At 74.0% G+C, this 54,876-nt stretch carries 59 protein-coding genes (2 of these 59 only partly in view); 38 read left to right on the forward strand and 21 right to left on the reverse strand.

The window, feature by feature from the left end; translation table 11 throughout:
- The 3 genes from eda to MJ876_RS16225 form a co-directional block, all read left to right on the forward strand.
- Nucleotides 1-304, forward strand: the 3' portion of a protein-coding gene (eda, locus tag MJ876_RS16215) for a bifunctional 4-hydroxy-2-oxoglutarate aldolase/2-dehydro-3-deoxy-phosphogluconate aldolase (protein ID WP_240237859.1). The gene continues 344 nt to the left of window position 1, outside the view; only the last 304 of its 648 coding nucleotides appear in the window; its start codon lies off the left edge, out of view; it ends in the stop codon at nt 302-304.
- Complete coding sequence (gene malQ / locus MJ876_RS16220; RefSeq protein WP_240237860.1) at nt 301-2,193, forward strand: 4-alpha-glucanotransferase; 1,893 nt, start codon at nt 301-303, stop codon at nt 2,191-2,193. The genes eda and malQ overlap by 4 nt, the downstream gene beginning before the upstream one ends.
- A 234-nt stretch (nt 2,194-2,427) precedes the next feature.
- A complete protein-coding gene (locus MJ876_RS16225; protein ID WP_240237861.1) occupies nt 2,428-3,768 on the forward strand; it encodes an MFS transporter in 1,341 nt (446 codons plus the stop codon).
- Nucleotides 3,769-3,931: 163 nt separating this feature from the next.
- On the opposite strand, the gene MJ876_RS16230 is transcribed toward MJ876_RS16225, so the two are convergent.
- The 3 genes from MJ876_RS16230 to MJ876_RS16240 all read right to left on the reverse strand — a co-directional run bounded on the left by MJ876_RS16230 (nt 3,932) and on the right by MJ876_RS16240 (nt 6,416).
- Nucleotides 3,932-4,843: a sucrase ferredoxin gene (locus MJ876_RS16230; protein ID WP_240237862.1), complete on the reverse strand. Its 912-nt coding sequence runs from the start codon at nt 4,841-4,843 to the stop codon at nt 3,932-3,934.
- The gene (locus MJ876_RS16235) at nt 4,840-6,084 is read right to left on the reverse strand and encodes a JmjC domain-containing protein (RefSeq protein ID WP_240237864.1); all 1,245 of its coding nucleotides are present in this window, start codon (nt 6,082-6,084) and stop codon (nt 4,840-4,842) included. The genes MJ876_RS16230 and MJ876_RS16235 overlap by 4 nt, the downstream gene beginning before the upstream one ends.
- Before the next feature lie 80 nt (nt 6,085-6,164).
- Nucleotides 6,165-6,416, reverse strand: a complete 252-nt coding sequence (locus tag MJ876_RS16240) for a hypothetical protein (protein WP_240237979.1) — start codon at nt 6,414-6,416, stop codon at nt 6,165-6,167.
- A gap of 130 nt (nt 6,417-6,546) precedes the next feature.
- On the opposite strand from MJ876_RS16240, the gene MJ876_RS16245 reads away from it, so the two are divergent.
- The 3 genes from MJ876_RS16245 to MJ876_RS16255 all read left to right on the forward strand — a co-directional run bounded on the left by MJ876_RS16245 (nt 6,547) and on the right by MJ876_RS16255 (nt 9,176).
- Nucleotides 6,547-7,368: a class I SAM-dependent methyltransferase gene (locus MJ876_RS16245; protein WP_240237866.1), complete on the forward strand. Its 822-nt coding sequence runs from the start codon at nt 6,547-6,549 to the stop codon at nt 7,366-7,368.
- Between the two features lie 225 nt (nt 7,369-7,593).
- On the forward strand, nt 7,594-8,253 hold the full coding sequence (locus MJ876_RS16250) for a maleylpyruvate isomerase family mycothiol-dependent enzyme (protein WP_240237868.1): 660 nt from the start codon (nt 7,594-7,596) through the stop codon (nt 8,251-8,253).
- Nucleotides 8,254-8,366: 113 nt separating this feature from the next.
- The gene (locus tag MJ876_RS16255) at nt 8,367-9,176 is read left to right on the forward strand and encodes a methyltransferase (protein ID WP_240237870.1); all 810 of its coding nucleotides are present in this window, start codon (nt 8,367-8,369) and stop codon (nt 9,174-9,176) included.
- On the opposite strand, the gene MJ876_RS16260 is transcribed toward MJ876_RS16255, so the two are convergent.
- Nucleotides 9,166-9,990, reverse strand: a complete 825-nt coding sequence (locus MJ876_RS16260) for a GNAT family N-acetyltransferase (protein WP_240237872.1) — start codon at nt 9,988-9,990, stop codon at nt 9,166-9,168. The genes MJ876_RS16255 and MJ876_RS16260 overlap by 11 nt on opposite strands.
- A gap of 105 nt (nt 9,991-10,095) precedes the next feature.
- Between MJ876_RS16260 and MJ876_RS16265 the strand changes: the two genes are divergently transcribed.
- Entirely contained in the window at nt 10,096-11,100 is a 1,005-nt protein-coding gene (locus MJ876_RS16265; protein ID WP_240237874.1) for a hypothetical protein, read from the forward strand.
- Here the strand turns inward: MJ876_RS16265 and MJ876_RS16270 are convergent.
- From MJ876_RS16270 to MJ876_RS16280, 3 genes are read right to left on the reverse strand one after another with little or no spacing between them, the layout of a single operon-like run.
- Nucleotides 11,081-11,830: a DUF1345 domain-containing protein gene (locus MJ876_RS16270; protein WP_240237876.1), complete on the reverse strand. Its 750-nt coding sequence runs from the start codon at nt 11,828-11,830 to the stop codon at nt 11,081-11,083. The genes MJ876_RS16265 and MJ876_RS16270 overlap by 20 nt on opposite strands.
- Before the next feature lie 8 nt (nt 11,831-11,838).
- Nucleotides 11,839-12,408 carry a hypothetical protein gene (locus MJ876_RS16275; RefSeq protein ID WP_240237878.1) on the reverse strand — a complete coding sequence of 190 codons (570 nt, stop codon included), beginning with the start codon at nt 12,406-12,408 and terminating at the stop codon, nt 11,839-11,841.
- 17 nt (nt 12,409-12,425) lie between these two features.
- A complete protein-coding gene (locus MJ876_RS16280) occupies nt 12,426-13,574 on the reverse strand; it encodes a zinc-dependent alcohol dehydrogenase (RefSeq protein WP_240237880.1) in 1,149 nt (382 codons plus the stop codon).
- A gap of 251 nt (nt 13,575-13,825) precedes the next feature.
- Between MJ876_RS16280 and MJ876_RS16285 the strand changes: the two genes are divergently transcribed.
- Nucleotides 13,826-14,911 (forward strand): LuxR C-terminal-related transcriptional regulator, encoded by a 1,086-nt coding sequence (locus MJ876_RS16285; protein ID WP_240237882.1) that lies wholly within the window; start codon nt 13,826-13,828, stop codon nt 14,909-14,911.
- A gap of 62 nt (nt 14,912-14,973) precedes the next feature.
- On the opposite strand, the gene MJ876_RS16290 is transcribed toward MJ876_RS16285, so the two are convergent.
- On the reverse strand, nt 14,974-15,600 hold the full coding sequence (locus MJ876_RS16290) for a dimethylsulfonioproprionate lyase family protein (protein WP_240237884.1): 627 nt from the start codon (nt 15,598-15,600) through the stop codon (nt 14,974-14,976).
- A gap of 10 nt (nt 15,601-15,610) precedes the next feature.
- Complete coding sequence (ychF, locus tag MJ876_RS16295) at nt 15,611-16,699, reverse strand: redox-regulated ATPase YchF (RefSeq protein ID WP_240237887.1); 1,089 nt, start codon at nt 16,697-16,699, stop codon at nt 15,611-15,613.
- Nucleotides 16,700-16,777: 78 nt separating this feature from the next.
- Here ychF and MJ876_RS16300 point away from each other — a divergent pair, with 78 nt between their 5' ends.
- The 3 genes from MJ876_RS16300 to MJ876_RS16310 all read left to right on the forward strand — a co-directional run bounded on the left by MJ876_RS16300 (nt 16,778) and on the right by MJ876_RS16310 (nt 19,846).
- Entirely contained in the window at nt 16,778-17,299 is a 522-nt protein-coding gene (locus MJ876_RS16300) for a PH domain-containing protein (protein ID WP_240237889.1), read from the forward strand.
- Nucleotides 17,296-18,927, forward strand: a complete 1,632-nt coding sequence (locus tag MJ876_RS16305; RefSeq protein WP_240237890.1) for a PH domain-containing protein — start codon at nt 17,296-17,298, stop codon at nt 18,925-18,927. Before MJ876_RS16300 ends, MJ876_RS16305 begins: the two co-directional genes overlap by 4 nt.
- Before the next feature lie 136 nt (nt 18,928-19,063).
- The gene (locus MJ876_RS16310; RefSeq protein WP_240237891.1) at nt 19,064-19,846 is read left to right on the forward strand and encodes an exodeoxyribonuclease III; all 783 of its coding nucleotides are present in this window, start codon (nt 19,064-19,066) and stop codon (nt 19,844-19,846) included.
- Between the two features lie 13 nt (nt 19,847-19,859).
- On the opposite strand, the gene MJ876_RS16315 is transcribed toward MJ876_RS16310, so the two are convergent.
- The 3 genes from MJ876_RS16315 to MJ876_RS16325 all read right to left on the reverse strand — a co-directional run bounded on the left by MJ876_RS16315 (nt 19,860) and on the right by MJ876_RS16325 (nt 20,948).
- Complete coding sequence (locus MJ876_RS16315; protein WP_240237892.1) at nt 19,860-20,192, reverse strand: hypothetical protein; 333 nt, start codon at nt 20,190-20,192, stop codon at nt 19,860-19,862.
- A gap of 76 nt (nt 20,193-20,268) precedes the next feature.
- Nucleotides 20,269-20,586: a multidrug efflux SMR transporter gene (locus MJ876_RS16320; protein ID WP_240237893.1), complete on the reverse strand. Its 318-nt coding sequence runs from the start codon at nt 20,584-20,586 to the stop codon at nt 20,269-20,271.
- Nucleotides 20,583-20,948, reverse strand: a complete 366-nt coding sequence (locus MJ876_RS16325) for a multidrug efflux SMR transporter (protein WP_240237894.1) — start codon at nt 20,946-20,948, stop codon at nt 20,583-20,585. Before MJ876_RS16325 ends, MJ876_RS16320 begins: the two co-directional genes overlap by 4 nt.
- Nucleotides 20,949-21,005: 57 nt before the next feature.
- On the opposite strand from MJ876_RS16325, the gene MJ876_RS16330 reads away from it, so the two are divergent.
- The 8 genes from MJ876_RS16330 to MJ876_RS16365 are packed head-to-tail and all read left to right on the forward strand — an operon-like array spanning nt 21,006 to nt 29,034.
- Nucleotides 21,006-22,583, forward strand: a complete 1,578-nt coding sequence (locus MJ876_RS16330) for a DUF2252 family protein (RefSeq protein ID WP_240237895.1) — start codon at nt 21,006-21,008, stop codon at nt 22,581-22,583.
- 50 nt (nt 22,584-22,633) lie between these two features.
- Entirely contained in the window at nt 22,634-23,566 is a 933-nt protein-coding gene (locus tag MJ876_RS16335) for an aldo/keto reductase (protein WP_240237897.1), read from the forward strand.
- On the forward strand, nt 23,563-24,729 hold the full coding sequence (locus MJ876_RS16340; protein ID WP_240237899.1) for a cysteine desulfurase-like protein: 1,167 nt from the start codon (nt 23,563-23,565) through the stop codon (nt 24,727-24,729). Before MJ876_RS16335 ends, MJ876_RS16340 begins: the two co-directional genes overlap by 4 nt.
- Nucleotides 24,730-24,745: 16 nt before the next feature.
- Nucleotides 24,746-26,251 carry an amidase gene (locus tag MJ876_RS16345; RefSeq protein ID WP_240237901.1) on the forward strand — a complete coding sequence of 502 codons (1,506 nt, stop codon included), beginning with the start codon at nt 24,746-24,748 and terminating at the stop codon, nt 26,249-26,251.
- Nucleotides 26,248-26,565, forward strand: a complete 318-nt coding sequence (gene uraH, locus MJ876_RS16350; protein WP_240237903.1) for a hydroxyisourate hydrolase — start codon at nt 26,248-26,250, stop codon at nt 26,563-26,565. Before MJ876_RS16345 ends, uraH begins: the two co-directional genes overlap by 4 nt.
- A gap of 34 nt (nt 26,566-26,599) precedes the next feature.
- The gene (locus tag MJ876_RS16355; RefSeq protein WP_240237905.1) at nt 26,600-27,436 is read left to right on the forward strand and encodes an NAD(P)-dependent oxidoreductase; all 837 of its coding nucleotides are present in this window, start codon (nt 26,600-26,602) and stop codon (nt 27,434-27,436) included.
- Nucleotides 27,437-27,492: 56 nt separating this feature from the next.
- The gene (locus MJ876_RS16360) at nt 27,493-28,590 is read left to right on the forward strand and encodes a DNA recombination protein RmuC (protein ID WP_240237908.1); all 1,098 of its coding nucleotides are present in this window, start codon (nt 27,493-27,495) and stop codon (nt 28,588-28,590) included.
- A gap of 21 nt (nt 28,591-28,611) precedes the next feature.
- Nucleotides 28,612-29,034 (forward strand): DUF6542 domain-containing protein, encoded by a 423-nt coding sequence (locus tag MJ876_RS16365; RefSeq protein ID WP_240237910.1) that lies wholly within the window; start codon nt 28,612-28,614, stop codon nt 29,032-29,034.
- A gap of 54 nt (nt 29,035-29,088) precedes the next feature.
- On the opposite strand, the gene MJ876_RS16370 is transcribed toward MJ876_RS16365, so the two are convergent.
- The 3 genes from MJ876_RS16370 to MJ876_RS16380 form a co-directional block, all read right to left on the reverse strand.
- A complete protein-coding gene (locus MJ876_RS16370) occupies nt 29,089-29,529 on the reverse strand; it encodes a hypothetical protein (protein WP_240237912.1) in 441 nt (146 codons plus the stop codon).
- Nucleotides 29,530-29,950: 421 nt separating this feature from the next.
- A complete protein-coding gene (locus tag MJ876_RS16375; protein WP_240237914.1) occupies nt 29,951-30,529 on the reverse strand; it encodes a DUF6318 family protein in 579 nt (192 codons plus the stop codon).
- 152 nt (nt 30,530-30,681) lie between these two features.
- Nucleotides 30,682-31,818: an ROK family protein gene (locus MJ876_RS16380; RefSeq protein ID WP_240237916.1), complete on the reverse strand. Its 1,137-nt coding sequence runs from the start codon at nt 31,816-31,818 to the stop codon at nt 30,682-30,684.
- A 95-nt stretch (nt 31,819-31,913) separates the two neighbouring features.
- On the opposite strand from MJ876_RS16380, the gene MJ876_RS16385 reads away from it, so the two are divergent.
- The 7 genes from MJ876_RS16385 to MJ876_RS16415 are packed head-to-tail and all read left to right on the forward strand — an operon-like array spanning nt 31,914 to nt 39,928.
- The gene (locus tag MJ876_RS16385) at nt 31,914-33,467 is read left to right on the forward strand and encodes a sugar ABC transporter ATP-binding protein (RefSeq protein ID WP_240237918.1); all 1,554 of its coding nucleotides are present in this window, start codon (nt 31,914-31,916) and stop codon (nt 33,465-33,467) included.
- Entirely contained in the window at nt 33,464-34,540 is a 1,077-nt protein-coding gene (locus MJ876_RS16390; RefSeq protein ID WP_240237920.1) for an ABC transporter permease, read from the forward strand. The genes MJ876_RS16385 and MJ876_RS16390 overlap by 4 nt, the downstream gene beginning before the upstream one ends.
- Entirely contained in the window at nt 34,537-35,685 is a 1,149-nt protein-coding gene (locus MJ876_RS16395; RefSeq protein ID WP_240237922.1) for an ABC transporter permease, read from the forward strand. Before MJ876_RS16390 ends, MJ876_RS16395 begins: the two co-directional genes overlap by 4 nt.
- Nucleotides 35,685-36,905, forward strand: a complete 1,221-nt coding sequence (locus MJ876_RS16400; RefSeq protein ID WP_240237924.1) for a substrate-binding domain-containing protein — start codon at nt 35,685-35,687, stop codon at nt 36,903-36,905. Before MJ876_RS16395 ends, MJ876_RS16400 begins: the two co-directional genes overlap by 1 nt.
- A 4-nt stretch (nt 36,906-36,909) precedes the next feature.
- Complete coding sequence (locus tag MJ876_RS16405) at nt 36,910-37,800, forward strand: sugar phosphate isomerase/epimerase (RefSeq protein WP_240237926.1); 891 nt, start codon at nt 36,910-36,912, stop codon at nt 37,798-37,800.
- Nucleotides 37,797-38,927: a Gfo/Idh/MocA family protein gene (locus tag MJ876_RS16410; protein WP_240237928.1), complete on the forward strand. Its 1,131-nt coding sequence runs from the start codon at nt 37,797-37,799 to the stop codon at nt 38,925-38,927. The genes MJ876_RS16405 and MJ876_RS16410 overlap by 4 nt, the downstream gene beginning before the upstream one ends.
- Nucleotides 38,927-39,928 carry a sugar phosphate isomerase/epimerase gene (locus MJ876_RS16415; protein ID WP_240237931.1) on the forward strand — a complete coding sequence of 334 codons (1,002 nt, stop codon included), beginning with the start codon at nt 38,927-38,929 and terminating at the stop codon, nt 39,926-39,928. The genes MJ876_RS16410 and MJ876_RS16415 overlap by 1 nt, the downstream gene beginning before the upstream one ends.
- A 76-nt stretch (nt 39,929-40,004) precedes the next feature.
- Here the strand turns inward: MJ876_RS16415 and MJ876_RS16420 are convergent, their stop codons facing one another.
- Genes MJ876_RS16420 through MJ876_RS16430 form a run of 3 tightly spaced genes read right to left on the reverse strand, consistent with a single transcriptional unit; the run spans nt 40,005 to nt 41,944 of the window.
- Nucleotides 40,005-40,625 (reverse strand): L-threonylcarbamoyladenylate synthase, encoded by a 621-nt coding sequence (locus tag MJ876_RS16420; RefSeq protein WP_240237933.1) that lies wholly within the window; start codon nt 40,623-40,625, stop codon nt 40,005-40,007.
- Nucleotides 40,625-41,668 carry a 4-hydroxy-3-methylbut-2-enyl diphosphate reductase gene (locus MJ876_RS16425; RefSeq protein WP_240237935.1) on the reverse strand — a complete coding sequence of 348 codons (1,044 nt, stop codon included), beginning with the start codon at nt 41,666-41,668 and terminating at the stop codon, nt 40,625-40,627. The genes MJ876_RS16420 and MJ876_RS16425 overlap by 1 nt, the downstream gene beginning before the upstream one ends.
- 48 nt (nt 41,669-41,716) lie before the next feature.
- Nucleotides 41,717-41,944 (reverse strand): hypothetical protein, encoded by a 228-nt coding sequence (locus tag MJ876_RS16430; protein WP_240237937.1) that lies wholly within the window; start codon nt 41,942-41,944, stop codon nt 41,717-41,719.
- A gap of 166 nt (nt 41,945-42,110) precedes the next feature.
- Between MJ876_RS16430 and MJ876_RS16435 the strand changes: the two genes are divergently transcribed.
- The 3 genes from MJ876_RS16435 to MJ876_RS16445 are packed head-to-tail and all read left to right on the forward strand — an operon-like array spanning nt 42,111 to nt 43,889.
- A complete protein-coding gene (locus MJ876_RS16435; protein WP_240237939.1) occupies nt 42,111-42,347 on the forward strand; it encodes a putative quinol monooxygenase in 237 nt (78 codons plus the stop codon).
- 58 nt (nt 42,348-42,405) lie between these two features.
- Nucleotides 42,406-43,659, forward strand: coding sequence for an exodeoxyribonuclease VII large subunit (gene xseA, locus MJ876_RS16440; protein ID WP_240237941.1), 1,254 nt, complete (start codon nt 42,406-42,408; stop codon nt 43,657-43,659).
- Nucleotides 43,656-43,889 (forward strand): exodeoxyribonuclease VII small subunit, encoded by a 234-nt coding sequence (locus tag MJ876_RS16445; protein WP_240237942.1) that lies wholly within the window; start codon nt 43,656-43,658, stop codon nt 43,887-43,889. The genes xseA and MJ876_RS16445 overlap by 4 nt, the downstream gene beginning before the upstream one ends.
- A 35-nt stretch (nt 43,890-43,924) precedes the next feature.
- On the opposite strand, the gene MJ876_RS16450 is transcribed toward MJ876_RS16445, so the two are convergent.
- On the reverse strand, nt 43,925-44,509 hold the full coding sequence (locus MJ876_RS16450; RefSeq protein WP_240237943.1) for a DUF4245 domain-containing protein: 585 nt from the start codon (nt 44,507-44,509) through the stop codon (nt 43,925-43,927).
- Between the two features lie 96 nt (nt 44,510-44,605).
- Between MJ876_RS16450 and MJ876_RS16455 the strand changes: the two genes are divergently transcribed.
- Genes MJ876_RS16455 through glpX form a run of 5 tightly spaced genes read left to right on the forward strand, consistent with a single transcriptional unit; the run spans nt 44,606 to nt 48,663 of the window.
- Nucleotides 44,606-45,001, forward strand: a complete 396-nt coding sequence (locus MJ876_RS16455) for a molybdopterin-binding protein (protein ID WP_240237944.1) — start codon at nt 44,606-44,608, stop codon at nt 44,999-45,001.
- Nucleotides 44,998-45,789 carry a molybdate ABC transporter substrate-binding protein gene (gene modA / locus MJ876_RS16460; protein WP_240237945.1) on the forward strand — a complete coding sequence of 264 codons (792 nt, stop codon included), beginning with the start codon at nt 44,998-45,000 and terminating at the stop codon, nt 45,787-45,789. The genes MJ876_RS16455 and modA overlap by 4 nt, the downstream gene beginning before the upstream one ends.
- On the forward strand, nt 45,786-46,601 hold the full coding sequence (locus MJ876_RS16465; protein WP_240237946.1) for an ABC transporter permease: 816 nt from the start codon (nt 45,786-45,788) through the stop codon (nt 46,599-46,601). The genes modA and MJ876_RS16465 overlap by 4 nt, the downstream gene beginning before the upstream one ends.
- Nucleotides 46,559-47,608: an ABC transporter ATP-binding protein gene (locus MJ876_RS16470; protein WP_240237947.1), complete on the forward strand. Its 1,050-nt coding sequence runs from the start codon at nt 46,559-46,561 to the stop codon at nt 47,606-47,608. Before MJ876_RS16465 ends, MJ876_RS16470 begins: the two co-directional genes overlap by 43 nt.
- Before the next feature lie 17 nt (nt 47,609-47,625).
- Complete coding sequence (gene glpX, locus MJ876_RS16475) at nt 47,626-48,663, forward strand: class II fructose-bisphosphatase (protein ID WP_240237949.1); 1,038 nt, start codon at nt 47,626-47,628, stop codon at nt 48,661-48,663.
- Between the two features lie 248 nt (nt 48,664-48,911).
- Here glpX and MJ876_RS16480 read toward each other — a convergent pair whose 3' ends face one another.
- Nucleotides 48,912-49,751 carry an alpha/beta fold hydrolase gene (locus tag MJ876_RS16480; protein ID WP_240237951.1) on the reverse strand — a complete coding sequence of 280 codons (840 nt, stop codon included), beginning with the start codon at nt 49,749-49,751 and terminating at the stop codon, nt 48,912-48,914.
- A 64-nt stretch (nt 49,752-49,815) separates the two neighbouring features.
- On the opposite strand from MJ876_RS16480, the gene MJ876_RS16485 reads away from it, so the two are divergent.
- A complete protein-coding gene (locus MJ876_RS16485; protein WP_240237953.1) occupies nt 49,816-50,868 on the forward strand; it encodes an alpha/beta fold hydrolase in 1,053 nt (350 codons plus the stop codon).
- Here the strand turns inward: MJ876_RS16485 and MJ876_RS16490 are convergent.
- A complete protein-coding gene (locus MJ876_RS16490) occupies nt 50,858-51,886 on the reverse strand; it encodes a LacI family DNA-binding transcriptional regulator (RefSeq protein ID WP_240237955.1) in 1,029 nt (342 codons plus the stop codon). The two genes, MJ876_RS16485 and MJ876_RS16490, sit on opposite strands and share 11 nt — an antisense overlap.
- Before the next feature lie 122 nt (nt 51,887-52,008).
- Between MJ876_RS16490 and MJ876_RS16495 the strand changes: the two genes are divergently transcribed.
- The 3 genes in view from MJ876_RS16495 to MJ876_RS16505 are tightly spaced (at most 2 nt apart) and all read left to right on the forward strand, a layout consistent with a single transcriptional unit that may run on beyond the window.
- Nucleotides 52,009-53,355, forward strand: a complete 1,347-nt coding sequence (locus MJ876_RS16495) for an extracellular solute-binding protein (RefSeq protein ID WP_240237956.1) — start codon at nt 52,009-52,011, stop codon at nt 53,353-53,355.
- Complete coding sequence (locus MJ876_RS16500; RefSeq protein WP_240237957.1) at nt 53,352-54,302, forward strand: carbohydrate ABC transporter permease; 951 nt, start codon at nt 53,352-53,354, stop codon at nt 54,300-54,302. Before MJ876_RS16495 ends, MJ876_RS16500 begins: the two co-directional genes overlap by 4 nt.
- 2 nt (nt 54,303-54,304) lie before the next feature.
- Nucleotides 54,305-54,876, forward strand: the 5' portion of a protein-coding gene (locus MJ876_RS16505) for a carbohydrate ABC transporter permease (RefSeq protein ID WP_240237958.1). It continues 265 nt past the right edge of the window; only the first 572 of its 837 coding nucleotides appear in the window; its start codon is at nt 54,305-54,307; its stop codon lies off the right edge, out of view.

Genomic DNA, 54,876 nt, shown 5'->3' on the forward strand with positions numbered 1-54,876 from the left:
GCCGGGCACCCAAACCGTGTCCGAGGTGCTCGCCGTCCTCGAGGCCGGCTACACCGAGATGAAGTTCTTCCCGGCCGAGGCCGCCGGGGGCACCGCGTGGCTCGCCTCGGTGGCGGCGCCCGTGCCCGCAGCCCGGTTCTGCCCCACCGGCGGGATCACCCGCGGCAGCGCCCGCTCTTACCTCGCGCTGCCCAACGTCGGCTGCGTCGGCGGGTCCTGGATCACCCCCAAGAAGCTCGTGGACGCCGGCGAGTGGGGGCAGGTCACCGCCCTGGCGGCGGAGGCCGCCATGCTGAGGGGGTGACGACCGGACCCGGACCCGCCGCCGGACCTGCTGCCGGGCCCCAGCCCGAGACCGACGACTGGGGCCTCCAGCTCGAGTGGCTGGACGCCGACGACGAGCCGCAGCGCTTGACCGACGAGCGCGCGGCGCCGATCCGGGAGGCCGTGGGTCGCCCCCCGGCCGGTCTCGACGACGTGGCGCCCCTCGTCGTCCGCCCCGGGGCCCGGCACCCGCTCGGTGAGGTCGACGTGCGGTGCGAGGACGGCACCACCCGGGCGCTCCCCGCCGACGTCGTGCCCGACGACTTCCCGCTCGGCTACCACCGCGTCGTCGGCGCCCGCGGCACCGCACCGGACCGCGAGCGGCGGCTGGTCGTGTCGCCCGGCCGCTGCTGGCTCCCGGCGCAGCGCAGCTGGGGCCTCGCCGTCCAGCTGTACGGCGCCCGCTCGCACGCCTCGGGCCAGCTGGGGGACCTCGCCGACCTCCGCACGCTGCGGGAGTGGGCGACGTCCCTGGGCGCCGGGTTCCTGCTGACCAACCCGCTGCACGCCGCGACGCCGGGCCTGCCGCAGGAGTCGAGCCCCTACCTGCCGGCGACCCGCCGGTTCCGCAGTCCCCTCTACCTCCGGGTCCGGGAGGTGCCGGGGCACGACCCCGCCCGTGACGGCGACGTCACCACCCCTGAGCCCGGCGCACTCGTCGACCGGGACGCCGCCTGGACCGAGGGCCAGCGTGTCCTGCGCGCGGTCTTCACCCGGACCCGCGCCGCGGGCGACCCCGACTTCGCCGCCTGGCGCGACGGACGCGGCGCTGCGCTGGCGGAGTGGGCGACCTGGTGCGCGCTCGTCGAGGAGCACGGCCCCGACTGGCGCGAGTGGCCGGAGGCGCTGCGGCGTCCGGACTCCCCCGCGGTCGCGTCGTACGCCGCCGAGCACGCCGACGACGTCGCCTTCCACGCCTGGACCCAGTGGCTCGTCGCCGAGCAGCTCGCCGCGGCCACGGGGAGCACGACCGTCGTGCAGGACCTGCCCATCGGCGTGTCCGCCAGCGGCGCCGACGGCTGGGCGTGGCAGGACGTGCTCGCCCTCGGCGCCAGCGTCGGCGCCCCACCGGACGCGCTCAACGCGCTCGGCCAGGACTGGGGCTCCCCGCCGCTGGTCCCCTGGAAGCTGCGGCAGGCCGACTACGAGCCCTTCGTGCAGTCGCTGCGCGGCACCATCGAGGGCGCCGGCGGGCTGCGCATCGACCACGTGATGGGCCTGTTCCGGCTGTGGTGGGTGCCGCAGGGCCAGCACCCCCGCGAGGGGGTGTACGTGCGCTACCCCTGGCAGGACATGCTCGACATCGTCGCGCTGGAGTCGCACCGCGCGAAGGCCGTCATCGTCGGCGAGGACCTCGGCACCGTCGAGGACGGCGTCCGCGAGGCGCTGGCGGAGCGCGACATCCTGTCGTACAAGGTCCTCTACTTCGAGGACGACGACCCCGCGACCTGGCCCGAGCACGCCATGGCCACGGTGACCACCCACGACCTCGCAACCGTCACCGGCCTGTGGGGCGGCACGGACGCCGAGGACCAGGCCGCCGCCACCGGCGAGACCGTCGCCGAGGTGCGCTCCCAGCAGACCGAGCTGCTGGAGAGGCTCGGTCGCGACGGGCTGCCGTCGTCCGCGTCCACGGAGGAGGCCGTGGCGGCGGCGTACGAACAGCTCGGGCGCTCGCCGTCCCTGCTGGTCACCGTCGCCCTCGAGGACGCCGTCGGCGAGGAGCGCCGCCCGAACGTCCCCGGCACCGACCACACGCAGCGCGACAACTGGCGCCTCCCGCTGCCCGTCGCCGTCGACGACCTCCCCGGCCACGCCGGCGCCGAGCGCCTCCTGCGGTCGGTCGACGCCGCCGTCCGCCACCCCTGAAGGGTCGAGTCGGCACATCTGCGCACCCCAGGAGGGTCGAGTCGGCACATCTGCGCACCCCAGGAGGGTCGAGTCGGCACGTCTGCGCAGCTGGACGACGTCGAGTCGGCCGCGGGCTCGACCAGGAGCAGGACGTCGAGCCCTGCCCCTCCGGTCCGGCTGACGCCCGCCCTTGACCCGCCACGGGCGGGGCCTGATCCTGTGTGATCACTGTCACTCGGACCAGGACATTCCATGAGCGCATCCCCCTCCCCCGCCGCGCCCGCCCCGACCACGATGCGCCGCGTCGCCGTGGCCTCGTGCGTGGGCACGACGATCGAGTTCTACGACTTCTTCATCTACGGCACCGCCGCCGCCCTGGTGTTCCCGCAGATCTTCTTCCCCGCGCTCGGCCCGGTCGCCGGGACTGCGGCCTCGTTCGCCACGTTTGCGGTGGCGTTCGTCGTCCGGCCGCTCGGCGCGATCGTGTTCGGCCACTACGGCGACAAGCTGGGCCGCAAGGGCACCCTCGTCACCACCCTGCTGCTGATGGGCGTCGCCACCGTCGCGATCGGCCTGCTGCCGACCGGCGCGGTCATCGGTGCCGCCGCCCCGATCCTGCTCATCCTGCTGCGCGTCGCGCAGGGCCTCGCGGTCGGCGGCGAGTGGGCGGGCGCGAACCTGCTGACCGCGGAGTACGCGCCGCCCGGCAAGCGGGGCACGTACGCCGTGTTCCCCCAGCTCGGGCCGGCGCTGGCGTTCGCGCTGTCGTCCAGCACCTTCCTCGCCACCGACATCGTCTTCGGCTCGGACGCGTTCCTCACCTACGGCTGGCGCATCCCGTTCCTGCTGTCCGCGCTGCTGGTCGGCGTCGGCCTCTACATCCGGCTCTCGATCGACGAGACACCCGTCTTCAAGGCCGACCGCGACAAGCGCGCCGCGGCGAAGGCGCCCACCACGCCACCCGTGCTGGAGGTCTTCAGGGTCCAGCCCCGGGAGATCCTCCTTGGTGCCCTGGTGCAGGGCATCGGCTTCGGCTTCTTCTACATGGGGACGGCGTACCTCACGGCGTACGGCTCCGACCCCGCCGGCGCCGGCCTCGACCGACGCGTCGTGCTGTCGCTCGGCGTCCTCGCCGCCGCCGTCCTCGCCGTCACGACGATCGTCGGCGGCCGGATCTCGGACCGTCTCGGACGGCGTCCCGTCATCCTGGCCTCGGGCGTGATGGCCGTGGTGTGGTCCTTGGCACTGTTCCCCGTGCTCGACACCGGCTCAGCGGCCGCGTTCGGGATCGGCATCGCCGTCACACTCGGCATCTTCGGGATCATGTACGGCCCGGTCGGCGCCTACCTGCCCGAGCTGTTCGCCACCCGCTTCCGCTACACCGGAGCCGGGATGGCCTACAACCTCGCCGGCGTGCTCGGCGGCGCCGTCCCTCCCGTGCTGGCGCCGATCCTCACCGAGGCGTTCGGCAGCATCGGCATCGGCGTCCTGCTCGCCGTGCTGGCCGGGCTGAGCATCGCCGCGACGCTCATCCTGTTCGAGACCGCCGACCGGGACACCATGCACGACGTGGAGGAGCCACAGGCCGCCTGACGCCGGCGTCGCATGCGCAGACGTGACGACTCGACGCGCCCACGCTGCGCAGATGTGCCGACTCGACGTCCCCAGGCTGCGCAGACGTGCCGACTCGACGCCCCCAGGCTGCGCAGATCTGCCGACTCGACGTCCCCAGGCTGCGCAGATGTGCCGACTCGGCCTACTCCAGGCTCACGCCGCGCAGGACGCGGGCGCGGGAGGGGGCGGTGCCGCGGCAGGTCAGCTGCTCGGGGTCGCCCCAGGCGGTGGCCACGGTCGCGACGAGGGGGCCGTCGGGGCCCTCGAGGTGGACGGCGACGGTCTCGGGGTCGACGCGCTCCAGCGAGGTCATCCGCACGGCGTCACGGCGCGGGTCGCCGAGGCGCTCGTGGGCCAGGGCGAGCCCGACCTGGGCGGCGGGCGCGAGGCCGAGACGGCCGCGGAACCGGTCCACGACGACGCAGCCGGCGTCGGTGTCGGCCACGAGGCGGGCAGCGTCGTCGGGGGTCACGCGCCCGTACAGCTCGCCGGTGGGGACGACGAGCACGTTGGCGGCGAAGCGGTCCCCGCCGACGTGGGTGGTCTCCCAGACGTGGTCGGGACGCAGCTCGGCGAGCGCCCGCAGCACCGGCCGGCCGCGGACGGCGCAGCAGAGGTCGTGGGAGCCGTGCGTGCAGACGAGGTACGTCGGGTCGGTCTCGGCGACCGCCTCCGGTGGGCGCAGCACCGGGTCGGCCTCGAGGGCCTCGGCGAGCGCGGCGAGCGAGGCGGCTCGCCAGCGCCAGGTCGTGCCGGCCGCGACGTCGACGAGCATCACCTCGTGGCCCGGCTCGACCGGCCCGCGCTGCGCGTGCCGGCCCGGACGGCGCACGGCCTGCATCCGGGCCCCGCCGGCCGCGGCGGCCTGGTCGATCCGGTCGGCGAGCACCGGGTCGGCGCGGCTCTCCACCAGGCCCCGCGGGCCCCACGGCCCCGCCTGCTCGACCAGCAGCAGCCGGCCGATCGTCAGCGCGGTACCGGGCATGGGGTCGCCCCGCTCGGCCGCGGCCGGCGCGCACGAGGCGGCCGACTCCCGGGGGACCGGACGGCTCACGCCGGGACCACCACGCCCTCCAGCAGGAGACGACGGACCAGGACGGCGGCGTCGTCCGCCTCGAGACCGTGCTCGCGCCCGAGGTCGGCGACGGTCACCGGGTCACCGGTGACGACGCGGGCGGCCGCGTCGGCGAGGCGCTCCGGCAGGTTCAACGACTTGTCGGGCAGGCGCAGGCGCACGGTGCCGTCCCGGTCGCCGGGCCCGCCGAGGGTGCAGCGCAGGCCCGGACGCAGGACCACGACGTCGTCCGCGGAGACGCGCTCGGCGGCCGCGAGCTGCGCCAGCGGCCCGAGCGGCGCGGGGCGGGTGCCGGCCGAGAGGTGGCGACCGACCGCGGCCGCGATCGTGGCGACCACGTCCGCGTCGTCGAGGCGGTCCACCGCCGCGTGGAGCGCGTCACGGGTGGCCTTGAGGTCCCCGACGAGGACGTCGGGGTCGCCCAGGTCGACCCCCATCGGCAGCGAGCGGCGCAGCTCGACGTCGTCGGAGACCAGGTCGAGGACCCGGGACGCGAGGAACGCACGCGTCACCGGCTGGACGCCGATGGTCAGGTGGCCCGACAGCTCCCCCAGCGCCGAGGCGGAGTGCAGGTAGCCGCGGGGCAGGTACAGCACGTCGCCGGGCTCCAGGACCGTCTCGATCAGCGGCTCCTCGGCGGCGCGGGCGGCGACGGCGGCGCGGTGGTCCTGCCACGGCTGGTCGCGCAGCGGCGCGTCGACGACCGGGGCGTGGATCCGCCACCGCTTGCGCCCGGTGAACTGGAGCACGAAGACGTCGTGGACGTCGTAGTGCGGGTCGAAGCCGGTGTTCTGCGCCGGGGTCAGGTAGGCGTTGACCTGCACCGGGTGGCCGAGCTGACGCGCCAGCGCGCCGGCGAGGTCGACCACCGGCGGCCAGGTGCGGTGCAGGCCCTGGAGCACCAGGGTGCTCCCGGCCGCGAGCTCCGCGAGCAGCTTGTCGTCGGCGACCTGGTCGGCGATCTCGGCCCCCGCCCCGCCGGAACGGGTGTACGACGACGGCGGGCGGACCGATCCGTCGCGGGCCATCCTGAGGAACGGCGTCCGCAGACCACGCTGGGAGACCAGCTCGTCGACGGCGTCGGGGCTCAACATGTCGGCGAAGCCGCCACCGGGCAGGTCGGCCGCGCGCCGCAGGAGGGGCGCGGTGGCCCAGTGCTGCGTCGCGAAGTCCTCCGCGGTCATGCCCGTCAGGCGACCCAGCGGGTCCGTCTCGTTCACTGCTCTCCTCGTCGTGGGGCGGCCGGACGACGCGTGGCCCGGGTCGTCCTGCGACGTCCCGGGCCACGCGCGGTCATGACTCAGGCGCCGCCGTCGGCTCCGCCGTCCTGCACGCCCGGGGTGCCCGAGGCGCCGCCGTCGGCCGGACCCTCGGCGCCACCGTCGGCGCCGCCGTCCTGCACGCCCGGGGTGCCCGAGGCGCCGCCGTCAGCGGGGCCCTCGGCGCCACCGTCGGCGCCGCCGTCCTGCACGCCCGGGGTGCCCGAGGCGCCGCCGTCGGCCGGACCCTCGGTCCCGCTGTCGTCGGAAGTGGTGATGTCGTCGTCCTGCACGGTGCGACCTCCTGGTCATCGGTTCGACGGCGCCGTCCGGCGCCGCCCTTGCGGTACCCGCTGATCGGCACCATAGGCCTGACCGGAATCCGGTGGACCCGACCTCCGCGGACCGGGCACGCTGCGTTTCGTGGACGACCCGGCACCTCCCAACCTGGCGCTGTGGGACGAGCGCGCACCCGCACACGCCGCCTCCCCCGACTACGGCGTCCGACGCTTCGCGGACGACCCCTCGTTCCTCTCCGACGTCGTCCGGTTCGACCGGGAGCGCCTCGGTGACCTCACAGGGCTCGACGTCGTCCACCTGCAGTGCCACATCGGCACGGACACCGTGTCGCTCTCCCGGCTCGGCGGGCGCGTCACGGGCCTGGACTTCTCGCCCGCCTCGATCGAGCAGGCGCGGCGGGTGGCCGAGGGTGCCGGGGCCGACGTCCGCTTCGTCGTCAGCGACGTCCACGACGCCGTCGAGGCCCTCGGCGCGACCTACGACCTCGTCTACACCGGCATCGGGGCCCTGTGCTGGGTGCCGCGCATCGACCGGTGGGCGGAGGTCGTCGCGTCCCTGCTGCGGCCCGGTGGCCGGCTGCACCTGCGCGAGGGCCACCCCGTGCTGTGGGCGATGGACCAGGACCGCACCGACGGCCGGCTCGAGCTCGTCGTCCCGTACTTCGAGCACGACGAGCCGACGGTGTGGGACGAGCCCGGCACGTACGTCGACTCCGACGTGGAGTTCGTCCACACCCGCTCGGAGGAGTGGAACCACGGGCTCGGGGAGATCGTCACCGCGCTGCTCGACGTGGGACTCGAGATCACCGGCCTGGTCGAGCACCGCAGCGTGCCGTGGAAGGCGCTGCCGTCGATGGTCGACCTCGGCGACGGCGAGTTCGCCCTGCCCGGCGACGACCTGCGCGCGCCCATGACCTACACCCTCACCGCCCGCCGCCCCGGCTGAGCGCCCGGTCGGCGACCGCCCCGGCGGACCACCGCGACCGCGCTGCAACGCCTGCAGGCCGGCCGTGCGGTCGTACCGAGGTCCACGCGAGGGGGACCTCGCCGTCGGTGCCGGGCCCGTCGATCAGGGCCACGTGACGCCGGGTCGTGCCCGCCGCCGAGCCTGGCCAACCGTCGGTGGGCGGTGCCACGCTGGGCGCCCGCCCACCCGAGGAGGCGAGCACGCGTGGCCACCACCGACCACGAGGCGACGTACGGCGTCGCCACCGCGACGCGGCGGCTGGCCGCGGAGATGTTCGCCGGGCTCTCCGACGAGCAGTGGCGGACCCCGAGCCTGTGCGGCGGGTGGACGGTCCGGGAGGTGGCCGCCCACCTGGCCGAGCCGCTGGAGACGGGGATGTCGACCGTCGGGCTGCTGGTCGGGATCGTCCGGGCCCGTGGGTCGCTCGACCGGATGGTCGACACCAGCGCCCGGCGCTACGCCGCCGCCCGCACCCCCGCGCAGCTGGTGCGGACCCTCCGCGAGCGGGCCGACGAGCGGCTCGACCCGCCGGTGATCGGTCCGCACGGGCCGATGAGCGACAGCCTCATCCACCTCCGCGACGCCGCGCGACCCCTCGGCGCGGGGGCGAACCCACCACCGGAGCACTGGCGCCACGTCCTCGACTTCCTCACCGACCCCCAGGCGGTGACGAAGGGGTTCTCCACACCCGCCGCCCGGAAGGGCCTGCGGCTGGTCGCCACCGACCAGGACTGGACGCACGGCGACGGGGCCGAGCTGACCGGCCCCTCCGAGGCGCTGACGATGGCGCTGACCGGGCGGGCGGTGGCGCTCGACGACCTGTCGGGCGCCGGCGTCGACGTGCTGCGGTCGCGTCTGGCCTGAGGTCCCGCTCCCCCGGCCGTCACCCGCTGGCCCGGCGGCGCGGGGCGGTCTACCCTGCCGGGACCCCGCCCCACCCGACGGCGAGCGGGACGGGACCGGGAGACGGGGGTGCCATGCCCGGCACGAGCACGGCCCGGCGCGCCCGTGGGCTCTACGACCTCGCACGCCGCCAGGTGGCCTCGGCCATCGCCGGCCGGGGGCCGGAGCAGTCCCCGGAGCGACGCGCGGCCGACGCCGCGGCGTACTGGCGCGCAGGTGACGACGAGCGCTGGAGCAGCAACTCCCACTTCCGGGACTCGGAGGCGTTCTCGGACGCCGGCTCGCTGTGGGAGCGCATGGGGCGTGAGCACCTGGACCTGGTGCGCACGGCCGCCCGGGCCGCCGGGTGGACCTGGGACGCGCCCCGCGTCGTCGACTGGGGCTGCGGCGGCGGGGCCAACGCGGCCGCCGTCGCGCCTCACGCCGGTGAGCTCGTGCTGGTCGACCTGTCCGCCCGCACCCTGGCCGAGGCGGCGGCCCAGGTCGCCGCTGTCGCGGACGTCCCCACCACCCAGGTCGTCGTGGACGTCGACGCCCCGGAGGCCGCGCTCGACCGGGTCGCGGGCTGCGACCTCTTCCTGTGCTTCTACGTGCTCGAGCTGGTGCCCAGCCAGGAGCACGGCGCCCGCATCCTCCGCGTCGCCGCCGAGGCCCTGGCCCCCGGCGGCATGGCGGTCCTGCAGTTCAAGTACGACGACGGCCGCCCCACGAGCCGCCCGCACCGTCGCGACTACGTCCGCCACCTCGCCGACATGACGACGTACGGCATCGCCGACTTCTGGACGCTCGTCGAGGCGTGCGGGTTGCGCCCGGTGCTGGTGACACTGGTGCCCGAGAACGAGCTGGACCAGCGCTACGGCTACCTGGCCGCGGTCAAGCCGTAGTGCCCGCGGCCTGCTCGTCCCAGGTCAGCACGTACGGCGTCGTCGTGGTCACCGCGAGCAGGCCGGACCGCTCGAGGATCGGTCGCGACATCGGCGTCGAGTCGCTGTGCAGCAGCCGCAGCCCCTGGTCCAGGGCGGAGCGCGCCCTCACCGCGGTGAGGGCGCGGTAGATCCCGCGGCCCCGCCACTCCGGGCGCACGGCGCCGCCCCAGACGCCGGCCACGTCGGTGCCCGGCACGGGCTCGAGGCGACCGGTGCCGACGATCGTCCGGTCGGCCTCGGCGACCCACAGCTCCGCACCGTCGTCGAGCGCCAGCCGGGAGAGCGCCGCCTGCGCCGTCCGGTCGGACGGCGGTCGCCCGAACACCTGGTCCTGCATCGCGGCCGTCGCTCGGACGTCGTCCTCCGTCGTCACGCGACGCAGCACCACCCCCGCGGGCAGCGGGACGTCGACGGCGAGGACGGCGGCCTCCCCCAGCATCACCGTCTCCTCGGGCCCGGCGACGAAGCCGGCGCCCAGCAGCGCCTCGTGCAGCCCGGGGGCCGCGTCGTGCCCGCGGGTCTTCCACTCGGCCACGGCCAGGCCGGCCTCCGCGCGCAGGCGGGTGAGGTGGCCGACGGCGGAGACCACCAGCGCGCGGACGGCGTCCGCGTCGGCACCGCCGAGGTCCCGGTAGGTCACGAGCGCCCTGTCCCCGGGGAACGTCGCGAGCAGCAGCGGGCCGTGCCGCTCCACCGACAGCGCGCCCGCCGTCTCCGCGTCGGTGCGCAGCCGGTCGTCGTACGCGGCGAGCAGCGGGGCGCGATCGGTCACGGGGGGACGCTCCCAGATCGGATGGTCGCGCACGAGACGCGCCCGGGTGGGGGAACCGGCCCGCGTCCTGAGGAGTGGAACACCCGGCAGCGGGCACACGGACCGATGAGCACCCTCCGCGTCGGCCTCGTCGCCGACCCCGACGCCCCCACCGAGGTCGCCCGTCGGTTCCACCGGGACCAGGAGGCCGCCGAGGAGCGCCGGGGCTGGGGCACGGAGGTGGTCAGCGAGCCGTTCACCGAGGCGCGCGAGGACGCCGACGCGGCGTTCGGACGCCTCACCGACCTCGCACGCGAGCACGGGTGGGACCGGGTGGTCGGGGTGACCGAGCTCCCGCTGCACGGCGACGACGGCGAGTACCTGCTGGTCGAGACCGACGCCGACGGGCACGCCGCCATGCTGTCGCTGCCCGCGGTCGGGGGGCTCCGCGTGCAGGCCCGCAGCAACCGCGCGCTGCGCGACCTCGTGGAGGACATGACCGACGGCGGGACGGAGGTCGACGCCCGGGTGCCGCTGCCCCGACGCTCGGGCAGGGGGCGGGTCCTCCTGGGCATGGTGCTCGCGAACCGGCCGTGGCTCCTCGTGCCGGGCCTGAAGTCGGCCCTCGTGGCCGCTCTCACCACGGGCGCCATCGCCACCGTCAACTCGACCGTGTGGCTCCTGGCCGGGTCGCTGTCCCCGTGGCGCCTCGTCGTCGCCACCGTCGCCTCCATCGCGCTCGTCGTGGGCTGGCTCGTCATCGACGGCGAGCTCTGGGACCGCCCGGACGACGGGTCCCACCGCGCCCGGGAGAGGTCGCGGCTCTACAACCTCTCGACGCTGCTGACCCTCACCGCGGGCGCCGTCATCTGCTACGTCGCGCTCTACCTGCTGAACCTGCTGTGCGCGCTGTTCGTGCTCGACCCCGACGTCGTCGGCGGGTACCTGCGAATGCGCTCCGACTACGGCGACGTGTTCGTGCTGACCTGGTTCGTGGCCTCGGCGGCCACCGTCGGCGGCGCCCTGGGCAGCGGCCTGGAGTCGGACCGCGCAATCCGGGCCGCGGCCTACTCCAAGCGGGAGGAGGACCGCCGCCAGCGGCTCGCGGAGGTCACTGGCCGAGGTTCGTGACCAGGTTGATGGCCACCGCCATCACCCCGGTGCCGAACGCGTAGGAGAGCAGGGCGTGGCCGAGGGCCACCCTGCGGATGCGCGTGGCCGTCGGCTCGGTCTCCGACACGGCGAACGACATCCCGACGGTGAAGGCCAGGTAGGCGAAGTCGCCGTACGTCGGTGGGTCCTCCTGCTTGAAGTCGATGCCGCGCGCATCGGGCTCGTCGACGTAGTAGAGGCGGGCGTACTTGAAGGCGTAGACCGTGTTCACCAGGGCCCACGACAGCGCGACGCTGAGCACGCTCAGGATGACGGAGGCGACGGAGGCGGGCGTCCTGCTCGAGCCGGACTGCACCAGGGCCTGCACGACCACCGCCAGGCTCACCACGGCCGCCGCGATCAGCCACACGTCGGTCGACCGGGTCTCGCTCTCCTGCTCGGCCAGGCGCTTGGTCCCGGCGTGCCCGAGCGGCCAGCTCTTGTGCCACACCCAGGCGAGCAGCACGGTCGCCGTCACGGTCCAGGTGACCAGCGGCAGCAGCGTCGGGGTCGAGACCAGGGCGACCCCGACGCCCGCGGCCAGCCCCACGGCCAGGCTGAGCAGCGCCCGCCGCGGGGACAGCAACCGGTCCTGGTCGCGCCCGTGGTCCGACCCGTGGTCCGACCCGTGGTCCGACCCGGGGTCCGACCCGGGGTCCGGGCCGGTGGCCGGTCCGGTGCCCGGTCCCGTGCCCGGTCCCGTGTCCACGTCGCCCCCTACCGACGTGCCCGCCTGCGCCTGAGGAGCGAGTACGCCCCGGCGAGGCCGAGCAGCCAGGGCCAGCCGACGATCAGGGGGTCCATCCAGTGGTGCTTGACGTCGGCGCGGCCGTGTCCGAGGCGTGAGCTCAGGCCGTGGCGGGTGAGCTCCGCCTTCACCCCGGTCTCAGTGAGGGGGTTGTCGGGTCGCAGGGTGAGGAGGGACAGCGCCGCACTGCCGAACGCGTCGACCCGGTCGCCCGCCATCAGCAGGAGCCAGTGCGCGGCCTGGCCCTCGCTGTACCGGGCGTAGGCGAGCCTCCGGACGGCCCCGGACACCCCGCGCGGCGGGCAGGTGGTGCCGAAGACCGGCGGCAGCTGGGTGTGCTCGACCGACCGCTCCCGCGGGTAGGTCTCGGGCTGGCGCTGCGGGACCCCGCGGTGGGTGCCCGCGAGCGACTCGTCGAGCTGCTCCCGCGGCACCGACGGCCGGTCGGCATGGTCGAGGTCGGCACCCCACCCGGGGATGCGGGCCCGCAGCGTGTCGCTGTCGGGGGCGAGCGGGGGCTTGTGAGGCGTGTAGGGCATGAGGGTCTCCTTCGGTCTCAGACGGCGCCGGGGACGACGATCGGCTTGACGCAGCCGTCGAGCTTGGCCGAGAACATGTGGTAGCCCTCGGCGATGTGCTCGAGCGGGATGCGGTGGGTGATGACGTCGCTGGGCTTGAAGTAGCCGGCGCGCAGGTGCTCGAGCAGGCGGGGCCACTGCCGCTTCACGGGGCACTGGTTCATGCGCAGGGTCAGCCCCTTGTTCATGGCGTCGCCGAGCTTGACGGCGCTGAACAGCGGTCCGTAGGCGCCGATGACCGAGACCGTCCCGCCCTTGCGGACCGTGTCGATCGCCCAGTTCACCGCCACGGGCGAGCCGCCCTGCAGCTTGAGCTTCGCCGAGGTCACGTGCTGCAGCACCGCCCCGTCGGCCTCGGCCCCGACCGCGTCGATGACGACGTCCGCGCCGAGCCCGTCCGTCAGGTGCTTCAGGTGGCGCACCACGTCGCCGTGCTCGGTGAAGCTGACCGTCTCCGCGTGCGCGAAGGTGCGTGCCTTCTCCAGCCGGTAGTCGAGGTGGTCGACCACGATGACGCGGCCGGCGCCCATGAGCCACGCGGACCGTGCCGCGAACAGTCCCACCGGTCCCGACCCGAACACCACGACCACGTCGCCCTCGTCGATCTCCCCCAGCTGGGCCCCGAAGTAGCCCGTGGGCAGGGCGTCGGTGCACAGCACCGCGTCGTCGTCGTCGAGCCAGTCGGGGATGATCGAGGGCCCGACGTCCGCGAAGGGCACGCGCACGTACTCCGCCTGCCCGCCGTCGTACCCGCCGCAGGTGTGGGAGTAGCCGTAGATGCCGCCCACGGCCGTCGCGTTGGGGTTGACGTTGTGGCAGTTCGAGTAGAGGCCGCGGGCGCAGAAGAAGCACGTCCCGCAGAACACGTTGAACGGCACCATGACCCGGTCACCGGGCTGCAGGTTCTGCACCGACGAACCCACCTCGTGGACCTCGCCGATGAACTCGTGGCCGAACGTGTGCCCGACCCGGGTGTCCGGCATCATCCCGTGGTAGAGGTGCAGGTCGGAGCCGCAGATCGCCGCCCGGGTCACCCGGACGATCGCGTCACCGGGGTGCTCGACCACCGGGACGTCCTTCTCCTCGACGCGAACCCGGTAGGGCCCGCGGTAGACCATGGCGCGCATCGGCGTCCTCCCCGAGGTCGCATCGAGCACGGCCGCTGCTGCGGCCGCCCCGGTGGGTCCGGGGGCACGACCTCGTGCTGGTCCCATCCCAGCCCTGCCGGGTCCTGCTCGGTATCGGCAGATCTACCGACTCGACCGCCCGCGACCGGTGGGTATGGCACCCACCGGGGCGGGTACCAGTGCCCACTTCGGACGAGCGCCCGCTCGAAGCCCGTCCGGAGCCTGCTCCGAGCACCGTGTGAGGAGCCGCCGTGCGTGGACAGCCACCCGTCGAGGGGATGCTCGAGGTCGCCGCCTCCGCCGTCCCTCTGCTCGAGCGGGCGCAGGGGCTCGTCGACGCGCTCGACCGCTTCGTGTGCGCCGACGCCGTGTGGCTGGCGGTGTCCGACCCGGCGTCGACGGTCTACGCGACCGTGGGGAGCACCGGCCTCGACTCCACCGCGCTGTCGGGCCTGGACCATCCGAGGGTGGCGGAAGAGATCCAGGACGCCGGGCTCGACCGCGACCGACCGCCGGTCAGCGTGTCGCAGCTCCCGATCGCCGTCGAGGAGCTGCCCACGTGGGCGGAGTGCCTGATCCCCGCCGGCTTCCGCGAGGGCCTCGCCGTGCCCCTGAGCGAGCCGGGCGGGCCCTACCTGGGGATGCTGTGCCTGCTGTCGTCGACGCGGGGGCCCTCACCCGCGGGGCTGCGCGCGTCCATGGCGCAGGTGGCGCCCGTCGTCGCCAGCGGCGTGTCCTCGTCGCGGTCGCTGCAGGACACCGCGAGCCTGGTGCGCGGCGCCACCTCGGGGGTCGTGCTCCTCCGTGACGGCAGCGCCTACCCCCTGCCGGGGCTGCCGGACCAGGCGCTCGCCGCGCGTGACCCCGCCGTCGTCCGGGTCGCGCGGGAGACGCTCCTCGCCGGGCGGCTCCACCGGTCCTTCCTGTGGCCCTGCCCGGACGCCGGTGGGAGCACCGTCCACGTCCGGTTGACGGCCCTGGCAGCCGCGGACGTGCCCGCCTACGTGCTGGGCACGCTGCTGCTCGCCCCCGCGGACGACACCCGCGGGCTCACGGCGCGCGAGCTCGTGGTCCTGGGCCTGGTCGTGGACGGCTGGTCGAACCAGCAGATCGCCCACCGGCTCGCCATCACCCCGCGGACCGTCGCCACGCACGTGGAGCACATCCTGCACAAGCTGCAGGTGCCGACCCGGACGATGGCGGCGGTCATCGCGGAGCGGGAGGGCTGCTACGTGCCTGCCTGCCTCCCCGACGCCGCGACGCCCACGGGGACCCCGCCCGCTCGTCCCCGGCAGGCGGACGGGCGCCCCCGCCCGGGGGCCTCACGCGGCTCGTGAGGTGCTCGGCCGTCGCCTCCCTCGTCGCCTCCCCCGTCGCCGCGCACCGACGGCGTCCACCCTCACGCGCGCCAGTGGGAGGGGGTCGTCACGTCACCCGACCAGAGGTACACGGCCAGCAGCGGCCGCGAGGCGGTCCGCATCGCGTGCGCCTGCCAGGGCCGGTGGTGCAGCGGCGAGCCGGCGGGCCGGGCGCGGTACGACGTCGCGTCGTCGTCCAGCCAGTCGGCGTCCCCGAGGGGCAGGTAGACCTCGTCGGCGGGGTGGTGGTGCGGCGGGTAGTGGACGTCGCGGCCGAGCAGGAGGAGCCCCACGCTGACCCCCGACGTCGTCGGCTCGCCGTCAGGGGCCGCCCCGCCGTCGGGCGGGCCGACGAGCGTCGCGTGGGCGTAGCCGTCGAGGAAGCCCGGGGACGGTGGGTGGAGGAGGTAGTCGGCGGTCTGCGTCCACGCCGCGGCCGGGGCGAGCCGCCGCACGAGCTCCACCAGCCCCGCGTCGACACCCGCGGCGGGCTCGCAGGCCTCCGGCAGCTGGTCGAGGACGGCGAGGTCCCCCCGCCCCCCACCCGGCGGGAGGACGGCGTCCCGCTCCACGGCGTCCAGCAGGTCGGCGTGGGCGCCGAGGCCCTGGCGCCGCAGGACCGCCCCCAGCGCGCGGGCGAGGGCGACGACGTCCGTCACCTCGGTCACCGGTCCTCGATCAGACGTTGAAGCGGAACTCCACGACGTCCCCGTCGGCCATGACGTAGTCCTTGCCCTCGATGCGGACCTTGCCGGCCTCCTTGGCCTTCTGCATCGAGCCGGCGGCCACGAGGTCGTCGTAGGAGACCACCTCGGCCTTGATGAAGCCCTTCTCGAAGTCGGTGTGGATGACGCCGGCGGCCTGGGGCGCGGTGGCGCCCTTGCGGACCGTCCACGCGCGCGACTCCTTCGGGCCCGCGGTGAGGTAGGTCTGCAGGCCGAGGGTGTCGAAGCCGACGCGGGCCAGCACGTCGAGGCCCGGCTCGTCGACGCCCACCTCGGCGAGCATCGCGCGGGCCTCCTCGTCGTCGCCGAGCTCGACCAGCTCGGCCTCGAACTTGGCGTCGAGGAAGATGGCCTCCGCGGGGGCGACGAGGTCGCGCATCCGCTGCTTGAGCTCCTCGTCCGCGAGCTCGTCGGCGTCGCAGTTGAAGACGTAGAGGAACGGCTTGGCGGTGAGCAGCTGGAGCTCGCGGACGTGCTCGGCGTCGACCGTGCCGGCCGCGACGAGGTCGTACGCCGGCGTGCCGGCCTCGAGGGCCTCCTGCACCCGCTTCGCGGCGGCGACGTACGGCGCGAGCTCCTTCTTGCCCTTCGCCTCCTTCTCCAGGCGGGGCACGGCCTTCTCGACCGTCTGCAGGTCGGCCAGGACGAGCTCCGTGGAGATCGTGGAGATGTCCGAGGAGGGGTCGACCCTGCCGTCGACGTGGGTGACGTCCTCGTCGCGGAAGACGCGCGTGACCTGGCAGATCGCGGCGGACTCGCGGATGTGGGCGAGGAACTTGTTGCCCAGGCCCTCGCCCTGCGAGGCGCCGGCGACGATGCCGGCGATGTCGACGAACTCGACGGTCGCGGGCAGCACCTTCGCCGACGAGAAGAGCTCCGCCAGCACCGGCAGCCGCTCGTCGGGGACCCCCACGACGCCGACGTTCGGCTCGATCGTCGCGAACGGGTAGTTCGCCGCGAGCACGTCGTTCTTGGTCAGGGCGTTGAAGAGGGTCGACTTGCCCGCGTTGGGCAGTCCGACGATGCCGATGGTGAGAGCCACGGAACGTCAGCCTACGGCCGTCCGCGCCCCGCCCACGAACCCGCGGTCGCGACCGGGGCCGTGTGCGAGGCTCGTCGTGTGCCCGAGCCGACGACCGAGCCGACGACCCAGCCGACCGCCGTCCTGCGCGAGCCGACGAACCTGGTGTCGCCCCGCGCGGTGTCGTACTGGCGTCTGTCCTCCGGGGTCGGCACCGGCGTGGCCTGGATCGCCGTCGCGCTCACCTGGTTCCTGTGGGACCCCCGGCCGTGGTGGGCCTCGGCGCTGCTGCTGCTCGCCGCGGTGGCGGCCGTCGTCCCGACGGTCGTCATGCCGCCGGTCCGCTACCGCATCCACCGCTGGGACGTCACCGACGTCGCCGTCCACACCCGCTCCGGCTGGATCACCCGGGAGGAGCGCATCGCGCCCCTGTCGCGGGTGCAGACGGTGGACTCGACCCAGGGCGCACTGATGCGGTTGTACGGGCTGCGGTCGCTGACGGTCACCACCGCCTCCGCCGCGGGACCCATCACCATCGACTGCCTCGACGCCGACGTCGCCACCGACCTCGTCGCCCACCTCACCGCCGTCACCGGTGCGGAGCGGGGCGACGCCACGTGACGCAGCCGCCGCCGGAACCGCCGTACGCCGAGCAGCCGCCGTACGCCGGGCAGCCGCCGTACGCCGGGCAGCCGCAGGCGGCCGAGGCGGAGTGGCAGCGGATGGACGTCCGCTACCTCGTGGTGGGTCCGTTCGCGGCGGCGCGGCAGTTCATCGTCCCCGCCGGCGCCGCGGCGATCGGCCTCGGGAGCACCGGCAGCCCGTGGGCGCTGCTCGCGCTGCCGGTCTTCGTGCTCGCCTCCGCGCTGCTCGGCGCCGTCCCGTGGCTGACCACCTACTTCCGGGTGACCCCGACGGCGTTCGAGGTGCGCCGCGGCCTGCTGAACAGGACCCGTCTCACCGCGCCGCTCGACCGGGTGCGCAGCGTCGACCTCGAGGCCTCGCTCGTGAGCCGCGTCCTCGGGCTGACGAAGGTCTCGGTCGGCACCGGCGTCGACGACACCCGCATCGAGCTCGAGGGCATCGCGAAGGACGACGGGGAGAGCCTCCGCCGCTTCCTGCTGACGCGCAGCCGGGAGGCCGCCGCCCCCGCTGCCCCCACCGGAATCGCCGGAACCGCCGGAACCGCCGCGGCGGAGCCGTCGGTGACGTCCTCGCCGTACGGCGCCCCGCCGCCGTCCGCCGCCGACCCCGAGCCGGTCGAGCTGGCGCGGATCGACTGGTCCTGGCTGCGGTTCGCCCCGCTCAGCCTCGCCCGGCTCGCCGTCGTCGCGGGTGCGTTCGGGTTCCTGTCCCAGTTCGTCAACGACATCCCGGTGTGGGAGACCCGGACCGCGCAGGACGCCTACGCCTACGTCGCGGCGCAGGCGCTGGCCGTCGTCCTCGTCGTCGCGGCGGTCGTCGCCCTGGTCGCATGGGTCGTCATCGCGGTCGCCGCGTTCGTCGTCCAGTGGTGGAACCTGCGGCTGGTCCGCGACGGGGACAACCTGCGGCTGACCGCCGGGTTGTTCACCACCCGCTCGACGAGCGTGGACGAGAAGCGCGTGCGGGGCGTGAGGCTGACCGAGCCCCTGCTGATGCGGCCCGCCGGCGGCGCGGAGCTCGCGACGCTCGCGACGGGCGTCGGCGAGGGAGGGACGACGACCGTCCTGCCGCCGTGCCCGCGCGAGGTCGCCGTCCGGGTCGGCGAGGACGTGCTCGGGTCCCCCGCCGACCACCCGCTGACGGTCGACCTGGCGCCGCACGGACGACCGGCCCGGCGCCGGCAGCACGTGGAGCAGCAGCTCGGGTCGCTGGTGCTCGCCGTGGTCGCCGCGATCGCCGTCGGGGCCGTCCCGTGGGACCTCCCGTGGTGGCTGCCCCTCGTCGTCCTCGCTGTCGCCTCGGCGCTCGGCGTCGTGGTCGCCGAGGCGCAGTACCGCAACCTCGGCCACCGGCTCACCGCCGACCACCTCGTCGTGGTCGGCCCGAGCGTCGTGCGGCGTCGCGAGGTGCTCGAGTCCGACGGCATCATCGGCTGGGTCGTCCAGCAGTCCTTCTTCCAGCGCCGCCTCGGCCTCGCCACGCTCGTCGCCACCACCGCCGCCGGCGGCGAGAAGGTGGTCGTCGTCGACCTCGCCCTGCCCGTCGCCGTCGGCCTCGCCCACGCCGCCACCCCCGGCGTCCTCGACGAGTTCCTGGCGGCCTGAGCCCCGCCGGCGCGCCCACCGGCCATGTAACGCGGAGCTACGGCTTGTTCACCAGCCACGGGCGGGTGTCGCGAGCACCACAGCCCCGCGGCGGATGCGGCGTCGTCGGCCGCGGGCCCGGACCTAGGGTGGTGCGGTGCGCCTGGTCACCTGGAACGTCAACTCGCTCCGCTCCCGCATCGACCGTGTCGAGGCGCTGCTCGCCCGCCACGACGTCGACGTCCTCGCGCTGCAGGAGACGAAGGCGAAGGAGGAGCAGCTCCCACTGATGGGGCTGCAGGCCGCCGGCTACGAGGTCGCCGCCGCCGGCACGAACCAGTGGAACGGCGTCGCGATCATCTCCCGGGTCGGGCTGGACGACGTCCAGGTCGGCTTCGACGGCATGCCCGGGTGGGGCGAGCCCGAGGCGCCCGAGTCCCGCGCGATCGGCGCGACCTGCGGTGGCGTCCGGGTGTGGTCGCTGTACGTCCCGAACGGGCGCAAGCCGGACGACCCGCACTACGTCTACAAGCTGGCGTGGCTCTCCGCGCTGCGGACGGCGGCCGCGTCGTGGCTCGACGTCCCGGCGGTGATGGTCGGCGACTGGAACGTGTGCCCCACCGACGACGACGTCTTCGACGTGAAGCAGTTCGCGAAGTCGACCCACGTGACGCCGCCCGAGCGGGAGGCGTTCGCCGCGTTCGCGGACGACGGGTGGCGCGAGGTCACCCGCGCCCACGACCCGGGCTACACCTACTGGGACTACTACCGGCAGCGCTTCGAGCGCGACCGCGGCCTGAAGATCGACTTCGCCTACGCCTCGCCGTCCCTGGCCGAACGCGTCACCGGCGCGTTCGTCGACCGCGACGAGCGCGACCCCGCCCAGGGCGCGGGCAGCCCGTCGGACCACGCACCGGTCGTGGTGGACCTGGCGGACTGACGCCCTGGCGCGGTCAGCGGCTCGCCAGGCCGCCCGCGGCGACGTGCGCCTCGGCCAGCGTCGAGGCCGGGCCGGCAAGCTCCTCGCGGGCTCGGTCGAGCCACAGGGCGGCGGTCCCGGCGGCCGCGGGGGCGTCCCCGGCGAACGGCCCGTCGACCGCGCGGAGCGCCGCCACCACCTCCGGCCGTCGCAGCGAGGCGCCCAGCCGCGCCAGCCTGGCGTCGAGGACGGCGAGGTCCTGGCGCAGGGCGGCGACCTCCGCGTTGACGTCGAGCGGGGCGGGGGTCTCGCGGCGGCGAGGGGCGCGGGCGGGGCGGCCGGTGCGGCTGAGGCCGAGGAGCGTCACGGGTCCAGCCTGACGCTCGCCCGCGTGCAGGGGAAGCGACTCTTCCTGACCGGTCGGTGAAGCCGCGCTGAACCCCTCAGGCGCCGGCCTCGACCATGAGCACCCCGCCCGCGATGAGGACGACGCCGCACAGCATCGGCGCGGTCAGCGGCTCGGCGAACAGCACCCGCCCGAGCAGCGCGGTGAGCGCGACGCCCGACGCCGCCCACACGCCGTACGCGACGCCGACGGGCAGGCCGCGCGCCAGCACCTGGCCGAGCAGGACGAACCCCACGAGGTAGCCGGCGACGGCGGCCGCGCCCCAGCGCCTGTCGCGGAAGCCCTCGGAGGCGCGGAGCGCGAGCGTGGCCGCGACCTCGGCGACGACGGCGCAGGCGAGCAGGACCCAGGTCATGCGGGCCCGCCCGTCGCCTCGGCCCGGGTCGGCCGTGTCGCCCGGTGGGACCCGACCTCCACCAGCAGCACGCCGACGACGATGACCGCGATCCCCGCGACCCGCAGCGGGCCGAGCCGCTCGTCGTAGACGACCGCCGCGGCGAGCGCGGTGAGGACGACGCCACCGGCGGCCCACACGCCGTACGCCAGGCCGACGGCCATGCCGCCCCGCAGGCAGACCGACAGCAGGACCAGCGCGACGGCGTAGCCCGCGGCGGTCACGGCGTACAACCACGGCAGGCCCTCGCCCGCCGCCTTCAGGCAGAGGGTGGAGACGACCTCGACCCCGATGGCGAGCGCCAGCAGACCCCGGAGCCTCATGACGACAGCGAACCAGTCGTGCCGCGACGCGGGTCGCGCGGGCTGCTAGGAAGTGCCATGCCCTCGCTGCGCACCCCGCACGACGCCGACCGCGCCTCGCTCGCCCGCCTGCCGAAGAAGGACCTGCTCCAGCGCGCGCGGACGCGGCGGATCGAGGGCCGGTCCGAGATGACCAAGGCCCAGCTCATCGAGGCGCTGCTCGACCGCGACGACCAGCCGTCCTCGCGCCGGACGGCGTCGAACCACGACGTCACCACCGCCGGCCAGGGGGCGCACCCGGCGGCGTCCAGGGTCGAGGCGTTCACGCGGCTGGCCGAGGCGCGGGCGCGCGGCGAGATGGTGTTCCTGCCCCGGCAGCTCAGCGGCGCGGAGCGTCGGACCCACGTGCGGCAGACGATCCGCGAGGACCACCAGACCCGCATCGCCGACCACAACGAGGAGGCGCGGGCGAAGTTCGACAAGCTCGCCGGGTCGACGTACTCGTTCTTCCGCGGCACCTGCCTGCTGTTCTACCGCGACCTCGCCGGGGAGGACGCGTGGATGCCCACCGTGCTCACCCTCGGCGACGTGCACCCGGAGAACTTCGGGGTGATGCCGAGCGTGGACGACGTCCCGATCTTCGGCGTCGACGACTTCGACGAGGCCTACTACGCGCCGTTCACCTGGGACCTCAAGCGTGGCGCCGTCGGCTTCATCCTCGCCGCCGAGGAGATCGGCGGGCACGGGCCGAAGCGGCAGGCGAAGATCGTCGAGGCCTTCGTGCACGGCTACGTCGACGGGGTGCGGCAGTACGCCCGCGAGCAGGACGAGCGGACCTCGCAGATCCGGCTCGACAACGCCCCGCCCCTCATCGCGGGGCTCATCGAGGACGCGATGGAGGACCGGTCGGCGTGGCTGGCGCGGAAGTACCACGACGAGTACAGGCAGGGCTTCCGCGCGGACGACGAGCACGTGCCCGTCAGCTCGCGCCGCGAGGAGTTCCAGGCCGCGCTCGACGCCTACGTGCGGTCCAACGACATCGACGTGCCGCAGGACCGCACCCCGGGGATGAGGGTCAAGGACGTCTGCATGCGACTGGGCCAGGGCACCGCGTCGCTCGGGCTGCCGCGCTACTACCTGATGATCGAGGGGCCGCTCGCCGACGGCAGCGACGACGTCCTGCTCGAGTTCAAGCAGGCTCGGCGTTCGGCGCTCGACGGCCTGGTGCCGCCGTCGCCGTACGTCGTGGACGGCTACGCCGAGCGCATCACCCACGCCCAGGGCGTGCACCTCGTCGACGGCGACCGCTTCTACGGGGCGGCACGGCTCGACGGCATGAGCTTCATGGTGCGTGAGCGGGCGCCGTACCGGGACTCGATCGACCTCGCGGACCTGTCCAAGTCCGAGTGGTGCGACTACGCCGACATCTGCGGCCGCACGCTCGCCCAGTCGCACGCGCTGAGCGACGAGTCGGGCCTGATCGACCACGACGCCGAGCCGGAGATCCTCGCCGCGATCGGGCCCGTGCCGCTGTTCGTGGACGACGTCCTGCGGTTCGCGCAGGAGGCGGCCGACCGCGTCCGGACCGACCACGCGCACTTCCGCGCCGACCACGCCCTGGAGGCGTTCACCGCGATCGACCACGTCTACCGCTGACCCCCGGCCGGCGTCGGAAGCCCTGGCCGTCCTTCGTGGTTGAGGCGGGCATGGTGACCCTCGGAAGCTCCGACCTCGACGTCCGCCCGCTCGCGCTCGGCGCCAACCCCTTCGGCTGGACGATCGACGAGCCGACCTCGCACCGCGTGCTCGACGCGTTCGTCGACGGCGGCGGCGACCTCGTCGACACCTCCGACTCCTACGGCGACGGCAACGGCGAGTCCGAGTCGTTCATCGGCTCCTGGCTCGAGCGGACCGGTCGTCGCGACGACGTCGTGCTGGCGACCAAGATCGGCAGCAGCCGCATGCGCCCGGGCCTCGCCGCCGACAACGTGGCCGCCGGCGTCGAGGAGTCGCTGCGCCGGCTGCGCACCGACCACGTCGACCTGCTCTGGGCGCACTTCGACGACGCCGACACCCCGCTCGGCGAGACCCTCGCCGCCTTCCAGGCCCTCGTGGACGCCGGGAAGGTCCGCGAGGTCGGGATCTCGAACTACTCCCCCGCCCGCATCCGTGAGTGGTTCGGACTCGTGCAGGCCAACGGCTGGCGGGCCCCGGTGGCGCTGCAGCCGGAGTACAGCCTGCTGCGCCGCGCCGACTACGAGACCGAGCGGCTCGACCTCGCCCGTGAGCACTCCCTCGGCGTCGTGCCCTACTGGGTGCTGGCCAGCGGCCTGCTCACCGGCAAGTACCGCACCCGCGAGGACGTCACCGGGCCCCGCCAGAGCCTCGTGTCCGGCTACGCCGAGGACGACGCCGCCTTCGACGTCGTCGCCGTGCTCCGCGAGGTCGCCGAGGCCCACGACGTCGAGCCCGCCTCCGTGGCGCTCGCGTGGGTGCGCGGCCGCGAGGGCGTCGTCGCCCCGATCGCCAGCGCCAGCCGCCCCGAGCAGGTCGGCCCGCTCCTGGCGTCGACGACGCTGGAGCTGACCGAGGAGGAGACCGCACGGCTCACGGAGGCGTCTGACACGGTGGGCCGGTGAGCTACGACGTCACCGCAGTCCGCGACCTCTTCCCCTCCCTGGCCGACGGGACGGCGTACTTCGACGGGCCCGGCGGCTCGCAGGTGCCGACGCCCGTCGCCGCGGCCGTCGCCGGGACGCTGACCGCCGGCCTCGCGAACCGCGGCAGCGTCACCGCCGCCGAGCAGCGCGCCGACGCCGTGGTGTCGATGTGCCGCCGCGCGATGGCCGACCTGCTCGGCGCCGACCGTCGAGGCATCGTGTTCGGCCGCTCCATGACGCAGCTGACGTTCGACGTCTCCCGGACGCTCGCGCAGGGCTGGGGGCCCGGTGACGAGGTCGTCGTGACCCGGCTCGACCACGACGCGAACATCCGACCGTGGGTCATCGCCGCCGAGCGCGCCGGGGCGAGGGTGCGGTGGCTCGGCTTCGACCCCGTCACCGCCGAGCTGGACGACGTCGGCCCGCTGCTGAACGAGCGGACCCGGCTGGTCGCGGTCACGGCGGCGTCGAACCTGTTCGGCACCCGGCCCGACGTCCCGGCGATCACCGCCGCCGCGCACGCGGTCGGGGCGCTCACCTACGTGGACGCCGTCCACCTCGTGCCGCACGCCCCGGTCGACAAGACCGCGCTGGGCGCGGACTTCCTGGCCTGCTCGCCGTACAAGTTCCTCGGCCCGCACTGCGGCGTGCTCGCCGCCGACCCGGAGCTCCTCGAGACCCTGCACCCCGACAAGCTCCTGCCGAGCACGGACGCCGTGCCGGAGCGCTTCGAGCTCGGGACGCTGCCCTACGAGCTGATGGCCGGCACGACCGCGGCCGTCGACGTCCTCACCCGCCTGGGGTTGGAGGCGATCGAGGCCCACGAGGACGCCCTGCTCACCCGCCTGCTCGACGGCCTCGCCGCGATCGACGGCGTCACCGTCCACGGGTCGCCGAAGCGGCGGACGCCGACGGTGCTGCTCTCCGTCGCCGGGCGCGAGCACGCCGACGTCCACCGCGCGCTCGCGGCGCGGCGGATCAACGCCCCGGCGGCCAGCTTCTACGCCCTCGAGGCCTCCCGGCACGCCGGTCTCGGCGACGCCGGTGGTCTGCGGGTCGGGCTCGCGCCGTACACGAACGACGACGAGATCGACCGCCTGCTCGCCGCGCTGTCCGAGATCGCCGCGGGAGCCGACGCCTGAGCACTACGGTGCGCACGTGACGTCGAGCCCGCGCCTGCCGGAGCCCGAGGGACTGCGCGAGGCGTTCTGGGCGCTGCAGCAACGCTCCGCCGACTCCCCCGAGGCGTACGCCGAGGGCCCCGCCACGCTGCACGCCGACCCCGACGGGCTGCTCGTCGGCCACGAGGAGGTCGTCGCGGCGCTCGCCGCCCGGCCCGCCGCCACCGACGGCGGTCGCCTCACCGCGGCGCACGTGCAGACCATCGACGCCGACCACGCCCTGGTCGTGAGCGTCACGGCCCCCGCCGAGGGCGGCCGGGGGCAGCGGACCCAGCTGTGGGCCCGCACGCAGGACGGCTGGCGGGTCACGGCCGCGCACGCCACCGGGCCCGCGCCGGCACTCGACACCCGCGTGTGGCGGGTCGTGGGCGACCCGCTCGTGCCGGGGGCGTCCGAGGGGCCCCTGGCCGGCGAGACCCTGGCGGTCAAGGACCTCTACGCCCTGGCCGGCCACCGCCGCGGCGCCGGCAACCCCGCGTGGCTGGCCCGTGCGCCGGTCGAGAAGCAGCACGCCGCCGTCGTGTCCTCCCTCCTCGACGCCGGGGCCGACACCGTCGGCCTCACCCGGACCGACGAGCTCGCCTGGAGCCTGGCCGGCGCGAACCACCACCACGGCACCCCTCCCAACCCCGCCGCCCCCGGGCGGCTGCCCGGCGGCTCGTCCAACGGCTCGGCGAGCGCGGTCGCGCTCGGTCACGTCAGCATCGGGCTGGGCACCGACACCGGCGGCTCCATCCGGGTGCCGGCGTCGTACCAGGGCCTGTTCGGGATCCGGAGCACCCACGGCGCGGTGCCGCGCGACGGGCTGCTGCCGCTCGCGCCGTCGTACGACACGGTCGGGTGGCTGACCCGCGACGCCGACCTCCTCGCCCGGGTCGGCGACGTCCTGCTGCCCCCGCGCCCCTCGCCCCGCTCGGCCGAGCTCGTCCTGTGCCGGGGGCTGCTGACCGAGGCCGACCCCGAGGTCGCCGCCGTCGTCGAGGGCTGGGCGGACCGCGTCGGGATGGTCGTGCGCGAGCCCTTCGACACCGGCGCCCTGCCCGCGTGGCGGCAGGCGTGGTCGACCATCCAGTCCCACGAGGCCTGGCAGGCGCACGGCCGCTGGCTCGCGCGGCACCTCGACGACCTCGGGCCCGACGTCCGCGGCCGCGTCGAGGCCGCCGCCGCTCTCGAGCCGGACGACGTCCGCCGCGCCACCGCCCTCGCCGCGACCGCCCGCCGCCGCATCCTGGAGCTGGTGGGCGACCGCGTCCTGGTGCTCCCGGCCGCCGCCACCGTCGCGCCGCGGCTGGGCGTCGGGCCGGCGGAGGTCGCCCGCGTCCGTGAGGCCACCCTCCGGCTGACATGCCTGGCCGGGCTGGCCGGGCTGCCCGCCGTCACCGTGCCGGGACGGACCGCCTCCGGGCTGCCCGCCGGCGTCTGCCTGCTCGCGGCGCCCGGCCGCGACCACGACCTGCTCGACCTCGTCAGGAGAGAACGATGACCTCGCTCAGCACCCACGTCCTGGACTCCGTCCGCGGACGCCCCGCCGCCGGGATGGTCGTCGTCCTCCACGACGTCACCGGCGAGGCCCACCGCGGCTGCACCGACGACGACGGGCGGTTCCGCTTCGACGTCGAGCTCACCGCCGGTCGACACCAGCTGGTGTTCGAGTCGGGCCCCTGGTTCGCACTCTCCGGCACCGACTGCTTCCACCCCGAGGTGGTCGTCGCGTTCACGGTGCAGCCGGACGAGCCGCACGTGCACGCCGCGCTGCTGCTGAGCCCCTTCGCGTACACGACGTACCGCGGGAGCTGAGCCGGTCCTCGCCGTCCGTGGGTACGGTCGCGGCATGACGACGGTGGCGGTGCTGGGAGCCGGTGGGCTCGGGGCGGCGATGGCGCGCAGGCTGGGCGCCGAGGGGCACGACGTGCGGCTGTGGAACCGCAGCGCCGACAAGGCGCGGGCGGTCGCCGACGGCGCCGAGAGGGTGACGGCGCACGACGACGCCGCCGAGGCGGTCCGTGGTGCGGACGCCGTCCTGACCGTGCTGCGCGACGCCGACGTCGTCGAGTCCGTGGTGCAGCCGCTGCTGGGCGAGGTGTCCGGCGTGTGGGTGCAGGCCTCGACCGTCGGCCCCGCGGGCGCGGCCCGGCTCGGGTCGCTCGCCTCCGACGCGGGTGTCGACTACCTCGACGCCCCGGTCTCCGGCAGCACCCAGCCCGCCGAGCAGGGCACGCTGCTGTGGCTGGTGGCCGGCTCCGACGACACCGTCGAGGCGGCCCGGCCGGTGCTCGACGCGCTCGGGTCGGTGCAGAAGGTGGGCGACGGCACGTCGGAGGGCAGCGCCCTCAAGCTCGTCGTCAACGCGTGGTTGACGATCGCGACGGTCGGCATCAGCGACGTCCTGGACCTCGCGGACGGCCTCTCGGTCGACCACGACGCGCTCCGCGAGGCGCTGGACGGCGGCCCGCTGGCGATGCCGTACGCGACGATGAAGTCGAAGCTCATGGACGACGACGCCTACGAGCCCGGCTTCGCCACCGAGAACGCGCTGAAGGACCTCCACCTCGCCGCCGACGAGCACGCACCCAGCCCGCTGCTCGCGGAGGTGGCCGCCCGGCTGGCGCGGACGGTCGAGGACGGCCACGGCACCCAGGACGTCGCGGCGGTGCACCGCACCGCCTGACGCGCCTCACCTCGTGTCGTGGCCCCGCTGTCGGTGGCGTGCTGCACGCTGCCGCCATGGACACCACCGCCCTCACGCTGGCCCTCCTCCTGCTGCTGGTCGGCGTCGCCCTCGGCGCGCTGCTCGGCGTGCTGTGGGCCCGCCGTACGACGGACGCGTCGGCGACCACGGCCCTCCCGGCGGCCCTCGACGCCCTGGAGCGCCGCGCGGCGTCCGACGCCGTGGTCCGCGACGGGCTGCGTCGAATCGGCGCGCAGGTGGAGGCCCTCGACCGGGAGCGCTCGGACCACCAGGGCGAGCTCCGGGCGCAGGTGGCGGAGATGGCCCGCAGCACCGAGGCCCTGCGGCGTGAGACCGGTGCGCTGTCGACGGCGCTGCGCCGTCCCCAGGTCCGCGGTCGGTGGGGGGAGCTGCACCTGCGCCGCACCGTCGAGGTCGCCGGCCTGGTGCACCGCTGCGACTTCACCGAGCAGGTGCGCCTGGACGACGGCTCGCTGCGCCCCGACCTCGTCGTCCACCTCGCGGGTGGCCGCTCGGTGGTGGTGGACGCCAAGGTCGCCCTCGACGCCTTCCTCGACGCGGGCGAGGCCGACGACCCGGAGGAGGTCGCCGCCCACCTGCGCCGCCACGTCCGCCAGCTCCGGACCCACGTCGACACCCTCGCGGGCAAGGCCTACTGGCGGGCACTGCCCGACAGCACGGAGTTCGTGGTGCTGTTCGTCCCCGCGGAGGCGGTGCTGTCGGCCGCCCTCGAGACCGACCGCGACCTCCTCGAGCACGCCGCCGCCCGCCAGGTCGTCCTCGCGAGCCCGACGACGTTGATCGCGCTGCTGCGCACGGTCGCCCAGGGCTGGCGCCACCAGGCCCTCTCGGACCAGGCCGCCGAGGTCCAGCGCCTCGGCCGTGAGCTGCACGAGCGTCTCGCCACGATGAGCGAGCACCTCGACAAGGTCGGCCGCTCCCTCACGTCGACGGTCGCGGCCTGGAACTCCGCGGTCGGCTCGCTCGAGGGCCGGGTGCTCGTCACCGCCCGCAAGTTCGGCGACCTCGGCGTCACCGACAACCCGCTGGAGGGCCCCCGCCAGGTGGAGCTGATGCCACGCGAGCCCGTCGCGGACGAGCTCCTCCCGGCGCGTCGTCCTCGCAGCGCGTGAGCTCCGACCTACGGTGACCCCGTGGGCCAGACCCAGCTGCGAGGGACGGCCGACCCCTCGTCGTACGAGGACGAGCAGGGTCCGCCGGTGCTGCTGCTCGCCCCGGCCCTGGTCGTCACCTTCCTCGGCCTCGACATCGCCCTCGGCCACGACCTGGGCCTGCTGTTCGGCCTCGGCTTCGTGACCGTGTGCGTCGGCCTCGGTCTGCTCGCGGAGGTCGAGGACTTCTTCCTCGCCGCGGTCCTGCCCCCGCTGATGATGCTCGGCTGCATGCTCGTGATCGGGATCGCGATGCCGTCCGCCCTGGGCTTCCCCTCCGCGGGCGCCGTCGAGGGCGTGATCGCCGGCTTCGCCCACCACAGCTGGGCACTCGGCCTCGGCTACGTCACCACGCTGATCATGCTCGGTGTCCGCGGCTACTCGATGCGGCTGCAGCGCATCTGACCGAAGTGTGGTGGATCGTCCGAACCTGCTTCAGACGATCCACCACACTTCGGCCTACCCGACGAGGTTGGGCTGACCCTCGACGACCCGCAGGCTGGCCGGGTCACCCTCGATGGTCACCGTGCCGGCCACGGGCTGCCACGGCCCGCCGTTCAACCGGTACCGCGCGGACCACGTCGTGTCGACGCTCGGTTCGACGGTCTCGAAGGCGTCCTGGTAGCGGTAGGTGATGAACTCGCTGATCGGCGTGCCCTCCTGGTAGGGCTGCCCCTCCCAGTCGGTCGTCTGGGTGGAGCCGTCGCCGTGGTGCCACTCGTACGACGTCGCGCTCGCCTCGAGGTCCAGCGACTGGCCCAGCAGGGCGATGGTCGTCGTCTTGGGCTCGTTCGTCGTCGAGAAGATGGTGTCGAAGTTGACCAGCGTCTCGCCCCCAGGTGGCTGCAGGGTGAGATCCGAGTCCGGGAGCGGCATGCGCTCGAAGGCCTCGTAGATCATCCCGGGAGTGATGACCGGCGCTGTTCCGCCTTCGCCCTCCTCGCCCGGCTCGACGCACACGTTGGGCAGAGTCTCAGTGCTTCCGTCGGGGTAGTACACGGTACGGCCCATCATGGTTCCCCCGTTCCCGCATTCGACGGTTCCGCCGCAGCCGTACCGGGCCTCTTCGGTCGTACCGCCTCCGCCGCCCTCGCAGATCGGGGTGTAGCCGATGGGTGGGCCCTGGGCACCGCCACCACTTTCGACGCCCTCGCCCCCGGTGCCCGGGTCGTAAGACCCCGGGCTCTCACCGGGGACACGTGCGTCAAACCAGCTGCCGCCTGGGTTGACCGGGTCCTCGGCGCGCGCGGGCATCTGACCCCCGAGCACAACCGTCAGGACTGCCAGCAGAAGACCCCAGCGCGCTAATGCGGAGACCATGTCAGGACGCCTCAGTCAGCTCGAGAACTCGCCACCCAGAGGCGACTCGCTCAAGCTCGAAGGTGTAGGTCATGTCCTCTGGCGTGAAGACCTCGGGCTGCGCGTTCTCAGTGCGGAAAACTCGCTCCCTCGCACGGTCGAACCGCACGGCCGGCATCGATGCTGTCTCTTCCGAGGCAAAGCCGATTTGTTTTACGGTCCAGCCTTCGCTCTCGATTCGGCCACCCCTCCCGTAAAGCCGATTAAGGCTCCGCGAGATGTTCGTGCAGGCGCGGCAACCCTCCGCCGAGACGGCCTCGAAACCAGCGGTGTCACCGGTCACGGTCGCGAAGTTGAACACTTCGGTCCAGTAGTCGATGAACGCCTCCGCCCCCGCCGTCGACTCCTCTCGCGCCGCCTCCGGCATCTCCGGCGCCGCCTCCTCCGCGGCCTCGGACTCCGAGGGCGACGAGGGCGACGAGGGCGACGAGGAGGGCTCGGCCGAGGACGACGACGGCAGGATCGGGGTCGGCTCGGCCTCGGGCTCGTCGCCTCCGCCGCACCCGCCCACCAGCAGCGTGGCGGCGAGAAGCGTGGCCATCGACCCTCGTGCGCGCATGACTGTTCCCCGTCCCATGTCCCGAGTGCGACCCCATGACAGCCGCGTGCGCGGCACGTTACGTCGCGCAGCGAGGCAGGAAAAGGGGCAGTGGGGCGCCTGTGGACAGAGCGAGAACAGTGAAGCGAGGGGCCTCAGAGCCCGGCGGAGGCGGCCTCGATCGCGTCGGGTGAGAGGGCGTGGGCGATGGCCATGGCGGCGGCGCCCAGCAGGCCGGAGCGCTCGCCGGCGGCGGACGGCACGATCGACAGGTGCTCCGTCGCCAGGGGCAGCGAACGCTGGTAGACGGTCTCGCGGATGCCCGCCAGGAGGTGCTCGCCGGCCGCGGCGGTGGCGCCTCCGATGACGACGACGGAGGGGTTGATGAAGTTGACGATCATGGCCACCACCTCGCCGAGGTCGCGTCCGGCCTGACGCACGACCTGGACGGCGTCCCGGTCGCCGGCGCGCACGCGGGCGACGACGTCGGGGACGGACGACCCGAGGGCGCCGGCGAGGGCGGGTGAGCCGGCGACGGCCTCGAGGCACCCCTCGTTGCCGCAGCGGCACAGGACGCCGTCCGCGCGGGGGACGCGGATGTGGCCGACGTCCCCGGCGGTGCCCTGGGCGCCGCGCTGCAGCTCGCCGCCGGAGATGATCCCGCAGCCGATGCCCGTGGAGACCTTGATGAAGACCAGGTCGTCGACGCCGGCGAGGTGGGCGTGCCGCTCCCCCAGCGCCATGATGTTGACGTCGTTGTCGATGAGCACGGGGACGTCGAACCCGCGCTGCACGTGCGCCGGGACGTCGTAGGCGTCCCACCCCGGCATGATCGGCGGGTTGATCGCCCGACCCGTCGAGTGCTCGACGGGGCCGGGCAGGCCGATGCCGATGGCGGCGAGGTCGGCGTCCGCGCGGCCCGCGGAGGTCAGCAGCGACCGGACGGACTGCTCCACCCACGCGAGGACGGCGTCGGGCCCGTCGGCGATGTCGAGGTCGGCACGCACCTCGGCGAGCACCGTGCCCGCGAGGTCCGACAGGCCGGCGCGGGCGTGGGTCGCACCGAGGTCGACGCCGGCCACGACGCGGGCGGCCGGGTTCAGCGCCAGCAGGGACGGCGGGCGGCCGCCGGTCGACACCGCGTCGCCGTACGGCGCCACCAGGCCCATGCGCATCAGGACGTCGACGCGCGCCGCGACGGTCGAGCGCGCGAGGCCGGTCACCTCCACCAGCTGCGCACGGGTGCGCGGCTGGCCGTCGCGCAGCAGCGCGAACACGTCCCCGGCTCTCACGCACGCAGTAGACCACCCCGGCCTTCTGAACGTCCAGGACAAGACTTTTGCAAGTGTCTCGACAAAAGACTGTGGCGAGTGACACAGTGCGGCGCGTGACCAGTCCAGCCGACTCCACCCTCGCCGCGGAGCACGAGCCCACCCACGGCCCCGTGCTCCGCGTCCGCGGGGTCACGAAGAGCTTCAACGGCAACGTCGTCCTCCACGACGCCGACCTCGACCTCCACCCCGGCCAGGTGCTCGGGCTCGTGGGCGAGAACGGCGCCGGCAAGTCGACGCTCATGAAGGTGCTCGCCGGCGTCCACCCGCCCACGGCCGGCACCGTCGAGCTCGACGGCAGGCCGGTCACCTTCAGCCACCCGGTCCAGGCGCAGAAGGCCGGCGTCTCGACCGTCTTCCAGGAGTTCAACCTCCTGGGCGAGCGCACCGTGGCGGAGAACGTCTGGCTCGGCCGCGAGCCCCGCCGCCGCGGCCTCGTGGACGTCGCCGCCATGGTCCGCGACACCACCGCCCTCCTCGAGGACCTCGGCGTCCAGGGCCTCGACGCCACCCGCCGGGTCCGCAGCCTCTCGGTCGCCGAGCAGCAGATCGTCGAGATCGCCAAGGCCACCAGCCTCGACGCCCGCGTCATCCAGATGGACGAGCCGACGGCGGCCCTGGCCGACCACGAGGTCGCGCTCCTCTACTCGATCATCCGCACGCTCACCGCCCGCGGCGTCGCGATCGTCTACGTCTCGCACCGGCTCAAGGAGATCTTCGACCTCTGCGACGTCGTCACGGTCCTGAAGGACGGCGCCCAGGTCGCCACCGAGCCGATCGGCGACCTCGACGAGGCCCGCCTCGTCCGCCTCATGGTCGGCCGCACCCTCGACGCCTTCTTCCCCGACCCGGTCCCCGGGACCGCCCCCGGCGAGCCGCGTCTCGAGCTGCGCGGGGCCGGCAACGGCTACGTCGACGGCGTCGACCTCACGCTGCGCGCCGGCGAGATCGTCGGGGTCGCCGGCCTGCAGGGCTCCGGGCGCACCGAGCTGCTCGAGGCCGTCTTCGGCGTGACCCCGCTGACGCGCGGCGAGATGACGCTGGCCGGGAGGAAGGTCAGGCCCCGGACGCCGCGGCAGGCCGTCCGCGCCGGGCTCGCCCTCATCACCGAGGACCGCAAGGCCACCGGCCTGGCGCTGAACCAGTCCATCCTCGACAACACCCTCGGCGTCGTCCGCGCCGTCTTCCCGCGCCGCACCGGCGCTGCCCGCCGCGACGTCGGCGGCCTGCTGTCCACCCTCGCGGTCTCCGCCCGGGCGCTGTCGCAGGAGGTCCGCCTGCTCTCCGGCGGCAACCAGCAGAAGGTTGTCCTGGCCCGCTGGCTGGCCACCGACCCGACCGTCGTCCTCATGGACGAGCCGACCCGCGGCGTCGACGTCGGCGCCAAGTACTCCATCTACGAGGTCATGCGTCGGCTCGCCGCCGACGGCAAGGCCGTCCTCATGGTCTCCAGCGAGCTGCCCGAGGTGATCGGCATGTCCGACCGGATCCTGGTGATGCGCGACGGCCGCCTGGCCGGCGAGCTGCCGCCGTCGTCGAGCGAGGAGGACGTCCTCGCCCTCGCGGCCGGCGTCCACTCCCGCGAGGCCGGGACGGGGGCCGCGTCGTGAAGCGCTCCCGCGTCACCTCCACGGTCATCGTGTACGGCGTCCTGCTGGTCACCGTCGTCGTCGCCGCGATCATCACCGCGAGCCGCGGCCGGAACTTCTTCAGCACCGGCAACCTCGACAACATCCTGACCGCGACGACCATCCTCGGCCTCATCGCGATCGGCCAGACCCTCGTCATCCTCGTCGGGTCGCTCGACCTCTCCGTCCCGTACGTCGTGTCGCTGGCGAGCGTGGTCGGCGGCGGGATCATGGCCGGCCAGGCGGGCGGCATCGTCCCCGCCCTGCTCGTCACCCTGCTGGTCTGCGGCGCCATCGGCGCCGTCAACGGGGCCATCGTCGCCGGGCTCCACGTGCACGGCTTCATCGCCACCCTCGGCACCGGTCTCGTGCTGTCGGGCTACCTCGGCAGCACCTACCAGGGCAGCTCCGGCCTCGCGGCGTACCAGTGGCGCCTGCTCGACGCGACCCGCATCGGCCCGGTCCCGATGGCCTTCCTGCTCATGCTCGGCTGCGCCGCGCTCGCCGTCCTGGTGCTGCGCCGCACCCGCCTGGGCCACCACCTGTACGCCGTCGGCGGCAACAAGGAGGTCGCCCGCATGTCGGGGCTGCGGACCGCCGTCCCGGTGATGGTCGCCCACACGACCTGCTCGATGCTCTCGGGCCTGGCCGGCCTGGTGCTGCTGGCCCGTCTCGGTGTCGGCCAGCCCACCGTGGGCTCCCAGGGCGGCTACGACCTCATGTCCATCGCGGCCGTCGTCCTCGGCGGCACGCTCCTGGCGGGCGGCAAGGGCAACATCGCCGGCACGCTCGCCGGGGTCGCGATCTTCGCCGTCCTCGACAACGCGATGGGCGTCATGGAGCTCAACCCGTTCCTCAAGGACGTCGTCCGCGGCGTGGTCATCGTCGTCGCCGTCGCGGTCTACGCCCGCCGCGAGCTCGACAGGCGGCCCGCCCGCTTCGACCGACCGGGCGCCGGTCAGGCGTCACCGCACCCACCGCCGGGCGCCGCCAAGCCGACCGGGCCGACCGGGCCGGCCGGGACGACCGACAAGACCCTGGAGGCCTCCCGATGAGCGCTCCCACCGCCTCCCCCGCCGGCTCCCCCGCCGGCGAGCGCGCCGCGACCGGAGCGGACCGGTCGGGCACCGTCCCCGCCCACTCCGGCGGGCTGGGACGCCGCATCAGCGTCGGCCTGGTGACCCCCGGCGGCGCGGTCTTCGTCCTCGTCGCGCTGCTGCTGGTCGCGATCATGCTGACCAACCCGAACTTCACCGACCCGGGCGCCCTGATCCGCTTCGTCGGCCGCACGGCCCCGATCGCCATCGCCGCGATGGGCCAGTTCTACGTCATCGTCTCCGGCGAGTTCGACCTCTCCATGGCGGCGGTGATCGCCACCCAGGTCGTCATCGCCGGCAACGTCATCGGCCTCGAGGACTCCCGGATCCTCCCCGGCCTCCTGCTCATGTTCGTCGTCGGCACCGCGATCGGGCTCGTCAACGGCCTCGCGAGCACGCTGCTGCGGGTCCCGAGCTTCATCGTGACCCTCGGGATGATGCTCGCCCTCACCGGCCTCGTCCGCTACGTCACCGGCGGCGCCGCCACCGGCAACCCCACCGAGACCTTCCGCGACATCGGTCGTGGCGGCATCGAGGGCGTGCCCGTCCTCGAGATCCTGCCCTGGTCGGTCGTCGTCCTCGCCGTCGTCGCCGCCGCCTCCGCGTGGCTGATGCGCCGGCCGTTCGGCCGCACCCTCGTCGCCGCCGGCGACAACCCCGACGCGCTGAGCCACGCCGGCGCCTCGCTGTGGTGGGTCAAGACCCGGGCGTTCGTCCTGTCGTCGCTGTCGGCGACGGTGGCCGGGATCCTGCTCGTCGGGTACGCCGGCGTCCACCCGTCCGTGGGCGCCGGGTACGAGTTCACGGCCATCACCGCCGTCGTCCTCGGCGGGGTCGTCCTCGGTGGCGGACGCGGCTGGGTCCTGTCGGCCGCCGCCGGCGCCTTCGCCCTCGAGCTCCTCTTCCTCCTGCTCACCGCCCTCGGCGTCGAGGCCACGTGGCGCGACACCGTCCAGGGCCTGATCATCATCGCCGCCGTCGCGCTGGCCGCCCGCACCTGGAGCGGCGTGCGCCGTCCCAGGGCGTCCTCACCCGTCGTCACCGCCACCCCACCCGCCACACCCGAGAACCCCACCAAGAGCACCACTGAAGGAGACCGCTGATGCGCATCACCCACCGAGCCGTGAAGGGAGCCCTGGCCACCGCGGCGACAGTCGTCCTCCTCGCCGGGTGCAGCACGGACAGCGTCGAGGAGCCCGTCGAGTCGTCGGGGGACGGTTCCAGCGAGGAGGCCGGCGGCTCCGAGGAGCAGTCGGAGTTCTTCAGCGCCGAGGACCTCCAGACGCAGGACGAGCAGCGCTCCGCCACCTTCGAGGGCGACGAGTCCGAGCCGTGGCTGCAGTACATCGACGGCGAGATGACCGACACCTCCGAGTTCGCCTCCGAGGGCGCGAAGAAGGTCTGCTTCGCCAACGCCTCGATCTCGAACCCCTGGCGCCAGACCGGCTTCATCACGATGAACCAGCAGCTGGAGGTCCTCCAGGACTCCGGCGTCATCTCCGAGATGGAGGTCCGCGACGCCCAGGACACCGACGAGACGCAGATCGCCGACATCGACTACTTCATCAACGAGGGCAACTGCGACGCGTTCGTCATCTCGCCGAACTCCACGGCCGCGATGACCCCCGCCGTCGAGCGCGCCTGCGAGACCGGCAAGCCCGTCATCGTCTTCGACCGCGGCGTCGAGACCGACTGCGCCACCACCTTCATCCACCCCATCGGCGGCTACGCCTGGGGCCTCGACACCGCCGAGTTCCTCTCGGAGAACCTCGAGGAGGGCGACCGCGTGATCGCGCTGCGCATCCTCCCGGGCGTCGACGTCCTGGAGACCCGGTGGGCCGCGGCCGAGCAGGTCTTCGAGGAGAACGGCATCGAGGCCGAGGACTTCTTCACCGAGGCCGACCCGACCCGCATCAAGCAGATCGTCACCGACGCGATCAACTCCGGTGAGGTGAACGGCATCTGGATGGACGCCGGTGACGGCGCCGTCGCCGCCATCGAGGCCTTCGAGGACGCCGGCGTCGACTACCCGGTCATGACCGGCGAGGACGAGATGAGCTTCCTGCGCAAGTGGGAGGAGACCGGCCTGACCGGCCTCGCGCCCGTCTACTCGAACTTCCAGTGGCGCACGCCGCTGCTGGCCGTCGAGAAGATCTTCGCCGGCGAGGAGGTCCCGAAGGAGTGGGTGCTCCCCCAGACCCCGATCACCGAGGACGAGCGCCAGGAGTTCCTCGAGGCCAACGAGGGCATGCCCGACGGTCACTACGCCAAGTTCGGCGGCGAGGACCTGCCCGGCTACCCCGACGCGTGGATGGACCGCTGATCGCATGAGGCTCCTCGGCGTCAACACCTGGGTCTGGGTCTCCCCCCTGACCGACGAGAACCTCGACGAGGTGCTCAGCCGCGTCGCGGACCTCGGGTTCGACGCCGTCGAGCTGCCCCTGGAGCGTCCCGGGCTCCTCTCGGTCGAGAGGGTCCGGGGCGCCCTGGCGGCGCACGGCCTGACGCCGTACGTCGTCGGCGCCATGGCTCCCGGCCGCGACCTGGTCGCGGCCGACCCGGAGGTCGTCGCCGCCACGCAGGACTACCTGCGGGCGTGCGTCGACCTCGCCGCGGGCGTCGGCGCGACGAGCGTCTGCGGCCCGTTCTACGCCGCCACCGGGCGCACCTGGCGCCTGGACGCCGAGGCCCGCGACGCGGCGTACGGCGAGTGGCGCGAGCACCTCGCGCCGGTCGTCGAGCACGCGGTGGCGGCCGGCGTCCGGCTCGGGATCGAGCCGCTCAACCGCTACGAGACCTCGCTGGTCAACACCGTCGACCAGGCCCTCACCGGCCTCGACGGGCTGCTCGGGGAGGGCCTCGGGCTCGCGCTCGACACCTACCACCTGAACATCGAGGAGCGGTCGTCCGCGGACGCCGTCCGCACCGCCGGCCAGCACCTCGCGCACGTGCAGGTCTGCGGCAACGACCGCGGCGCCCCCGGTGGCGACCAGACGGACTGGGACGGCGTCCTCGCCGCGCTCGACGAGGTGGGCTACGCCGGCCCCCTCGTCATCGAGAGCTTCACCGGCGACAACGAGACCATCGCGACCGCCGCCTCCATCTGGCGGCCGCTCGCCCCCACCCAGGACGACCTGGCCCGCGACGGGCTGGCGTTCCTGCGAAGGCTGACCGGCTCCCCCACCCCCGGAGCGGCAGCGAGAGAGGACCAGCCGTGAGCGACGAGCTCGGGGTGGCCGTCGTCGGCTACTCCTTCATGGGCAAGGCGCACTCCAACGCGTGGCGCAACGTCGGGGCCTTCCACCCCGGCCTGCCGCGCGTGCGCCAGCAGGTGCTGGCCGGGCGCGACAGCGCCGCGGTCGCGCACGCCGCGACGACGTACGGGTGGGCGGAGTCCACCACCGACTGGCGCAGCGTGGTCGAGCGTGAGGACGTCCAGCTGGTCGACGTCTGCACCCCCGGCCACCTCCACCACGAGATCGCCCTCGCGGCGCTCGAGGCGGGCAAGCACGTGCTCGTCGAGAAGCCGCTGACGAACACCGTCGCGGAGTCCGAGGAGCTCGTCGCCGCCGCCGAGCGTGCGGCTCGCGACCACGGCGCTGTCGCGATGGTCGGCTTCAACTACCGCCGCGTCCCCGCCCTCGCGCTGGCCCGCCGGCTCGTCGCCGACGGCCGCATCGGACGGGTCCGCCAGGTGCGGGCGGCGTACCTGCAGGACTGGCTGGTCGACCCCGAGGCCCCCATGACCTGGCGGCTGCGCGCGAGCGAGGCCGGCACCGGCGTCCTCGGCGACCTCGGCGCCCACGTCGTCGACCAGCTCCGCTTCCTGCTCGGCGACGCGGGCGAGACCCGATGGGCCAGCGGCCAGCTCGCCACGTTCGTGCCGACCCGCCCCGGCCCCGACGGGCCGGAGGAGGTCACGGTCGACGACGCCGCCTGGATGACCCTCGGCCTCGCCGACGGCGCCGTCGCGAGCGTCGAGGTCTCGCGCATGGCCACCGGCCGCAAGAACGCCCTGCGCCTCGAGCTGTACGGCGACCGCGGCTCGATCACCTTCGACCTCGAGCGGCTCAACGAGCTGACCCTGGAGACCGGCGGCGGCGACGCCCGCATGCTGGTCACCGACCCCGACCACCCCTACCTCGACGCCTGGTGGCCGCCGGGCCACACCCTCGGGTGGGACTCGACGTTCACCTCCCAGGCCGCCGACCTGCTCCGCGCCGTCGCGGACGGCACCGACGTGGCGCCGTCCTTCGCGGACGGACTCGCGGTGCAGCGGGTACTCGGTGCCGTCACCGACTCCGCCGCCCGGTGCGGCGCGCGTATCGAGCTGGAGGGCTCCTGATGGGCAAGCGATTCACCCTGTTCACCGGCCAGTGGGGCGACCTGACCCTCGACGAGGTCGCGGGCCTGGCGGCCGGCTGGGGCTACGACGGCCTCGAGATCGCCGTCTCCGGCGAGCACCTCGACGCCTCCCGCTGGGACGACGCCGACTACGTCGCCGAGCGGATGGGGATCCTGGAGAAGCACGGCCTCGGCTGCTGGGCGATCTCGAACCACCTCAAGGGCCAGGCGGTGTGCGACGACCCGATCGACTTCCGCCACCGGTCCATCGTCGGCGCCGACGTCTGGGGCGACGGCGACCCGGAGGGCGTGCGGCAGCGTGCCGCCGAGGACGTCGGGAACACCGCCCGCCTCGCCCGCGCGATGGGCATCGACACCGTCGTCGGCTTCACCGGCTCCTCGATCTGGCAGTACGTCGCGATGTTCCCGCCCGTGCCCGCCTCGACGATCGAGGCCGGGTACACCGACTTCGCGGACCGCTGGAACCCGATCCTGGACGTCTTCGACGAGTGCGGCGTCCGCTTCGCGCACGAGGTGCACCCCTCGGAGATCGCCTACGACTGGTGGTCGACCGTCCGCGCCCTCGAGGCCGTCGGCAACCGCCCGGCGTTCGGCCTGAACTGGGACCCCAGCCACATGATGTGGCAGGGCCTCGACGTGGTCGCCTTCATCACCGACTTCGCCGACCGGATCTACCACGTCGACTGCAAGGACACCCGGATGCGGATGGGCGGCGGGCGCAACGGCGTCCTGTCGTCGCACCTGCCGTGGGGCGACCAGCGGCGCGGGTGGGACTTCGTCTCGACCGGCCGTGGCGACGTCCCGTGGGAGGACGCCTTCCGCGCCCTCGCGCGCATCGGCTACGACGGCCCGATCTCGGTCGAGTGGGAGGACGCCGGCATGGACCGCCTCCGCGGCGCCGAGGAGGCGCTCGAGTTCCTCAGGCGGTTCGACTTCGAGCTGCCCAGCGCGTCGTTCGACGCGGCCTTCGACCAGAGCTGACCGTCGCTGGTCGAGGTGCGACGAGCCTCGGCGAGGCTCGGCCCCGGCGGGCCTCGCACCTCGACCAGCGGGAGCGCTACTCGAAGCGCGAGGCGTCGCCGGCGCCGTGGCGCAGGACCTCGGGCTCGTCGCCCGACAGGTCGACGACCGTGGTCGGCTCGGCGGTGACCTCACCGGACTCGAGGACGACGTCGACGACGTGGTCGAGGTCCTCCTTGACCTCCCAGCCCATGGTCCGGGCCTCGGTCTCGCCGGGGAGGATCAGGGTGCTGGTGAGCAGCGGCTCCCCCAGCTCCTCGAGCAGCGCGCAGACCAGCGGGTGGTCGGGGATGCGGACGCCGACCGTGCGCTTCTTCGGGTGCATCAGCCGGCGCGGCACCTCGGGGGTGGCCGGGAGGATGAAGGTGTACGGACCGGGCGTGGCCGCCTTGATGACCCGGAACGCGGCGTTCGGGACGTGCACGAACTGGCCCAGCTGGCTGAAGTCGCGGCACATGAGGGTGAAGTGGTGCCGATCGTCGAGCCCGCGGATGCGCAGGATCCGGTCGCGGCCGTCCCGGTTGTCCAGCGCCGAGCCCAGGGCGTAGCCGGAGTCGGTGGGGTAGGCGATCAGCGCGCCGTCCCGCAGCTGCTCGACCACCTGCCGGACGAGCCGGGGCTGCGGGTCGACCGGGTGGAGGTCGACGTACCGCGCCATCAGGCGCCGGCGCCGGGGGTGGTGCCCGGACCGGCGGCGGCGCGGGCCCTGTCGCGGGCCTTCATGTCGCGGCGCAGCTCGGGCGGCAGCGCGAAGATGAGCGACTCCTCGGCCGTGTGGACGGCGCGGGCGTCGGGGTAGCCCCGCTCGGAGAGGTAGGCGAGCACGCCCTCCACCAGCGACTCCGGCACCGAGGCGCCGGAGGTGACCGACACGCGGTCGACGCCGTCCAGCCACGCCTCGTCGATCTCGGAGGCGTCGTCGACGCGGTACGCCGCCTTGGCGCCGGCCTCGAGCGCGACCTCGGCGAGCCTCACCGAGTTCGACGAGTTCGCGGAGCCGACGACGATGACGAGGTCGGCGTCCTTGCCGATCTCCTTGATCGCCAGCTGGCGGTTCTGGGTGGCGTAACAGATGTCGTCGCTCGGCGGGTCCAGCAGCGCGGGGAAGCGCTCCCGGATCGCGGCGACGGTCTCGAGGGTCTCGTCGACCGAGAGCGTGGTCTGGGAGAGCCAGGCGATCTTCTCGGGGTCGCGGACGACGATGTTCGCCACGTCGTCCGGGCCTTGGACGAGCTGGATGCGCTCGGGGGCCTCGCCGGCGGTGCCCTCGACCTCCTCGTGGCCCTCGTGGCCGATGAGGAGGATGTCGTAGTCCTCGGCGGCGAAGCGCTTGGCCTCGTGGTGGACCTTCGTCACCAGCGGGCAGGTCGCGTCGATCGCCTTGAGGTCGCGCTCGGCGGCCTGTCGGTGCACCTCGGGGCTCACGCCGTGGGCGGAGAACACGACGGTGGAGCCCGCGGGGACCTCCTCGATCTCCTCGACGAAGATCGCGCCGCGCGACTCCAGGTCGCGGACCACGTGCTTGTTGTGGACGATCTGCTTGCGCACGTAGACCGGCGCGCCGTACAGGTCGAGGGCCTGCTCGACGGTGATGACGGCGCGGTCGACGCCGGCGCAGTAGCCGCGCGGGGCGGCGAGCAGGACGGCCTTCTCGGCCTCGTCCGGGGACAGGACGGCGGGCGTGCCGAGGTCGATGCTCATGCCGTCGATTCTAGGGAGTGCGGGCCAGATGGGCCCATCGGCGGCGGGTCAGCGACGTGGGAACGAGCGGCGGACCAGCCAGGCCACGCCGGCGACCGCGCCACCGACGCCCAGCGTGAGGGCCTCGAACGAGGGACCCACGGCGACGGGGAGCACGAAGGACGGTGCGGTCAGGACGCCGACGCCGATCAGGTCGACCATCGTGAGCTCGCCGGACGCCCCGTTCGAGCCGGCGGTGCGGACGGGACCGGGCTGGGAGGGCGCGTGCAGGGCCATGCCGCCCAATCTAGATCAACTGGATAGAGTTTGGCTAGATACCATGTGCGCCAGGCCCCGCGTACGCGACCCGCCGATGAGTCCGGACGGCGACTGGGGTCGACCCGGTCATGCTGATCATCGCCGGACACGTGACGATTGATCCCGACCTGCGCGACGACTGGGTGTGGCCTCGTTCGAGGAGATGACCACCCGGGTCCGGGCGTTCGAGGGCTGCCTCGACTTCGCCGTCACCGCCGACGCCCTCGAGCCCGGCCGGGTGAACGTCTACGAGCGCTGGGCCTCCGAGGACAGGCTCGCTCGCTGGCGGGCCCAGGCCGACCCGCCCCGGGTCGAGGCACCGATGCGCTCCGACCACGTCCGGCGCTTCGACGTCGCGGCCGAGCGCGACCCGTTCGACTGAGACGCCCGCACCGTCCCGTGCGGCGTCCGCCGTCGGCGGTCTCCCCTAGGGTCGCGGCATGGCCCTGGAGACGTCACCGGAGGCACCGGCACCGGTGCGCCAGGTCGCCATGCTCGTCGGCCAGTGGATCAACAAGCTCGGCGCCGTCTGGGTGGAGGGCCAGGTCTCCCAGCTCAACCGCCGGGCCGGCTCGGCGACCGTGTTCCTCACGCTGCGCGACACCCTCGCCGACGTCAGCGTCACCGTCACCACCCCCCGCGCCACCCTCGACGCGATGTCGCCGCCACTGGTCGAGGGTGCGAGCGTGCTCGTCCACGCCAAGCCCAGCTTCTGGACCGCCCGCGGCTCCTTCTCCCTGGCCGCGCGCGAGATCCGGGCGGTCGGCCTGGGCGAGCTCCTGGCCCGGCTCGAGCGGCTGCGCCAGCTGCTCGCCGCGGAGGGACTCTTCGCCACCGAGCGCAAGCGCCCCCTGCCCTTCCTCCCGCGTCGCGTCGGTCTCGTCACCGCCCGCGGCTCGGCGGCCGAGCGCGACGTGGTGGAGAACGCGCGCCGCCGCTTCCCCGGCGTCGTCGTCGAGACGGCGTACGCGTCGGTGCAGGGCCACCGCGCAGCGGCCGAGGTGATCGCGGGCGTCGAGCGACTCGACGCCCACCCCGAGGTCGACGTCATCGTCGTCGCCCGCGGCGGCGGCAACGTGGAGGACCTCCTCCCGTTCTCCGACGAGGGTCTGGTCCGCGCCGTCGCGGCCGCCCGGACGCCGGTCGTCTCGGCGATCGGCCACGAGCAGGACACCCCGCTGCTCGACCTCGTCGCCGACGTCCGCGCCTCGACCCCGACGGACGCCGCCCGCCGGGTCGTGCCGGACCTCGAGGAGGAGGTGGCGGGCATCCGCGCGACGCGCGACGTCGCCCGCGCCGTCGTCGTACGACGGGTGGAGCGGGAGCAGGCCGGCCTCGACGCGATCCGGGCACGGCCGTCGATGGCCGACCCGCGCACGATGCTCGCCGCCCGCGGCGACGAGGTGACCGCGCTGCGCGACCGCGCGCGCCGCACCCTGGGCCACCGCCTCGACCGCGCCGCCGACGACGTCGACCACCGCCGCGCCCGCGCCCGCGCGCTCTCGCCCCTGGCGACCCTGCGGCGCGGCTACGCGGTCGTGACCGACGCCGACGGGCACCTGGTCTCGGCGACCGGCGCCGCCGTGGGCGTCGACGTCCGCATCCGGGTGGCCGACGGGCGGCTGGTCGCGACCACGACCGCGGTCGAGGCGGATCCTGCGGGCGCAGGACCGGACGAGGAGGAGGACGCGTGAGCGACACGACGACCGGGGCGGCACAGTCGACGGGCGAGGAGCCGCTGGGCTACGAGGCGGCCCGTGAGCAGCTGATCGAGGTGGTGGGCCGCCTCGAGTCGGGCGGCACCTCGCTGGAGGAGTCGCTGCGCCTGTGGGAGCAGGCCGAGGAGCTGGCTCGCACGTGCCAGACCTGGCTCGACGGCGCCCGCGAGCGGCTCGACGCCGTCCTCGGCGAGCAGGACTCCTAGCCGCGTGCAGGCGGGGACCGGTCGGCCGGCGCCGCTCAGCCCTGGTCGCGCGGCAGGCGGTCCTGGGTGAGCAGCTCCAGGAACCCGACGACCTGGTCCTCGGGGGCGGAGCCGTGGACCAGCACGTCCTCACCGCCGACCTCCGCGGCGTACCCGACCTCGCCTTCGCCGTCGGCGTAGCGCGTCCACTCCCGGGCGAGCCCGCTGTCGAGCGCCTCGGTGCCGGTCTCCTCGACGTCCTCGGCGAACCACAGCTCGACCATGTCGTCGAGCTGGTCGCCCTGGGTGACCCCGACGAACCGCCGCTCGTCGGTGAGCACCCCGAGCGCCCAGACGGTGTTCTGGCGCGACGAGGTCGGGTCGAGGTCGACGCTGGTCGCCTCCCACCCGTCGGGGAGGCTGCTCGGGTAGACGGGGTCGAACCCGCTCTCCTGCGCGATCGACACGGTCTCGGCGTAGTCGAGCGGCTCGACCGGCTGGAAGTCGTTCTCCCGGAACAACCCGCGCCACACCACGAACGCCCCGACCACCAGGACCAGGACGAGCATGGCGCCGACGAGGCCCGAGAACGAGCGGTCGTACCGCCCGGGGCGACCGGCGGGCTGGCGGGTCTGACTCACCCCACCATTGTCCCGGGGCTCACCTGGAGACCCGAATCGTCCTCACATGCGGACTACTGATGGCAAATAATCCGCACATGCGGCACGATCCGCTCCGTGACCCACTACCGCATCGCCGAGGCCGCCGAGCTGCTCGGAGTCAGCGACGACACGGTGCGCCGATGGGTCGACGCGGGCCGGCTGCCGGCGACGGTCACCGACGGGCGCACCGTGGTGCCCGGCGTCGACCTCGCCCGGCTCGCCGAGTCCCTCGCCGACCACCCCGACCGCGAGCGCACCCGTGCCTCCGCGGTCAGCGCCCGCAACCGCCTGCAGGGGATCGTCGTCAAGGTCACGCTCGACACCGTCATGGCGCAGGTCGACATGATCTGCGGCCCCTACCGGATGGTGTCGCTGATGAGCGCCGAGGCGGCCCGCGAGCTGGGCCTCGAGCCCGGCGCCCGGGCCATCGCCTCGGTGAAGTCCACCAACGTCGTCGTGGAGCGCCCGTGAACCGTCGTCCGTCCGTCCGCCTGTCCGTCGTCGCCCCCGCCACCCTGCTCGTGGCCACCCTCGCCGCCTGTGGGGGTGGTGACGACGGCGGCTCCGAGCAGGGCGGCGGAGGTAACACCGTCCTGCGCGTGCAGGCCGCGGCGTCGCTGACCGACGCGTTCGACCAGATCGCCGAGGAGTTCGAGTCCCAGAACGAGGGGGTCACCGTCGAGGCGACCTACGACTCCTCGGGGACGCTCGCCGAGCAGGCGGCCGACCAGGCACCCGGCGACGTGCTCGCCACCGCCGACGAGAACTCCATGCAGACCGCCGTCGACGGGGACGCCGTCGCGGAGGGGCCGGAGATCTTCGCCACCAACACCCTCGTCGTCGTCGTCCCCGCCGGCAACCCGGCCGGGATCGAGTCCTTCGACGACCTGGACGCCGACGACGTGACCTACGTGGCGTGCGTCGACACCGCACCGTGCGGCGCCATCGCCGCGACCCTGATCGAGGACGCCGGCCTCACGAACGAGCCCTCGAGCCTGGAGCCCGACGTCCGGGCCACCCTGGAGCGCGTCGTGGCCGACGAGGCGGACGCCGGTCTCGTCTACACGACCGACGCGATGTCGGCCGGCGACGACGTCGAGACCATCGAGATCCCTGGCGCGGCGGACGACCCGACGTCGTACCCGATCGGCGTGCTCGAGCAGTCCGAGGACCCAGAGGCCGCCCAGGCCTTCGTCGACCTGGTGCTGTCCGACTACGGTCAGGGCGTGCTGTCGGACGCAGGCTTCGGGAGCCCGTGACGCGCGGGCTCGGTCGCCCGCCGCTGCTGCTCCTGGTCCCGGCGGGCATCGGGCTGACGCTGCTGCTCGTCCCCCTCGTCTCGCTGCTGGTCGTGACCCCGTGGGCGCGGTTGCCGCAGCTGGTCGCCTCCGAGGAGGTGCTCGACGCGCTCCGGCTGACCGGCCTCGCCTCGCTGAGCACGGTCGTCCTGTGCCTGCTGATCGGCACTCCCCTGGCGTGGGTGCTCGCGCGGGTGGAGTTCCGCGGCCGGTCCCTGGCCCGCGCCCTGGTCACCGTGCCGCTCGTCCTGCCGCCGGTCGTGGCCGGTGTCGCGCTGGTCTCGGCCCTGGGTCGCAGCGGCGTCGTCGGGTCGGTGCTGCGCGACGCGACCGGGGTCGTCATCCCGTACACGACGCCCGCGGTCGTCATCGCCCACACCTTCGTCGCGATGCCGTTCTACGTGCTCAGCGTGGAGGGGGCGCTGCGGGCCAGCGGCGAGCGGTACGACGCGGTGGCGGCGACGCTGGGCGCCTCCCGCTGGACGACGTTCCGCCGCGTCACGCTCCCGCTGGCGATGCCGGGCGTCGTCGCCGGGGCCGTCCTGGCCTGGGCGCGCTCGCTCGGGGAGTTCGGGGCGACCGTGACCTTCGCGGGCAACTACCAGGGCATCACGCAGACCATGCCGTCCCTGATCTACCAGACCCTGCAGAACGACCGGGAGACCGCGCAGACGCTCAGCATCATCCTGCTCGGGGTGTCGGTGGCGGTGCTGGCGCTACTGCGCAACCGGTGGCTGAGCGCGGGGGCCGGGACCGCGGGGGCGGGCCGGTGACCTCGTCCGGGTTGCGAGCGCGGATCGACGTCCCCGGTCGTCTCGCGGCCGACGTCGAGGCCGGCCCCGGGGAGGTGCTGGCGGTGATCGGCCCGAACGGCGCCGGCAAGACCACCCTGCTCACGGCCCTGGCGGGCCTGGTGGAGATGTCGGGGTCCGTCGAGGTCGGCGGCCGCTCCTGGACCCACCCGCCCCTGCCCGTGCGGGAGCGCCGCGTCGGCTGGGTGGTGCAGGGGCAGGCGCTCTTCCCGCACCTGTCGGCCCGCGAGAACGTCGCCTTCGGCCTCCGGGCCCGCGGCGCACGACGGGGCGAGGCGGCCGACCGCGCCCAGGCGTGGCTGGACCGGCTGGGCGTCGGCGCCCTGGCCGGTCGTCGTCCCGGCGCCCTGTCGGGCGGGCAGGCGCAGCGGGTGACGATCGCGCGGGCGCTGGTCACCGAGCCCGACCTGCTGCTGCTCGACGAGCCGTTCTCCGGCCTGGACGTCGGCGTCGCCGCGACCCTGCGGATCGAGCTGGCGAAGCACCTCGCGGACTTCGCCGGGGTGACCCTCATGGTCACCCACGACGCGCTCGACGCACTGACGCTGGCCCAGCGGGTCGTCGTCCTCGACGACGGGCGGGTGGCGCAGACCGGCACGCCGTCCGACGTCGCCGCCCACCCGCGCACCGACCACGTGGCCCGCCTGGTGGGGCTCAACGTGCTCAGCGGGCCCGACGGGTTCACCGCGTTCCGGCCGCAGGACGTGACGGTGTCCACCGCGCGTCCCGAGGGGTCGGCCCGCCTGCGGTGGCGGGGGCGGGTCGGCGGCCTGACGCCCCACGGGGACGCCGTCCGCGTGCAGGTGGACACCCGCGAGGCCGCCGGGACGGACCTGCTGGCCGACGTGACCCCCGAGGCCGCGGCCGAGCTTCGGCTGGCGCCCGGCGTCGAGGTGTGGCTGACGGTGAAGGCCACAGCCGTGAGGGCGTACGGCGGCGATCGGGCGGGCTCCCACGACGGGCCGTGACGGCTAGGGTTCGGAGCATGACCGACGCCGCCGCCGACGCCGTCCCCGACGAGCTCGCCGTCTCCCCCCTCTCGCCCGACCGCAACCTCGCGCTGGAGCTGGTGCGCGTCACCGAGGCGGCCGCCATGGCCGCCGGCCGGTGGGTGGGCCGGGGCGACAAGAACGGCGCCGACGGGGTCGCCGTCCACGCGATGCGCGTGATGATCTCGACGATCCAGATGAACGGCACGGTCGTGATCGGCGAGGGCGAGAAGGACGACGCCCCGATGCTCTACAACGGCGAGAAGGTCGGCGACGGCACCGGGCCGGAGTGCGACGTCGCCGTCGACCCCATCGACGGCACCACGCTGACGGCGAAGGGCATGAGCAACGCGGTCGCCGTCCTCGCGGTGTCGCCGCGCGGCTCGATGTACGACCCCTCGGCCGTGTTCTACATGGAGAAGCTGGTGGCCGGGCCGGAGGCGGCGGACTCCGTCGACATCCGCCTGCCGGTCGCCGAGAACATCGCGCGCGTCGCCAAGGCGAAGGGCTCCTCGAAGGAGGACGTGACCGTCGTCCTGCTCGACCGGCCGCGCCACGAGGCGCTGGCCGAGGAGATCCGCGCCACCGGCGCGCGCATCAAGTTCATCGTGGACGGCGACGTGGCCGGCGCGATCGCGGCCGCCCGCCCCGGCAGCGGCGTCGACCTGCTCCTCGGCATCGGCGGCACCCCCGAGGGGATCATCACCGCCTGCGCGATGAAGTGCGTCGGCGGCGTGATCCAGGGTCGCCTGTGGCCGACCGACGACGACGAGCGCCAGCGCGCCCTGGACGCCGGGCACGACCTGGACCCGGACCACGTCCTGTCCACCGACGACCTCGTCACCGGCGACGACTGCTTCTTCGTCGCCACCGGCATCACCGACGGCGACCTCATGCGCGGCGTGCAGTACCGCGGTGGCGGCGCCGACACCGAGTCGCTCGTCATGCGCTCCCGCTCCGGGACGATCCGCACCATCCGCTCCGAGCACCGCCTCAGCAAGCTGCGCGCCTACTCGGCGATCGACTTCGACTGAGCCGCCGAGTCGGCCCGAACGCACCACCCCACACCCCCGAGTCGGCCCGAACGCACCACCCCACACCGCCGAGGCGGCCCGAACGAGCGCAGACGTGCCGACTCGACGTCCCTGCGCTGCGCAGACGTGCCGACTCGACGTCCCTGCGCTGCGCAGACGTGCCGACTCGACGTCCTCCAGCTGCGCAGACGTGCCGACTCGACGTCCTCCAGCTGCGCAGACGTGCCGACTCGACCCGCGCGAGGGCGTCAGGCGGTGGCGGCGACCGGCCTGAGTGGCGCGCAGGCGGCGGCGAGGGCCGTCCGGACGACCTCGACGACGCTGGGGGCGACGGCCATGCCGCAGTGCGAGGTGGTGACCTCGACCCCGACGGCGGCGGGGTGGGTGCAGGCGCGCCAGTCGACGACGCCGTCGTGGCGGGAGTACACGGCCGTCCACGGCACGTGCGGGGCGAGCGGGGCCGTGGTGGCCTCGAAGGCGGCGCGGGCGCAGTCGCCGCGCACGCAGTCACCGGCCATCACCCCGGGCAGGCCGGCGGCGGCGAGGCGCGTCAGGGTGCTGACGCCGACGGTGAGCAGGCGGTGGTGGGCGCCGGGCGCCTGGACGGGGCTGCCGAGGGTCACGAGACCGGCGACGAGGTCGGGGCGACGGCCGGCGAGGCCGCGCGCCAGCATGCCGCCGAGGCTGTGCCCGACCAGCAGGACGGGACTCCCCCGGCGGATCGCCACCGCCTCGACCCGGCGCTCCAGCGACTCCAGCACCGAGCGGGTGCAGCCGACGTTGGAGGTGATCCCGGACCGGTGGGTGCGGTAGCCGTCGGCGCGCAGCTCGTGGGCCATCCAGGCCAGCGAGCGGTCACCCGCCATGAAGCCGGGCACCAGCAGCACCGGCTGGCCGACGCGGGCCGGCCGCGCGCCGGCGTACGGCGCGCCGCGTCGCTGCCGGGCGGAGGAGAAGCCGTGCCGGGCGGCGCGCCCGACCTCCGGCAGCAACCGGGCCTCCTGGGCGATCGCGCGCAGCGCGGGAGGGGCGAAGCCCTCCGGGCAGAGGAACCCCGCGAGCGTCGATCCGGCTGTGGCCCTCGTCACATACCCAGGGTACGGGCTCGGAGGTTGACGTGTCTCCCGAACGTCACAGGTGTTGACTGAGCCCATGACGACCCACCCCGACCGACTCCCGGACTTCTCGGGCCCGGTCGAGCCCGACGCCGCCGACGCGCCGGAGGCCCTCGCGCGCGTGGTCGCCTCCGAGGAGATGTTCGCGCCCGTCAACGCCGGGGTGGAGGTCTGCTACCAGACCTTCGGCGACCCCGACGACGAGCCGCTCCTGCTCGTGATGGGCCTGTCGGGACCGATGAACTGGTGGGACGAGCCGCTGTGCCGCATGTTCGCGCGCCGCGGCTTCTTCGTCATCCGCTACGACAACCGCGACGTCGGCCGCTCCTCCCGGGTCCGCCGCCGGGTCAGCCGCAACGCCCTCGTGCGCGGCTTCCTGGGCATGCCCATCGACGCGCCGTACTCGATCAGCGACCTGGCGGACGACGCCGCCGGCCTGCTCGACCACCTCGGACTCTGCTCGGCGCACGTCGTCGGTGTGTCGATGGGCGGGATGATCGTCCAGGACCTCGCCCTCCACCACACCGGCCGCGTCCGGTCGATGACCTCGGTGATGTCGACGACGGGACGGCGCTCGGTGGGCTGGCAGCACCCGCGGCTGCTGCCCGCGCTGACGATGTCGCGCCACGCGGGCAAGGAGGCGTACGTCGAGACCTCGGCGACCTTCTGGAAGCTCATCGGCTCCCCCGCCTACCCCGACGAGGACCAGGTCGTCCGTGACCGGGCGGCCGAGACGTGGGACCGGGGCATCTCCAACGGCGGCGTGCTGCGCCAGATGCTCGCCATCGTCAGCCAGCCCGACCGCACGCGGGCGCTGCACTCGCTGCGCGTCCCGACCCTCGTCGTGCACGGCGACAAGGACCTGATGGTCAACCTCTCCGGCGGCCGCGCCACGGCGCGCGCCATCCCGGACGCCGAGCTCGTCGTCGTCCCGGGCATGGGCCACGACCTCCCGGCGGCGCTCTACCCCGCCTTCGCCGACGCCGTACGGCGTACGGCCGACCGCGTCGTGGACGGCACGGTCGACGGCACGGTCGACGGCACGGCCGACGGCACGGTCGACGGCGTCGGAGGCGACGTCACGGCGTGACCCGGGCCACGGTGGGCACCGACCCGCCGTGGACGACGGGCATGGCGAGGCGCTGCGTGCCCGACCCCCGGGCGTCGGGGTCGAGCAGCGTGCGGACCGCCGCCTCCCCGAGGTCGGCGAACGGCAGCCCGACCGTGGTGAGCGTCGGCGTCAGCCACGACGCGAGCTCGGAGCCGTCGAAGGACACGACGGCGACGTCGGCCGGGATCGAGGCGTCGAGCCCGTCCAGGGCCTGGTAGGCGCCCATCGCGACGCGGTCGTTCATGCAGACCAGCGAGCCGGCCGGCCCCCCGCCCGACCACCAGCACGCCAGTGCCGACCGGGCCGCGGGCACGGTCCAGTCGCAGCGGACGACGTCGTCCACCGCCCGGCCCAGCTCGTCCAGGCGCTCCTCGAGCCCGGCCAGGCGCATCGTCCCGGCGTGGGTCCCCTGCTCGCGCTCGTCGCCGACCACGACGACCGGGCCGGCCGCTCGTGCGGCGAGGTCCGCCGCGGCCCGGCCGCCACCGTGCTCGTCGGGCACGACCGCCGGCAGGCCGCTGGCGGGGTCGACGCAGTTCAGCAGGACGACGCGGGCCTGGAGCAGCGACGGCGGGACCACGACCTCCCGGTGGCGCAGCGTGGCGTAGACGATGCCGTCGACCCCCTGGTCGAGCATCTGCTCGGCCAGCAGCCGCTCGACCAGCGGGTCGCCGTCCGTCTCGCCGATGAGCAGGAAGTGGTCGGCCTCGCGGGCCGCGGCGCTGGCGCCCGTCAGCATCCGGCTCGCGAAGTGCCCGCTGGCGACGTTGTCGGAGATGAGCCCCACCGTGCGCGTCTGGGCGGTGCGCAGGCTGCGCGCCGTCCGGTTGGGCCGGTAGCCGAGGTCGACCACCGCGGCCCGCACGCGGGCGACCGCCTCGGCGGAGATGCGCATCTCGTCGGAGCGGCCGTTGAGGATGTACGACGCGGTCGTCCGGGACACCCCGGCGCGCGCGGCCACGTCAGCCAGCCGGGGCTTCCGGGCGCCGCGCACCATGCGTCACTCCTGTCTCGTGCAATCTTGACCCCCATGGGTGAAGCACGTCACAGTATTGGCCTGCTGACTCGATTCAGCAACGCACCAGTTCTGGAGCGGCACCCGACGGGGAGGAGTGGCCCATGACGCCCACAGGGCGAGGAACGACGCCGACACCGGGGCGCCGCCGACGCCGACGCCCCGGACGCCGGGGGCTCGCGGCGGCCGCCACGCTCGTGGCCGCGGCCGGCCTCCTCACCGCCTGTGGCGGCGACGGGGGCAAGCCGACCCTGAACTGGTACATCAACCCCGACGGGCAGGACACCCTCGCCGCGATCGCCGCCGACTGCAGCACCGACGAGTACGACGTCGTCACGCAGCTGCTGCCCGCCAGCGCCACCGACCAGCGCACCCAGCTCGCCCGGCGCCTGGCGGCGGAGGACTCCTCGACAGACCTCATGAGCATCGACCCCGTCTTCGTGCCGGAGTTCGCGAACGCCAACTGGCTGCTCGAGCTGCCGGACGACACCATCGACGACGACACCCTCCAGGGCGCCGCCGACACCGTGGTGTGGGAGGACGCGGTCTACGCGGCGCCTCAGTGGGCCAACACGCAGGTGCTCTGGTACCGCCGCTCGCTCGCCCAGGCCGCCGGCCTCGACATGAGCCAGCCCGTCACCTGGGACCAGGTCATCGACGCCGCGTCCGCCGAGGGCGGCACCGTCGGCGTGCAGGCCAACCAGTACGAGGCGTACGTCGTCTGGATCAACTCCCTGATCGCCGGCGCCGGTGGCGACATCATCAGCGACACCGAGGCCGGCCGCGACGCCCAGGTCGACCTCGACTCCGAGGCCGGCCGCGAGGCGGCGGCGATCGTGCAGAAGCTCGCCGAGAGCCCGGCCCGCCAGCCCGACTTCACCGTCTCGAACGAGGGCACGACCCTCGCGTACATGTACCCGGCGGACGGCGGGCCCGGCGAGTTCATGACGAACTGGACGTTCGTCTACGCGAACTACCAGGGCCTCGTCGGCGACGGCGAGGGGCAGATCAGCCAGCAGGAGTTCGACGACCTCGGCTGGGCCCGTTACCCCCAGACCGTCGAGGGCGAGGAGTCCAGGCCCCCGATCGGCGGCATCGAGATCGGCGTCGGGGCCTACACCGACCACCCCGACTTCGCCCGCGAGGCCGCGCTCTGCGTGACCGACCAGAGCGCCCAGGAGCAGCTCGCCGTGAACGACGGCCTGATGCCCTCGCGGGCGTCGGTCTACGAGTCCGACGCGCTGCGGGACAACTTCCCGGCCGACCTGCTGGAGCTCTACCGCACCTCGATCGACACCGGGGCGCCGCGCCCCAAGAGCGCCTTCTACAACCAGATCTCCGTGGCGATCCAGCAGCAGTGGCACTCGCCGGACGACGTCAACCCGGACACCACCCCGCAGCAGTCTGCCGACTTCGTGCGGTCCGTCCTCGAGGGGAGGAGCCTGCTGTGAGCGCCGTCACCGCACCCGCGGACAGCCGTGGGGTGCCCGAGAAGAAGGCCGTGCCGGTCGACAGCGACCGGCTCAAGGCCGAGAACCGCCTGGGTCAGCGCCTGGTCGCCCCGGCCCTCGTGCTCATGCTGCTCGTGACCGCCTTCCCCATGCTGCGGTCGCTCTACCTGTCCCTCTTCGACTACAGCCTCACCGCGCCGGAGGAGCGGGAGTTCGTGGGCGTCCAGAACTACGTCACCGCCCTCACCGACTCCGCGCTGTGGCTCACGACGCTCAACACCGTGTTCATCATGGTCGTCACGGTGGCGGTCGAGCTCGTGATCGGCTTCGCCTTCGCGCTCGTGATGCACCGCGTGATCTTCGCCCGGGGACTGATCCGGACGTCGATCCTCATCCCCTACGGCATCATCACCGTTGTCTCGGGCTTCGCCTGGCAGTTCGCGTTCTCGAACACCAACGGCTTCGTGAACTCCTGGCTGCCCCTCGTCTCGACGGACTTCAACTGGTTCGGCCAGTACGGCAGCGCGATCACCGCGATCATGGTCTCGGAGATCTGGAAGACCACGCCCTTCATGTCGCTGCTGCTGCTCGCCGGCCTGGCCCAGGTGTCCGAGGACATGGTCGAGGCCGCCAAGGTGGACGGCGCGACCTGGTGGCAGCGGATGACCAAGGTGGTGCTGCCGAACATGCGGGCGGCGATCATGGTCGCGGTGCTGTTCCGGGCCCTCGACGCCTACCGCGTCTTCGACAACATCTTCGTGATGACGAACGGCGCCGTCGGCACCCGCTCGGTGTCCTTCCTGACCTACCAGCAGGTGGTCGAGCAGTTCCAGTTCGGCATCGGCTCCGCCCTGTCGGTGCTGCTGTTCCTCTCGGTCCTGCTGATCGCGTTCCTGATCGTGAAGATCTTCCGCGTCGACCTCGCCCAAGCCCGACAGGAGAGCTGAGCATGGACAGGAACAAGGCCGGCCTGATCGCCGGCGTCGCGCTGATCCTCGTCTGGTGCCTGCTGCCGGTCGTCTGGATCATCTCGCTGTCGTTCAAGACCCAGGACGCGATCACGGCGGGCAGCCCCGGCTTCCTGCCCACGAGCGGCGGGTTCGCCGGGTTCCAGAACTACGCGGACGTCTTCGCCAACGACCAGTTCGTGCGGGCCATCGGGAACTCGATCGGCATCTGCCTCATCGCCACGACGCTGTCGGTCATCCTGGCGACCCTCGCGGCGTACGCCATCGCGCGCCTGGAGTTCAAGGGCAAGCGGTTCGTGCTGACCACCGCCCTGGCGATCGCGATGTTCCCGGTCGTCTCGCTGGTCAGCCCGCTGTTCGACATGTGGCGGGCCATCGGCATCTACGACACGTGGATCGGCCTGATCATCCCCTACATGTCCTTCACGCTCCCGCTGGCGATCTGGACCCTCTCGGCGTTCTTCCGCGAGATCCCGTGGGAGATGGAGCAGGCGGCCCAGGTCGACGGGGCCACGAGCTGGCAGGCGTTCCGCAAGGTCATCGTGCCGCTGGC

The organism is Nocardioides sp. CFH 31398 (assembly GCF_022436705.1).
Lineage (GTDB): Bacteria > Actinomycetota > Actinomycetes > Propionibacteriales > Nocardioidaceae > Nocardioides.

Coding starts and splice junctions, on each gene's coding strand:
- MJ876_RS16225 (WP_240237861.1), top strand. CDS start 2,428: ATGAGCGCATCCCCCTCCCCCGCCGCGCCCGCCCCGACCACGATGCGC.
- MJ876_RS16255 (WP_240237870.1), top strand. CDS start 8,367: ATGCCCGGCACGAGCACGGCCCGGCGCGCCCGTGGGCTCTACGACCTC.
- MJ876_RS16265 (WP_240237874.1), top strand. CDS start 10,096: ATGAGCACCCTCCGCGTCGGCCTCGTCGCCGACCCCGACGCCCCCACC.
- MJ876_RS16275 (WP_240237878.1), bottom strand. CDS start 12,408: ATGCCCTACACGCCTCACAAGCCCCCGCTCGCCCCCGACAGCGACACG.
- MJ876_RS16280 (WP_240237880.1), bottom strand. CDS start 13,574: ATGCGCGCCATGGTCTACCGCGGGCCCTACCGGGTTCGCGTCGAGGAG.
- MJ876_RS16320 (WP_240237893.1), bottom strand. CDS start 20,586: ATGACCTGGGTCCTGCTCGCCTGCGCCGTCGTCGCCGAGGTCGCGGCC.
- MJ876_RS16325 (WP_240237894.1), bottom strand. CDS start 20,948: ATGAGGCTCCGGGGTCTGCTGGCGCTCGCCATCGGGGTCGAGGTCGTC.
- MJ876_RS16330 (WP_240237895.1), top strand. CDS start 21,006: ATGCCCTCGCTGCGCACCCCGCACGACGCCGACCGCGCCTCGCTCGCC.
- MJ876_RS16335 (WP_240237897.1), top strand. CDS start 22,634: ATGGTGACCCTCGGAAGCTCCGACCTCGACGTCCGCCCGCTCGCGCTC.
- uraH (WP_240237903.1), top strand. CDS start 26,248: ATGACCTCGCTCAGCACCCACGTCCTGGACTCCGTCCGCGGACGCCCC.
- MJ876_RS16355 (WP_240237905.1), top strand. CDS start 26,600: ATGACGACGGTGGCGGTGCTGGGAGCCGGTGGGCTCGGGGCGGCGATG.
- MJ876_RS16360 (WP_240237908.1), top strand. CDS start 27,493: ATGGACACCACCGCCCTCACGCTGGCCCTCCTCCTGCTGCTGGTCGGC.
- MJ876_RS16370 (WP_240237912.1), bottom strand. CDS start 29,529: ATGATCTACGAGGCCTTCGAGCGCATGCCGCTCCCGGACTCGGATCTC.
- MJ876_RS16375 (WP_240237914.1), bottom strand. CDS start 30,529: ATGGCCACGCTTCTCGCCGCCACGCTGCTGGTGGGCGGGTGCGGCGGA.
- MJ876_RS16395 (WP_240237922.1), top strand. CDS start 34,537: ATGAGCGCTCCCACCGCCTCCCCCGCCGGCTCCCCCGCCGGCGAGCGC.
- MJ876_RS16400 (WP_240237924.1), top strand. CDS start 35,685: ATGCGCATCACCCACCGAGCCGTGAAGGGAGCCCTGGCCACCGCGGCG.
- MJ876_RS16405 (WP_240237926.1), top strand. CDS start 36,910: ATGAGGCTCCTCGGCGTCAACACCTGGGTCTGGGTCTCCCCCCTGACC.
- MJ876_RS16415 (WP_240237931.1), top strand. CDS start 38,927: ATGGGCAAGCGATTCACCCTGTTCACCGGCCAGTGGGGCGACCTGACC.
- MJ876_RS16420 (WP_240237933.1), bottom strand. CDS start 40,625: ATGGCGCGGTACGTCGACCTCCACCCGGTCGACCCGCAGCCCCGGCTC.
- MJ876_RS16425 (WP_240237935.1), bottom strand. CDS start 41,668: ATGAGCATCGACCTCGGCACGCCCGCCGTCCTGTCCCCGGACGAGGCC.
- MJ876_RS16430 (WP_240237937.1), bottom strand. CDS start 41,944: ATGGCCCTGCACGCGCCCTCCCAGCCCGGTCCCGTCCGCACCGCCGGC.
- xseA (WP_240237941.1), top strand. CDS start 42,406: ATGGCCCTGGAGACGTCACCGGAGGCACCGGCACCGGTGCGCCAGGTC.
- glpX (WP_240237949.1), top strand. CDS start 47,626: ATGACCGACGCCGCCGCCGACGCCGTCCCCGACGAGCTCGCCGTCTCC.
- MJ876_RS16485 (WP_240237953.1), top strand. CDS start 49,816: ATGACGACCCACCCCGACCGACTCCCGGACTTCTCGGGCCCGGTCGAG.
- MJ876_RS16490 (WP_240237955.1), bottom strand. CDS start 51,886: ATGGTGCGCGGCGCCCGGAAGCCCCGGCTGGCTGACGTGGCCGCGCGC.
- MJ876_RS16495 (WP_240237956.1), top strand. CDS start 52,009: ATGACGCCCACAGGGCGAGGAACGACGCCGACACCGGGGCGCCGCCGA.